Source organism: Shewanella sp., assembly GCF_041630135.1.
Taxonomy (GTDB): Bacteria; Pseudomonadota; Gammaproteobacteria; order Enterobacterales; family Shewanellaceae; genus Shewanella.
This window is the reverse complement of the sequence record NZ_JBFKLW010000028.1, coordinates 1-46550: the sequence shown is the minus strand read 5'-3', so window position 1 is coordinate 46550 and position 46550 is coordinate 1. Positions and strand designations below refer to the sequence as shown.

Here is a 46550-nt window from a genome sequence, read left to right as displayed (position 1 = left end):
TAACGAAGAGATAATTCGCCGATATGTGAGACATCAAGAGAAAGCGGAAAGGCAAGAGCAAGCTGAGCTTGCTCTGGAATAGAAGGCCCCCTTTTAGGGGGTTAACGCAAAGCCACCTTCTTCAGAAGGTGGATTATTTACTGGCCCCGTGTTAATTGGTGCTTCGGTAAACTATAGAAAAATACGGCGCTTAAATAAAAAATGACTGTAATTGCAGCGTGTTGTTCACCAAGTATGCAAACAGAGAAAATAATTGGGAAATGCGCTTGACCCTGACAGGGCATTTGCGTAAAGTACCGCTCCGTCGACAGGGGAAAGCAACGCGCTGACTGACGACAGACAATATGGTGAGGTGTCCGAGTGGCCGAAGGAGCACGCCTGGAAAGTGTGTATACGGAAACGTATCGAGGGTTCGACTCCCTCCCTCACCGCCACATTTAAAGAACGGGAATCAGTAACTTACTGGTTCCCGTTTTTGCATTGTGGCAATTGTGTGGTAAAAATCGGCTTTTCAAATCCGCCTATGTCCGCCTCAAATGAGCAACCAAATCGACAGCTTGATACCTGCTTGTGTCCTCAGACTAAATTGCTCACACATCTGATTAAATCAAAATTGGTAACAAGAGATGTTGTTACTTAAAATCACGCCAATTTAATGGTTTACTTAGGGACTTTACTCATCAAGGTCCCTTTGAAGGACTTAAAGGAATGCGCTGTGAAAAAACACACCTTGGCCCTCGCCATTTCCGTTGCGACGCTGTCACTCGGCGCCTGTACTGATAAAAGCACTACAAGTGCTCATGTACAAGTTGACACGGCCGGCGTAGTCGCGAGCCACCAAACCCAATCTTTTGCGTCTTTCAGTGAGGCGTTTATCGATGCTCTTTGGCAAGTGGCACCCACTTGGGCACTGTACAGCGGTTACCACAAATATGATGGTATTTTAGAGGTGCCGGATGATGCAAATCGTCAAAAGACACTGGATTTTGTTAAGGGCCAGCGCGCGCAGCTGACAGCTTTCGATACCAAGGCTTTGTCAATCAGTGAGCAGATTGATTACCGTCTAATTGAAAATCTGATTAACAGTTTCGAGTGGGAGATCACAACGTTTAAATCTTGGCAGTGGGATCCATCCGGCTATAACGTTGCCGGTGGCTTCGCTCAAATCATCAATGAAGATTTTGCGCCGCAGGATGAACGTCTGCGTTCGGTGCTGATGCGTCTTGAAGCTGTGCCTGCCTACTATGCCGCCGCGAGGGATAACATCCAGGATCCCACTCTGGAACACACGGAACTTGCGCTGATGCAAAATCAGGGCGCCTTTTCAGTATTCAACGACGATTTGGCTGCCAAAGTGGCTCAGTCTGGCCTGACCGATACAGAAAAAGCGCTGTTCAGCAGTCGCTTTGAGGCCGCCAAAGTTGCGGTACAGACTCATATTGATTGGCTTAAGCAAAAGGTTGAAACATTAAAACAGGACGGCGCGAGAGATTTTCGTATAGGCGAAGAACTGTACGAGCAAAAGTTTGCCCTGGATATTCAATCGGGCATGACGGCCAAGGCCTTGTATGAAAAAGCGCTGGCCGATATGACTCGGGTACACGGCGAGATGGCAAACATAACCACAGAGCTGTGGCCCAAGTATTTTGAGTCGCCACTGCCGGATGATAAAAAGTTGGCTACCCGTATGCTGATTGACAAGCTTTCGGCTCGCCATGTGGCACGCGACAATTTTGTTGATGAGGTAAGGGCGCAAATTCCGGAACTGGTGAAGTTTGTCAATGATAAGAAACTCATCACCCTGGATCCGAACAAGCCTCTGGTGGTGCGCGAAACTCCGGAATATATGCGAGGTTACGCAGGTGCCTCCATCAGTGCCCCCGGCCCTTACGATAAAGGAGGCAATACTTACTATAACGTAACTCCGCTGGATGGCATGTCTGATGAGTCGGCCGAATCTTATCTGCGTGAATATAATCACTGGATTTTGCAGGTACTGAATATTCATGAAGCGATCCCAGGTCATTATACCCAGTTGGTGTATTCCAACGAATCCCCAAGCCTTGTGAAGAGTTTGTTCGGTAACGGTGCCATGGTGGAAGGCTGGGCGGTGTACACCGAGCGGATGATGCTGGAAGAGGGCTATGGTAACTTTGAGCCTGAAATGTGGCTGATGTACTACAAGTGGAACCTTCGGGTGATTGCCAACACCATACTGGATTACAGTATTCAGGTGAAAGGCATGGATGAAACTGAGGCGATGAAGCTTATGACGGAAGAGGCGTTCCAGCAGGATGCGGAAGCTGCTGGCAAATGGCGCCGCGCCACTTTAAGTCAGGTACAGTTGACCAGTTATTATGCTGGTTATCGCGAAATCTATGATTTTCGTGAGGAACTGAAGTCCAAGGAGATGGATAAGTTTGACTTACGAAATTTCCATGAAAGATTTTTGAGCTTCGGTAGCGCCCCTGTGAAATTTATCCGGGAATTAATGCTGAAATAGCGACTTTTATGTTCAAAAAGGGCCGCGAATGCGGCTCTTTTTGTTTTTGGTTTGTTGCTGATATTGTGTGTCTTTTTCCTTTTTACGCCTTTTTCCCGAATTGGCCATATATCCCTGGAAATATCTTGGTGTCGTGTCATAGTTGTGCTAATGTAAATGCGAATGATTCTCACTCGGTGTGTTTATGTTTAAGAATTTTTGGGATGAAAGCTGTGGTGACATTCGGGATTTACTCTCAGCAGCATTGCAACGGGATGACGTGGCAGTAAGGGTTATCGATAACCCTGCAGATGCATCAATGCCATTGGTAAATGGAAAGTCAGCCTCAATACTTCTCGACTTATTACTGCCAAATCACCATAGCTTTGCGCAGTTACCCGCGGCGGTCAGTGCAGTTCCAATGCCAATTCCTTCTGCGACTCATTGTAAGCACCCGAGCGCCAACCACATTCGGCAAAGTGGCAATAGTGCCGGTACCAAAAGTGCTATCAGTACTGAGATTCTGATACATATGCTGGTCGCAAAGCGGAACTTACCAACACCGACCGACAAATCAGTAATGGTTTATGGTTCGGTTTTGTTTGATACAAGCCGTAATACAGTGATATTTGGTGAAGCGGAATTATTTCTGACACAAACCGAATTTAATCTGTTTTGCTACCTGTACAATCGTCGGGGACAAGTTGTTTCCAAACCGGAACTGCAGTGTAACGTGCTTCACAAAGACTATGGCCAATATGACCGAAATCTGGATATGCATATCAGCAATACCAGAAGAAAACTTGCTGCTGCCGGTTTACCCCGAAACCTCATCACGACGATTCGTGGTCGCGGTTATAGTTTTGTAGACTGCTAGGCATAAAGCGAAATCTCAGGCCTAAATACTGCGCCGCACATTCAAGAATCACCGCTTTTGGTATATCCTATGCTAATTTGCTTACCCGCCTAAGTTCAGCGGGTAAGCACCCAAAGTAACTGAATCAGGAAGGACAGATGCGGATCAGCGCCAATTTTGATGGTGGCAACATTCAGGTTGTCAGCCTCGACGATCACAACGACATCCAACTGGCGATTCGCCCCGATGAAGGTGGTGAGTTTTATCAGTGGTTTAACTTTCGCATGGAAGGTGAGGTCGGTAACCATTATCGGCTGAATATTATCAATGCTGGCAGTGCATCCTATACCAAAGGCTGGGAGGATTATCAGGCCGTCGCCAGTTATGATCGTCAGAATTGGTTCCGTCTTCCCACTCAATATGAAGATGGCAAGCTGACTCTGGATGTAACCATGGACTGTTCAAGTATCCAGATTGCCTATTTTGCCCCCTACAGCTACGAGCGTCACCTGGATTTGCTGGCTGCAGTGCAAATGCATCCGCTGGTGGACTTGGAGCACCTTGGTCTGACCCTCGATGGTCGTGATATTACCCTGGTTAAGGTGGGTGATGGCGATGAAGGGAAAAAGAACATCTGGATCACTGCCCGCCAACATCCAGGCGAGACCATGGCCGAATGGCTGGTTGAAGGCTTGCTTAATCGTTTGTTGGACCGTGAAAATGCCACGGCCAAAGCGCTGCTGGATAAAGCCAACTTCTACATAGTGCCCAACATGAACCCTGATGGCAGTGTGCGTGGTCATCTGCGTACCAATGCCAAGGGGGTTAACCTGAACCGTGAATGGCAAACTCCGTCCATGGAGAAAAGCCCCGAGGTGTTTTATGTGGTTAATCGCATGAAGGATACCGGCGTGGATTTGTTCTACGATGTGCACGGCGATGAAGGTCTGCCATACGTATTCCTTGCAGGTTGTGAAGGTGTACCTTGCTGGGATGAGCGTCTTGCCAGCCTGCAAACACAGTTCAGCAGCGCGCTACAGCTTGCCAGCGCTGATTTCCAGACTGAATTTGGTTACGATAAGGACGAACCAGGTAAAGCCAACCTGACAGTTGCTTCTAACTGGGTTGCTGAAACATTTAACTGCCTGTCAAATACGCTTGAGATGCCCTTTAAGGACAACGCCAACCTGCAAGACCCCTTTATGGGTTGGTCTCCTGAGCGCAGCCAGCAACTGGGTGAAGCGTCCCTTATTGCCATGTTGGCGGTCATTGATAAGCTGAGGTAAGCCATGGCTCTGGTGCAATGTCCTGTTTGTCAGAAGCGGATATCCAGCAAGGCGTCATCCTGCCCACATTGCAAGACGGGTACTCAGGGCGACAACGGCTCCGCCTTACGGATAGCCAATATTAAAAAGTCTCAGCGGCTGATGAACCAGAGTTTTCTGGCGATGACGCTGTTTGTTTCTGGAGTGGTCGTGATGTTCTGGGGCGGCGAAGAGCCAGAAGGGCTGCGGCTTATGTCCGGTGCGGTACTGCTCACCTTGGGATTTGTGGGATATCTCGTTACCAGGGTTCAAATTGTATTACATAAGCGGAAAAGCGTATGAAAGATCTGAATCAAATCATCGATGAGATGCCATTTGAAGTTTACGAGCGTATGCGTTCAGCGGTAGAGCTTGGTAAATGGGATGATGGTACTGTTCTTAGCGAAGAACAGCGTGAAAATGCGATGCAAGTGATGATGCTGTATCAGGCTCGGGCTTTGGATCAGGATCAACACTTTACCATTGGCCGCGGCGGCACCATAAACGAGCTGTCAAAGAGTGAATTGAAAAAGCGTATGGGGTCCGATTTTGGCGGTGACACCATTGCGACCTTTACCAATGACGAGCTGTAAGGTTTTTTACTGATGAAGATTGAAAAGCCGGTCGATAGACCGGCTTTTTTGTATTAATAACACAGGACATTTATTAAGCGGGCGACAACTCTCCAACGAGTGCAGTTTGCATGGCGGTTTTTATCTCATCATTGGTCATATTTTTGGAGAGCAAATAGTGTAACTTGGCAAGGCAGGCTTCCACTGTCATGTCGCCGCCGCTGATTACGCCGGCTCGGGCAAGAGCATTGCCGGTGGCATAGCCGCCCATATTGACCTTACCCTGGAAACATTGGGTGAGGTTGACCAGTACTATACCCCGTTCGTCAGCCTGTTTCAGGGTTGCCAACAGGGCGGGATCCTGAGGTGCATTGCCCACTCCAAAGGTGAGCAGTATCAATGCTTTCACGGGCTGTTGCAGCATGTTGACGAAAATATCAGTAGAGATCCCGGGATAGAGGGTTACCACACCCACAGGCTGAGGTGATATACGGGCTACCTCAAGTTCAGTAGTGATGTCCTTGGCAATCTTGCCAGCCTTAAGGTTGATAGTGATCCCTGCTTCCAGCAGCAGCGGGAAGTTGGGTGAAGCAAAAGCATCAAAACCATCGGCATGGGCCTTGGTGGTGCGGTTGCCACGAAATAGTTTGTTATTGAAAAACAGACACACCTCGGCCACCGGATAGCGGGCGGCAATATAAAGGGCGTTCAACAGGTTGGTCTGGCCGTCGGAGCGCAGCTGCGCCAGTGGGATTTGGGAGCCGGTAACAATCACAGGCTTGCCCAGGCCCTGCAGCATAAACGACAGCGCCGATGCGGTATAAGCCATGGTGTCTGTACCATGCAATATTACAAACCCATCATATTTCTCATAGTTGTCGCGGATATCATCGGCAATCATCTGCCAATGACTGGGAGTCATGTTTGATGAGTCGATAAGTGGAGTGTATTCGTGAATGACGAAATCAGGCATGTCCTCATGGAAAAATTCCGGCATGGATCTGACACACTGAGTTAAAAATCCGGCCACAGGGGCAAAGCCATTGGCTGTTTTTTGCATACCAATGGTACCACCGGTGTAGGCGACATAAATGGACGGCTTTTTCATGGGCGAATTATAGCTGCTTGATGTGTTGAGGGATTATAAGGACAGCTGTCCGGAAACGAAACCTTGTCGGCAAAGAAATTGCGAATGAAAAAAGCCCAGCGTAGCTGGGCTCTTCTTGGGCTTTGTGTTTATTGCAATTGGCAATATTCGCAGTACAGATAGGTTCCTTTGGGGTCGTCAAAGCGGGCAATATTTTCAAGTACCTTGCCCCATACAGACATTAGTTTGTCCACAAGGTCGTTTTGTGTAGCACTTTGCGGTAGCAGACTGGATGCGGAGGCAAACATTTCCTGAATAAATTGCTCTTCAGGTGACATTTCTTGCTCTATCAGCTTTATGTCGAAGGTCTGCATGTCTGCGAGTGTTGCAGCCTTGGCCAGTGCTTCCGGCATGTCGCCTATCTCATCGACAAGCCCGAGTTCCTGCGCTTTTTTCCCGCTCCATACACGCCCCTGAGCGATGGCGTCGACCTGTTCAAGGCTCATGTTGCGCTCCTGTGCGACCAGAGAGATAAACTCTTTATATCCTCGCTCGATATTACGCTGAATAGCAGCTTCAAGTTTTGGTGACAGGCTCTTAAATGGTGAGTGCGCCGCCCATTCATTGGTGGCAACCCCGTCGGCATGTACTCCGATTGCTGCAAGCGAATCTTCAAATGTGGTGATTAGCCCGAAAATTCCGATTGAGCCTGTCAGAGTTGTTGGTGTGGCATAGATATAATCCGCGCTGGCCGAAATCCAATAACCCCCGGATGCAGCTAAGCTACCCATGCTTACGACCACGGGTTTGCCGGCCGCCTTGAGCGCCAGCAACTCCTGTCTGATCTCTTCAGAGGCAAACGCACTGCCGCCGGGGCTGTCTACACGCAGCACCAAGGCTTTGATATTGTCATCAAAGCGTGCTTCCCGAATAAGTTCTGCGGTGCTTTTGCCACCGATATCACCTGGCGCCTGATAGCCATTCATGATGGTGCCTTTGGCAACAATTACACCGACGCTGTCCACTGGCAGCAGCGATGGCTGCGGCTGAACCAGCTTGAAGTAATCAGCATAATGTACCTGACGGAAAATGTGATTTTCAGTGTCTTCACCGACTAACTCAATCATTGCCTGACGGAACTCTTCATCGCTTTTGAGTCCATCGACCCATCCTTGCTTTACCGCGAGTTCGGCACTGTCACCGTCAAACTGGTTAAGGCGCGCCAGATAGGTATCGGCGTCGAGCACAAGTTCAGCAGGCTCTATGCCACGGTTGGTTGCTACAGTGGCGGCGTAAGAAGACCAAAGATCATCGATAAGTAACTGAGTCGCTTCCTTGGCGGCAGGTGACATATCATCACGGATATAAGGCTCTACTGCAGACTTGTATGTGCCTACACGAAATACATGGGTTTTTACCTTGAGCTTTTCCAGCGCAGATTTGAAGTAGAGGTTGTAAGCGGCATAACCGTCTACAAACACTTCACCTCGAGGATTCAAGTAAATTTCATCGGCATAGCTTGCCAAATAAAACTGGCTGCGCCCGAACCAATCACCGATTGCGACTACTTTTTTGCCTGCTTCACGAAAACGCTTGAGTGCCTCGCCGACGGCAGTAAGTTTACTGATCCCCGCGCTCATTCCGGACAGGTCCAGTACTATGGCGCCAATTCGTTCATCGTGGGTTGCATTGTCAATGACATAAAGTAAGTCGGACAGGAGCACTTCGGCGTTTTCCTGGTTACCTTTATTTTGTGACAATAACTTACTGACAGGATCTACGCGTCTTGTTTGGTCTACCAAATTTCCGGATAAGTCCAGTACCAGTGCGGTACCCGTTTCTAGCTTCAGCTCTTCTTCGCCACTAATAACTACAGCGACAATTACCACAACTAAAATAAGGATCGGAAAAAATACCATATTAATGATCAACTTTCGTACGAAGTTGAGCAGATCCCAAATGAAAATAGCGATGTTTTTCAAGGTAAGGGGTTTTTTGGCCATTAAGGGCTCCATTATCGATTGCTGCAGATATGCTACCGCAATTCTTTCAGTCGGGCTAAACCCAATTGTAAAGGTTTTTAACATCCGAAACTGCTTTCGGTTGAGCTTATACTCCACTCAGGATATGCTCACTTAAATCACCTGTTTTAAAAGGACGTTTGAATGTCGTTTCCATATCTCCTCAAACCACTGGATTTGGGTTTTACCGAACTGAAGAATCGAGTACTTATGGGGTCTATGCACACAGGCCTCGAAGAAGAAAAGGGCGGTTTTGAGAAGCTGGCGGCCTTTTATCGAGAGCGGGCTGCAGGTGGCGTTGGCTTAATCGTAACGGGCGGAATATCGCCTAACTTTCGCGGTCGCCTGGCTCCTCATGCATCTCAGTTGAGCTTTCCCTGGCAGGTGAAACGCCATCGTATTGTTACCGACGCTGTCCATCAGGGGGGCGGCAAGATTTGCATGCAGATCCTTCATGCCGGACGTTATGGCTATCATCCGTTCTCCCAGGCACCAAGTGCCATTAAATCTCCAATCACGCCCTTTAAGCCATCAGCTATGTCATCCAGGCAGGTAAAAGGTACCATTAAGGATTATGCCTCCAGCGCAAGGTTGGCAAAAAAGGCGGGTTACGATGGCGTTGAAGTGATGGGCTCTGAAGGTTACCTCATCAACCAGTTTATCTGTGCCCGTACTAACAAGCGCGACGATGAATGGGGAGGCAATTTTGAGAATCGTATTCGCTTCCCACTGGAAATTGTCCGTGCCATCCGAGCGGCTGTCGGAACTGATTTCATTATTATTTTCCGCTTGTCGATGCTGGATCTGGTTGAGGAAGGTTCTAACTGGGATGAGGTTGTTGCTTTGGCGAAGGCGCTTGAGCAAGCCGGCGTGACTATTATCAATACAGGTATAGGATGGCATGAGGCGCGGGTGCCTACCATCGCGACCAGTGTGCCCAGAGGCGCGTTTGCCTGGGTGACTGAGCGTTTGAAATCGGAAGTGTCAGTGCCATTGGTTGCCACCAACAGGATTAACACCCCAGAGATTGCCGAAACCATTTTGGCAAGCGGTCAGGCAGACATGGTTTCCATGGCAAGGCCTTTTCTGGCGGACCCTGAATTTGTCAACAAAGCTGCAGCTGACAAAAGCGGGCTTATCAATACCTGTATTGGCTGTAATCAGGCCTGCCTTGATCATACATTCAAATTGAAGCGCGCGACTTGCCTGGTAAATCCAAGAGCCTGCTACGAGACTGAAATTAATTTCAGACCCGCAGTTCAGCCAAAGAAGATTGCCGTGATGGGAGCGGGTCCTGCGGGGATGGCATTTTCAATTTACGCAGCGGGCCGTGGCCACAAAGTGGTGCTTTTTGAAGCCAAATCAGAAGTGGGCGGCCAATTTAATCTCGCGCGTAAGATCCCGGGCAAAGAAGAATTCGACGAGACTATCCGTTACTTCACCAATCAAATGCAGGAAACAGGTGTGGAGCTCAGGCTTAACACCCACCTGGATTCAACTGTTCTCAGCAACGAAGATTTTGATGAGGTGGTTGTTGCGTCTGGTGTAGTGCCCCGTGCGGTGACATTGCCTGGGTTTGACTCGCCAAGGGTAGTGACCTATCAACAGGTGCTCAATGGCGACGTTGAGGTTGGCCAGAAAGTGGCCCTTATCGGTGCCGGTGGTATTGGCTTTGATATGGCGCATTTCCTCGGTGAAAAGGGGTCAAGTACTCTGGATCCCAAACGTTGGCGTGAACAGTGGGGCATCGACGACGCGTACAGCCACCGTGGCGGTCTTAAGGCGCCGGTGAAAGAGCCTGCCGAGCGAACCATCTACCTGTTGCAACGTAAAACTACGCCCATGGGTAAGGGGTTGGGTAAAACCACCGGGTGGATCCACAGGGCGGTGGCCAAGATGCACGGCGTAGTGCAGATGAATGGGGTGAGCTACGAATCATTCGATGAACAGGGTTTGCATATACGGGTTAATGACGAAGCCAGGGTGCTGGATGTGGATACCGTGGTACTATGTGCCGGTCAGGAGTCCAATCGTTCACTGTTGGCAGAAATGGAAGGGACGGGTAAGCCTGTTCACCTGATAGGTGGAGTGGATGTGGCTGCGGAACTTGATGCCAAACGAGCCATTCGCCAGGGAGCAGAGCTCGCAATGCGGCTCTAGTTAATCTTTTGTCTGTAGTATTTAAGCCCCAGTCAAAGGGGCTTTTTTATGTCTGTTCACCGCGGTCAAGGCCGAGGTTTGCTATTGTTAGCATGTTTATGGAAAAGGAGATAATCAATGAAGCCAGGGATCCTGATGTTACTTGCACTTAGTTTGAGTCAGCCACTGCACGCGCAATACGATGAGGCACTGGCCAAGCAGGTGGGGGCCGATGAATATGGTATGAAAACTTATGTGATGGCATTTTTAAAACGTGGTCCCAATCGCAATGGCACTGAGGAAGAGCGTGCCACGCTGCAGCGGGCACATCTGGACAACATTAATCGGTTGGCGGAGGCTGGTAAGTTGGTGTTGGCAGGGCCGTTTTTGAATGATGGCGAGCTTAGGGGAATATATATTTTTGATGTGAGCACTGTTGAGGAAGCCAAGGTATTGACCGAGAGCGACCCGGCCATTAAGGCTGGCAGCCTGGTGATGGAGCTGGTGCCCTGGTATGGGTCGTCAGCATTGACGCAGGTATCACTACTTCATGAAAAATTTGCTAAAAAGAAAATCTGAGCAAAAGTCAGTCGATGAGTACTTGCTCTGCTTTTGCATTTACAGCGTTCGGACGAAGTACAGATTCGGCACCCGTTGGATTTAAAGCGAGATCCAAATCGGCCTCTGGAATGCAGCAACAGGGCAGGCATTCGTCTTCTTCAAGGGCTGCGAGTGGCTCTGAGAAATACTGCACATTGCCACTCAACACCTTGGTTTTACAGGCGCCACAAAATCCGCTCCGGCATTCGGAGAAGATGCGGATCTTTTTAATTTCCAGCGCTTCAAGCAGTGACTGCTGCTGTCCATTGAACAGCAGCACCGGCTGGCCCTGTAGGCTGACGATAGGGGCCTTTTTAAAGATCAAAGTCGGAGAACTCATTTTCATCGACAGAGGCGTCAATCTGACCCACCAGGTAGGAGGATACTTCCACTTCCTGAGGCGCCACCTGCACGGCATCACTTTCGAGCCAGTTCTTCATCCACGGCAGTGGGTTGGTGGACTCTGGGTACGGCAGTGGCAGGTTAACTGACTTCATCCGTTGGTTGGTGATGTACTCAACATACTGACACAGAATTTGCTCGTTCAGACCAATCATGGAGCCATCTTTAAACAGATACTTGGCCCATTCTTTTTCCTGCTCGGCGGCACGCAGGAACAGCTCGTACGCTTCCTGTTGACACTCGGCAGCAATTTCCGCCATTTCCGGATCGTCCTTGCCACCCTGCATGATGTTGAGGATGTGCTGGGTGGAGTTCAGGTGCAGCGCTTCATCACGGGCAATAAGACGGATGATTTTGGCGTTACCTTCCATCAGCTTACGCTCGGCGAAGGCGAACGAGCAGGCAAAGCTGACATAGAAGCGAATGGCTTCCAGGGCGTTTACCGACATCATGCACAGATACAGCACTTTCTTCAGTTCACGCACTGTCACTTCAACCAGATGGCCATCCACGGTGTGGGTGCCTTCACCATGGAGGTGATAAATCTGGGTCAGCTTGATGAGCTTGTCGTAATAAGCCGAGATATCTGCAGCGCGCTTGAGGATTTCCTGGTTCACCACTATGTCGTCAAACACCACTGACGGGTCGTTGACGATGTTACGGATGATATGGGTGTAAGAGCGCGAGTGAATGGTCTCGGAAAACGACCAGGTTTCAATCCAGGTTTCCAGCTCAGGCAGCGATACCAGCGGCAGGAAGGCCACGTTGGGGCTGCGGCCCTGAATGGAGTCCAGCAGGGTCTGATACTTAAGGTTGGAAATAAAAATGTGCTGCTCGTGGGCAGGCAGTTTACCGAAGTCGATTTTGTCACGGCTGACATCCACTTCTTCCGGTCTCCAGAAGAAAGACAGCTGCTTTTCAATCAGCTTTTCGAATACTTCGTAACGCTGCTGATCATATCGGGCAACGTTTACGGACTGGCCAAAAAACATGGGTTCGCGGGTAGCGTCGTTGGGAGTCTGACAAAAAGTTGAATAAGCCATGATGTTTCGTTCCGGTAAAAGGGGGCATGGGGCCCCCTGTTAACACCTAAAGTTCCTTTTAACCTTGCCTGCTTAAATCTTACAGGCGCCGCCGGCACAGCCGTCGTCTTCTTTCTCAACCACGGCAATGTCTTCGTGTTGATCGGAAGCTCCGTCACGGGTGTTATGGTAATAGAGTGTCTTGAGGCCCAGTTTGTAGGCGGTCAGCAGATCTTTAAGCAGCAGCTGCATCGGCACCTTACGACCTTCAAACTTGGCTGGGTCATAGTTGGTGTTGGCAGAAATGGCCTGGTCCACAAACTTCTGCATAATACCTACCAGTTGCAGGTAACCATCGTTGGATGGCATTTGCCACAGCAGCTCGTACTCGTGACGCAGCGCGTCAAAGTCAGGCACTACCTGCTTGAGCTGACCATCTTTACTGGCCTTCACTGAAATCAGACCACGTGGTGGCTCGATACCATTGGTGGCGTTGGAGATTTGCGATGAGGTCTCGGATGGCATCAGCGCAGACAAGGTCGAGTTACGCAGACCGTGACGCTTGATATCTTCACGCAGGCCTTCCCAGTCCAGATGCAGCGGCTCAGAGACAATCTTGTCCAGATCGCGCTTATAAGTGTCGATTGGCAAAATACCCTGAGAGTAAGTGGTCTCGTGGAACGCAGGGCAGGCGCCTTTTTCTTTGGCCAGATTCATCGAGGCTTTCAGCAGGTTAAACTGAATGGCTTCGAAAGTCTTGTGAGTCAGGTTGTTGGCGCTGCCGTCGGAATAACGCTTACCGTTTTTGGCCAGATAATTGGCAAAGTTAATCACACCAATACCCAGAGTACGACGGTTCATGGAGCCAAGCTTGGCGGCCTTGATTGGGTAATCCTGATAGTCAAGCAGGCTATCGAGAGCACGAACGGCCAGATCCGACAGACCTTCCAGCTCTTCCAGGTTATCAATGGCCCCCAGGTTAAGTGCTGACAAGGTGCACAGGGCGATTTCACCGTTGGTATCGTCCACACTGTTCATTGGCTTGGTAGGCAGGGCGATTTCCAGACACAGGTTGGACTGACGAATTGGTGCCACGCTTGAGTCAAATGGACTGTGGGTGTTGCAGTGATCCACGTTCTGCACGTAGATACGGCCGGTAGAGGCTCGTTCCTGCATCATCAGTGAGAACAGTTCCACTGCTTTAAGCGACTTTTTACGGATGCTTGGATCCTGCTCGTACTTGGTATACAGGCGTTCAAACTCTTCCTGGTCTTCAAAGAAGGCATCGTACATACCTGGCACGTCGGATGGACTGAACAGGGTGATGTTTTCACCTTTAATCAGGCGCTGATACATCAGTTTATTCAGTTGCACACCATAATCCAGGTGACGGATACGGTTATCTTCCACGCCGCGGTTGTTCTTGAGTACCAGAAGCGATTCAACTTCCAGGTGCCAAATTGGATAGAACAGCGTTGCCGCGCCGCCACGCACACCGCCCTGTGAGCAGGATTTCACCGCAGTCTGGAAATATTTGTAGAACGGTAAACAGCCGGTATGGAACGCTTCACCGCCACGGATTGGGCTGCCCAGGGCACGAATACGACCGGCATTCACGCCAATGCCGGCGCGCTGGCTGACATACTTCACAATAGAAGATGCTGTGGCGTTGATGGAATCCAGGCTGTCGCCGCATTCAATCAGTACGCAAGAGCTGAATTGACGGGTAGGGGTACGCACGCCGGACATAATCGGCGTGGGCAGTGAAATCTTAAAAGTCGATACAGCGTCATAGAAGTCTTTGACGTACTTCAGACGGGTTTCTCTTGGGTAACCGGCAAACAGACAGGCGGCAACCAAAATGTAGAGGAACTGAGCACTCTCGTATACTTCGTGAGTCACACGGTTTTGCACCAGATACTTGCCCTCAAGCTGCTTAACCGCGGCGTAAGAGAAGTTCATATCGCGCCAGTGATCGATATAGCTGTCGAGGATATCCAGTTCTTCTTTGGTGTAGTCTTCGAGGATATGGCGGTCGTACTTGCCCATGTCCACCAATTTGGCTACATGCTCGTACAGTTTTGGCGGCTCAAACTGTCCGAAGGCCTTCTTGCGAAGGTGAAAAATAGCCAGACGGGCAGCGAGGAATTGATAGTCAGGCGAATCTGGTGAAATCAAATCGGCCGCGGCCTTGATGATGGTTTCATGAATAGCTTCAGTCGGGATGCCATCAAAAAATTGCAGATGCGAGCGCAGCTCTACTTCTGAAACCGAAACATTTTTTAAGCCTTTGGCTGCCCAGGTAACTACACGGTGGATTTTGTCGAGTTCGATCTGCTCGCGCTCACCACTGCGCTTAGTGACTGTCATGTTGCTATTCATCGAAGATAGGCCTTATAAGATTGGTATTGCCTTACATATCCCTGTAAACAATCGTCACACAAAACCTCTCGAAACACCGCGGGATGTCAATAAACATCGTTTCGGGGAAGTGCACCTCTAGTGGGTGAGATTGCTACCAATACACAAGATATGGTGCTTACTAAAAGTTAAGATACAAGATAGTGAGGTGAGAGGGTATTTGCAAGTAAGAAATAGTTGAAGAAACTGTGGATATCTTGAGGAAAAAAATACACGTTAGTAGAGGCTAACTTTGGAGCGCAGTTTCACTGCACGATATAAAGTATCTGCTAATTTTTTATCCGGTCCGTAAGGAAGAATCGATCGATTATCTTGCAAGCGATCGGATCTGCTGAGGCAGATCCGATCATCAAGGTCAACCTTCTGAATTGCACCACAGATCATGTGAAAGGTAATTCAGCAATTCCAATGGACATGCCAACCGGAGATCGTATGGCCAGGCATCCGGGTTATCGTTTAACCCGAAATAACCCCAATTGGCCAGCACTGCTGTCATACCACTCGCTTTAGCGGCGTCCATGTCCCGCTTGGCATCACCAAGGTAAAAGATATCAGCAGGATCACAATTTAGCTGTGAGGCCGCAAGTAGCATAGGCGCAGAGTCCGGTTTGCTTCGGATTGAGGAGTCCCCGCTTATCAGGCTGGAAACATTGGACATTGCCAGTCTTTCTATCAGTGGTCTGGCAAAGCGTGCAGCTTTATTGGTTACAATGCCGAAGGGGATTCCTGCACTTGTCAGGGCATCCAGCAGTGCAGGGATGCCTTCAAAGAGACGACAATGTTGGCCATTAATTATCTCGTAATGCCTCAATAGCGTCTGTTGCAACGCCAAAGCAAAGCTTTCGTCAAGATGTGGCTGGGCAGCCCGAACCAACGCCATGCTTCCATGGGAAGCTGCATGTCTTACCTGTTCAAGAAGCACTGACGAATACGAATGCTCCGCTAAAGCCAAATTAAGTGCAGCAACCAGGTCCGGAGCAGTGTCAACCAAAGTTCCATCCAAATCGAATAGAACCCCCGCTGGTGTGCTTCTTACCTCCGGGCAGGTTGTCATTATTTCAGTCAATTGGTTTTTCCGTCGCTATCATATAGTTCACGTCTACACGGGAAGTGTAGCGGAAGGTGCCTATAATGGGGTTATAGGTCACCCCAATGGCGTCTTTACACAACAGCTCAGTATGGTCGACCATCTCAATCAGCTCGGATGGTTTGATGAACTTGCTATGGTCATGGGTGCCCACCGGCAACATTTTAAGCAGGTACTCGGCGCCGAGTATGGTCTCTACATAGGATCGTAGGTTACGGCTAATGGTTGAAAAAAATACAAAGCCGCCGGGCTTGACCATGTCGCAGCAGGCGCGGATTACCGACAGCGGATCTGGCACATGCTCCAGCATCTCCATGCAGGTGACTACATCATAGTGCTCGGGGTGAGTGTCGCGGTGGCTCTCGGCCGTGGTTTTCAGGTAATCCAATGTAACGCCGGTTTCCAGCGCATGTAATCGCGCGACTTCCAACGGCTCAGTGCCCATATCGATACCGGTCACATCGGCACCAAGGCGGGCCATGCTTTCGGATAAAATGCCGCCGCCACAGCCAACATCCAGCACTCTTTTACCAAATAAACCGCCACAGGCTTGATCGATATAGTTAAGCCGCAATGGGTTTAACTGGTGCAGAGGTTTGAATTCGCCATCGGGATCCCACCAACTGGCGGCCATCTTTTCGAATTTGGCAATTTCCTGGGTATCAACGTTCATGACTTCTGACATAGCGGCCCCGAAATTCGGTCGGGCAAGGTTCCGGTTGCAGGCAGGAACCAAGCAGTTTTTTTGATGTGGCGCTATTATATCCATTACTCGGCGTAAACGAAGCGCAAAGCGGTATCACGACTGCCAAACAAAGGAATTTAGGCGTCACAGATGTTTTTTTAAGCGTTGGCGGGTAAAAAAACGGCAATTAAACTCCAATCCCCATCCTGGGCAAAAAAAGCCTCGATGGCTTTTAAACACACATTGCACCACGCTTGTAAAAATACTAATTCACTTTCAATAAGATAAGTGTGATTTCAATCATGACTGGTGCTATTGATTTCCGTCGGTTCGGGAGAATCTAATCAGGGGGTTTCGACATTAAATTACTGTGTTAGAATGCCAAATCACGTTTGAAGGCTCGACAATGACACGGAAAACGACTTGTCAGCTAATTTTCAGGGGATCGAGCAGTTTATGACTGATTTGGCTTCATCTATTTCGCCAATTAATATCGAAGACGAACTCAAGAATTCGTACCTGGATTACGCCATGAGCGTGATCGTGGGTCGGGCACTGCCGGATGTGCGTGACGGCCTTAAGCCTGTGCATCGCCGTGTGCTGTTCGCGATGAACGAACTTAAAAACGACTGGAACAAGCCTTATAAAAAGTCGGCACGTGTGGTCGGTGACGTTATCGGTAAATATCACCCACACGGCGACAGCGCTGTATACGACACCATAGTGCGTATGGCCCAGCCGTTTTCGTTGCGTTACACCCTGGTAGACGGTCAGGGTAACTTCGGTTCAATCGACGGCGATGCCGCAGCAGCAATGCGTTATACCGAAATCCGCATGGAAAAGCTGGCTCACGAGCTGCTGGCTGACCTCGATAAAGAAACCGTTGATTTCGTGCCTAACTACGACGGCACTGAACAGATCCCTGCGGTTTTGCCTACCAAAATCCCTAACCTGCTGGTGAATGGTTCATCCGGTATTGCCGTGGGTATGGCCACCAACATTCCGCCACACAACCTGACCGAAGTGGTTAAGGGGTGTCTGGCGCTGATTGAAGAGCCAGAGCTGTCTATTGAACAGCTGATGGAATACATCCCGGGTCCTGACTTCCCGACTGCCGCCATTATCAACGGTAAAAAGGGCATCGAAGAAGCCTATCGTACCGGTCGCGGCAAGGCCATCATGCGTGCCCGAGCCGAAGTGGAAATCGAAGATAACGGCCGTGAGCGCATTATCGTCACCGAGATCCCGTATCAGGTGAACAAAGCCCGTCTGATAGAAAAAATCGCCGAGCTGGTAAAAGACAAAAAGATTGAAGGCATCAGTGGTCTGCGTGATGAGTCCGACAAGGACGGCATGCGCATCGTGGTTGAAATCAAGCGCGGTGAAGTAGGCGAAGTGGTGCTGAACAACCTCTACGCCCAAACCCAGATGCAGTCTTCATTCGGCATCAACATGGTGGCACTGGCCAATGGTCAGCCAAAGCTGTTTAACCTCAAGGAGATGCTGGAAGCCTTTATCCTGCATCGCCGTGAAGTGGTTACCCGCCGCACCGTGTATGAACTGCGTAAGGCCCGCGACAGAGCCCACATTCTGGAAGCGCTGGCGGTTGCCCTTGCCAACATCGACCCCATCATTGCCCTTATCAAGGCCTCTGCCAGTCCTTCTGACGCCAAGGCCGGCCTGATTGCCAAGGGTTGGGAGCTCGGCACAGTAAAAGCCATGCTGGAGAAGGCCGGTGACGACGCCGCCCGTCCAGAGTGGCTTGAGCCAGAGTTCGGTATTCGTGATGGTCTGTACTTCATGACCGAGCCACAGGCCCAGGCGATCCTGGACCTGCGTCTGCACAAGCTGACTGGTCTTGAGCACGAGAAAATCCTGCAGGAATACGAAGAGCTGCTGGAAATCATTGCCGGTTTGCTCCACATTCTCAGAAGCCCAGAGCGTCTGATGGAAGTCATCAAAGAAGAGCTTGAGCTGATTCTTGAGCAATTCGGTGATAACCGGCGCACTGAAATCAACGCGTCTGCCGTGGACATCAGCCTCGAAGATCTGATCAACGAAGAAGACGTGGTAGTGACCCTGTCGCACCTCGGCTACGCCAAGTATCAGCCGCTGACCGACTACCAGGCCCAGCGCCGTGGTGGTAAGGGTAAGGCCGCCACCAAGGTGAAAGACGAAGATTTCGTTGAAAAACTGCTGGTTGCCAACACCCACGACACCATCTTGTGCTTCTCCGACTTCGGTAAGCTCTACTGGCTTAAGGTGTACCAGCTGCCGCTGGCAAGCCGTCAGGCCCGTGGTCGCCCCATCGTTAACCTGCTGCCATTGCAGGAAGGTGAGCGCATTACTGCGATTCTGCCGGTGCGTGAATACGAAGAAGGCAAGTACATCCTGATGGCCACCTCTCACGGTACCGTGAAGAAGACTGCCCTCACCGAGTACAGCCGTCCACGTTCCAACGGTATTATTGCTGTGAACCTCAAAGACGGCGACCAGCTGATTGGCGTGGATATCACCGATGGCAGCAGCGAAATCATGCTGTTCTCTGATGCCGGTAAAGTGGTGCGCTTCAAAGAAGGCGAAGAAGTTGCCGTTGTCGATGAAAACGGCAACCCTGTGCTGGATGAAGAAGGTAAGCCACAAATCAACTTCAAAGGCGTGCGCCCAATGGGCCGCGGTGCCACAGGTGTGCGTGGTATTGCCCTGGAAGAAGGTCAACGTGTGGTGTCGCTGATTGTACCGAAAGACGACAGCGCCATTCTGACTGTGACTGCTAACGGCTTTGGTAAGCGTACCGAGCTTGCTGAATACCCGGCCAAGAGCCGCGCCACCAAGGGCGTGGTGTCCATCAAGGTCACCGAGCGTAACGGCCCTGTGGTTGGCGCCGTACAGGTGGGCGAGAACGACGAAATCATGCTCATCAGCGACAAGGGCACCCTGGTGCGTACCCCTGCCATTGGTGTGTCCATCATCGGACGAAACACTCAGGGTGTGACCATCATACGTACCGCTGACGATGAAACCGTGGTTGGTCTGCAGCGCATCGATGAAATACAGGACGACGGCAGCGAATATCTGGAAGAGGGTGTTGAAGGAGCCGAGGGCGATGCAATCGCCGAAGCCGATACACAGCCGACAGATGATGCCAACGACGAGGCATAATTGAAAACGGGCGCCCAATGGGCGCTCGTTTTTTTTGCCAAACAGATTTTTTATTTTTCCAAACGTGTGACTACCAATCGGTATCACCAAAGGCTAGCAAGGAGATCATGAGTGAGCGCGGTTTATAATTTCTGTGCCGGACCGGCGATGTTGCCGGCTGCCGTGATGAAGAAGGCACAAGCTGAGTTACTGGACTGGAACGGGCAGGGAGTGTCTGTGATGGAGGTGAGCCACCGCGGTGCGCCCTTCATTCAACTGGCCAAAGACTCGGAAGCCGATTTGCGCGAGCTGATGAATATCCCCGACAACTACCATGTGCTGTTTATGCATGGCGGTGGTCGTGGTCAGTTTTCTGCTGTTGTGAATAATTTTTTGGGCGATAACGGCAAAGCCCTGTATCTCGTCAGTGGTCAATGGTCAAAAGCCGCCACTGAAGAGGCGAAAAAGCTTGCTGGCGATGACAATATCGATGTCATCGATATCGTTGAAAAAGTAAATGGAATTAATCAGGTAGTTATTCCAGCGCTCAGCGGCAACGGCAGCGAATACCGTTATTTACACTACTGCCCCAATGAGACAGTAGATGGCATCGAAATTTTTGATGATATTGACAGTCCCTGGCCAATTGTGGCGGATATGTCGTCCAATATTATGTCCCGCGAGATTGATGTAAGTCGCTTTGCTGTTATCTATGCCGGCGCTCAAAAGAACATTGGTCCATCGGGTTTGTCTATCGTGATTGTGCGTAAAGACATGCTGGAGCTGCCGCAGCTCACCCAGTCCTCTATCATGGATTATCGCCTGACCGCCGAAAATGACTCCATGTACAACACCCCGCCAACCTTCGCCTGGTATCTGGCCGCCGAAGTGTTCAAATGGCTCAAGTCTGTTGGTGGCGTAAAGGGTATGGCCGAGGTGAACGCTGAAAAGGCGCGTCGCCTCTACGCCTGTATCGACAGTCTGGATTTCTACAAAAATGGCGTGGCGCCGCAAAACCGTTCACAGATGAATGTGACCTTCCAGCTCGCCGATGATTCACTCGATACAGACTTCCTTAAAGAAGCTGAAGTGCTTGGGCTGGTTGCACTTAAAGGCCACCGCATTGTGGGCGGCATGCGTGCCAGTATCTACAACGCCATGCCACTGGAAGGCGTTGATGCACTGGTGAGCTTTATGCGCTCCTTTGCTGCCAGGCACAGCAGCTAACCAGTTTTAATCGCGAATAAAAAAGGACTGCCGAGGCAGTCCTTTTTGTTATCGAGCTCTTTGTTGGTTACAGCACGGCGATAATGGATTTGGCCAGATAATCCACGTTATCTTCGCTGATCCCGGCGATACTGATCCGGCTAGAGCCCACCATGTAAATGCTGTAGTCCTTCATCAGGGTGTTTACCTGAGCCTCATTGATGCCAAGGAAGGAGAACATGCCTTTTTGACGGGCGATAAAGGAAAAGTCGCGGCTGGCACCCAGTGCATGCAGCTTGTCAACCAGCATGGCGCGGTTGCCGTTGATGCGATCGCGCATCACTTTGAGCTCATCCAGCCACTGGGCCTTAAGCTCGCTTGAGCCAAGAATGGTTTCCACAATGGCAGCGCCGTGGGCCGGTGGCATTGAGTAGATACAGCGCACCACATACAGCAGTACCGACAGCGACACGTCTGCCTGGGCACTGTCTTTACCGATAATGGTGCAGGCACCGATGCGCTCGCGGTACAGGCCAAAGTTTTTCGAGCAGGAAGAGGCGAGCACCATGTTATCGACAGCCGCAGCCATGGCGCGCACGCCGTAGGCATCTTCATCCACGCCATCACCAAAGCCCTGATAGGCCATGTCAATAAAAGGCAGGAAGCCTTTGTCTTTGGCAACCTCGACCACGGCGTCCCACTGAGCCGCGCTTAAGTCCTGTCCGGACGGGTTATGGCAGCAGGCGTGCAGCAGCACAGCGTCTTCGGCGCCAACCTGTTTAAGCGCGGCAAGCATTTCATCAAACCTGAGGCACTTATTGTCGTAATCGTAGTAAGGGTAGGTTTTTACCGTTAAACCAGCGGCCTGAAACAGCCCTGTGTGGTTTGCCCAGGTTGGGTCGCTTACCCAAATGGTGGCGCCGGGTTTGCATTTGGCGATGAATTCAGCGGCTACGCGCAGGGCGCCAGTACCGCCCGGGGTAGACACGGTGCGAATGCGGCGCGTCTGAACCACGGGATGATCTGTGCCGAAGGCAAGCTCATTCATCAATTCATTAAAAGGCGCCGAGCCTGTAGGGCCAATATAGACCTTGGTAGTTTCGGTGGAAGTGCGCAGCGTCTCGGCTGCTTTGACGCAATCCAGGATAGGCGTGTTGCCAGCAGGGTCCTTATACACACCTACACCCAAATCGACTTTCTGTGGGTGACTGTCTTCACGGTATTTGGTTAAAAGACCCAGAATGGGATCGGCAGGTAACGCCGAAAGATGCTCAAACATAATTCCTTCTACCTTGTAATCGTTGATGGTAAAGCCGCAGGGATAAGGTGTAGTTGCTTGCACTGGAGCGTTGTAGCCTGGCTGATGCCAAGCCGGATGCCGGTGCCAACCATGACCCGAATGCCTTAGCATAGCCTGAAAGGGTTGCCGGGAAAAAGAGCCCTGAGCGCAAATCCCGCCGTGATTGAAAACGCCATTGTCCGATTGGCAACAAATCTTGCAATCCCGAGCGACTTTTGGAGCAGTTTTTTGCAGATTTTGTGTTGATTGAACAAAAATCAGCATCAATCCGCCATTTTTTACTGAAAAACGGTTGAATCGCGGCTCTGGATCAGTAATTTAATTACCACGAAGACTCAAAAGGGATCGTTTTTCCTCAAACGTAACGCGAGGCTTACAGCGTTGTAGCGCAGCCTTGCCAACTTCGGCCAATCTGGCCTTCACTCGCTTTTAATGAGAAGTACGAGAAATGGACCAATTACGTCTTGAGCCCGTATCCCGGGTCAACGGGGAGGTAAACATCCCCGGCTCCAAAAGTATCTCCAACCGCGCCTTGCTACTGGCAACCCTGGCAAGTGGCGAAACCACTTTGGTAAATCTGCTGGATTCTGATGATATCCGCCATATGCTACACGCGCTCAAAAGCCTGGGCGTTAAATTCACCCTGTCTGAAGACAAGACCGTATGTACGCTCAGCGGCCTCGGTGGTCCTATCCAAACCGATAAGGCCTTTGAGCTGTTTTTAGGCAACGCCGGCACCGCGATGCGACCTTTGTGCGCGGCGCTGACTTTGGGAACGGGCGAATTTACCCTTACCGGTGAGCCGCGCATGGAAGAGCGTCCCATTGGCGATCTGGTGGATGCGCTGCGTCAGCTTGGTGCCGATATCCGTTACCTCAAAAATGATGGTTTCCCGCCGCTTACTATTAATGCCACCGGTCTTGCCGGCGGAGTGGTGGAAATAGATGGTAGCCTCTCAAGCCAGTTTCTGACTGCGCTGCTCATGGTGGCCCCCCTTGCCAAGGGGGCTGTGACTATCGCCGTAAAAGGTGAGCTCGTTTCTAAACCTTACATCGATATCACCCTGGATTTGATGGCCAAATTCGGGGTTAAAGTGATTAACGACAATTATCAGCGCTTTGAGATTGCTGCCGGACAACGCTATGTGTCGCCCGGTAAGGTGCTGGTAGAAGGCGACGCGTCATCTGCTTCTTACTTTCTGGCAGCAGGTGCCATTGGTGGCGGTGAAGTCAAGGTCACCGGCGTTGGCCGTTTGGCGGTGCAGGGCGATGTGAAGTTTGCCGATGCCCTTGCCGCCATGGGCGCCGACATCGAATGGGGTGACGATTATATTATCGCTCGCGGCAGTAAACTTCACGGCATCGATATGGACATGAACCACATTCCCGATGCGGCCATGACCATAGCCACAGCGGCGCTGTTTGCCGAGGGGCCAACCCGGATGAGCAACATCTACAACTGGCGCATCAAGGAAACAGACCGTCTCGCCGCCATGGCGACTGAGCTTCGAAAGGTCGGCGCTGTTGTGGAAGAGGGGCACGATTACATCCATATCACGCCACCGGCCAAGCCTGTCCATGCCGAAATCGATACCTATAACGATCACCGCATGGCCATGTGTTTTTCACTGCTGGCATTTGCCGATTGCGGTGTGACCATTAACGATCCCGGCTGTACCTCAAAAACATTTCCTGATTATTTCAGGCGCTTCACGGATTTATCAAAATAGAATCAAATGCTGTAAAAATGGGCTGTTATGTAACGGCCCATTCTTTTTGTCGAAATTTTACACGGATCTTTAGCTGTCCTTGATGTATAATGCCGGCCGCTCATTTTCGGTGAACCCAAAGCATTCATGGAAGATGAAATGCTTATTGCGGAGGAATTTATGTCTGAAAGGGCTCCTGTAGTTACAATTGATGGCCCAAGTGGTGCAGGCAAGGGCACGATTGCCCAGTTGCTGGCGAACCATTATGAATGGCAGCTGCTGGACAGTGGTGCCATCTATCGCGTGCTGGCGCTGGCAGCGCTGCACCACAATGTTGAGCTGGACAATGAAGAAGCTATTACACTGTTGGCGGCTCACCTGGATGTGCAGTTCCTGACCGGTAATGATAAAGACGCCATTAAGGTGGTGCTTGAAGGTGAAGACGTTACCACCGCCATTCGTACCCAGGAATGCTCCAATGCAGCTTCAAAAGTTGCGGCATTTCCAAGGGTGCGTGAAGCACTCCTGCGTCGTCAGCGTGCCTTTTGCAAGGCGCCGGGCTTGATTGCCGACGGTCGTGATATGGGCACAGTGGTTTTTCCTGCTGCACCGGCCAAACTTTATCTCACTGCATCAGCCGAAGAGCGGGCGCAAAGGCGCTATAATCAGTTGCAGGACAAGGGCTTCGATGTTAAAATCGACCGCCTTTTAGCCGAGATACAGGAACGCGATGATCGGGACATGAATCGTCCTGTCGCGCCTTTGGTACCGGCTGAAGATGCCCTGGTGATTGACACCACTGGCATTGGCATTGATGAGGTATTCGCCCGCTGCGTGGCGTATATCGACGAGAAATTATCCGCTTCTGGCTTTTAAGCCGGGGGCGTATAGGAATCCGCAACATGGACGATGCGGATATGACGACTGACTCCAACGGCCAGGAAGGTCGCTGGTTTATTACTTAAAGTAACTAAACATGACTGAATCTTTTGCTGATCTGTTTGAACAATCCCTTCAACAACTGGAATTCCGTCCAGGTTCTATCGTTCGTGGTACTGTAGTTGCCATCGAAAACGGCCTGGTACTGGTAGACGCCGGTCTGAAATCCGAGAGCCCAATCCCTGCTGAGCAGTTCAAGAATGCCCAAGGTGTTCTGGAAATCGCCGTTGGCGACGAAGTAGACGTAGCTCTGGACTCTGTTGAAGACGGTTTCGGTGAGACTCAACTGTCTCGCGAAAAGGCCAAGCGCCATGAAGCCTGGATCGTTCTGGAAAAAGCTTACGAAGATGCTGAGACCGTTATCGGTATCATCAATGGCAAGGTTAAAGGCGGTTTCACCGTTGAACTGAACGGTATCCGTGCGTTCCTGCCAGGCTCTCTGGTTGACGTTCGCCCTGTGCGCGACACTGCTCACCTGGAAAACAAAGAGCTGGAATTCAAAGTTATCAAGCTGGACCAGAAGCGCAACAACGTTGTTGTTTCCCGTCGTGCAGTTATCGAGTCTGAGAGCAGCGCTGAGCGCGACGCTCTGCTGGAAAACCTGCAGGAAGGTCAAGCCGTTAAAGGTATCGTTAAGAACCTCACTGACTACGGTGCATTCGTTGACCTGGGCGGCGTAGACGGCCTGCTGCACATCACTGACATGGCTTGGAAGCGCGTTAAGCATCCTTCTGAGATCGTGAACGTTGGTGATGAAATCAATGTGAAAGTTCTGAAGTACGATCGTGAGCGTACTCGCGTGTCTCTGGGTCTGAAGCAACTGGGTGAAGACCCATGGCTGGAAATCAGCAAGCGCTACCCAGAAAACACTCGTCTGACCGGTCGCGTAACCAACCTGACTGACTACGGCTGCTTCGTTGAAATCGAAGAAGGCGTTGAAGGTCTGGTACACGTGTCTGAAATGGACTGGACCAACAAGAACATCCACCCATCCAAGGTTGTTAACCTGGGTGACGAAGTTGAAGTTCTGGTTCTGGACATCGACGAAGAGCGTCGTCGTATTTCTCTGGGTCTCAAGCAGTGCAAGACCAACCCATGGGAAGACTTCGCTAACCGTTACAACAAGGGCGACAAGGTTTCCGGTAAGATCAAGTCTATCACTGACTTTGGTATCTTCATCGGTCTGGACGGCGGTATCGACGGTCTGGTTCACCTGTCTGACATTTCTTGGAATGCCGCTGGCGAAGAAGCTGTTGGTGAGTACAAGAAAGGCGACGAAATCGAAGCCGTTGTACTGTCTGTTGACCCAGAGCGCGAGCGCATCAGCCTGGGCGTGAAGCAGACTGAAGATGATCCATTCAACGCTTACCTGGCCGACAAGAAGAAAGGTGCTATCGTTAACGGTACCGTAACTGCTGTTGATGCCAAAGGTGTGACTGTTGAGCTGGCTGACAGTGTTGAAGGTTACATCCGCGTAGCTGACATCAGCCGTGAGCGCGTAGAAGACGCTTCTACCGTATTCGCAGTAGGTGATGCCGTTGAAGCCAAGTTCATGGGCGTAGATCGTAAGAACCGCACTGTGAGCCTGTCTATCCGTGCGAAAGACGAAGCTGACGAAAAAGAAGTTATGGCTAACTTGAACAAGTCTGAAGACGCTGTTATTAGTAATGCTATGGCCGAAGCTTTCAAGGCCGCTCGTAAGTAATTGCCAAATATGAGGGAGTTGGATTTTCCTCTCCCTCATCGCGGCTGTGTTTGGCTTGATAATAGGGGTAGCTAGGATGACTAAATCCGAACTGATCGAAAAACTCGCCACAAGGCAGTCGCAACTGTCGGCGAAAGAAGTAGAGAGTGCGGTCAAAGAAATGTTGGAACAGATGGCCACCACGCTGGAAAGCGGTGAGCGTATCGAGATCCGCGGCTTTGGCAGTTTCTCACTTCACTACCGTGCACCGCGTGTTGGCCGTAATCCAAAGACTGGTAGTTCAGTCGAGTTGGAAGGCAAGTACGTACCGCACTTTAAGCCTGGCAAAGAACTGCGCGAGCGTGTTGATGCTGTCAACGCCGCCTGATAGATGTTGATTAAAAAGCCTCCGTAAGGGGGCTTTTTTGTTTTTCCCGTATCAATACACTGGTCAGTTAGTCGAAATTCTTGGATAATCAGCCCATTGACATGGGTAAAGGAGTGAGACGTGAAGGGATTTTTTATAGCCTTGGTCATCGCTTTGTTGTTTGTCCTGGCACTGCTGCTCGGCTCACGCAACGAGCAACTGGTCACCATTAACTATTTTGTTGCCCAGGGTGACTTCCGCCTGCCGGTGGTACTTGCCATTGTTTTCTTCGCCGGATTCCTGCTGTGCTGGTGTTTTGCCATCTATCATATCGGCAAACTCAAGTACGCGCTCTCCCGTACCAACCGCAAACTGCACAAGCTACAGGCGAGCTCCGATAATGACAGCAAGGTTCTGGTCGAGGCGGACGAAGTGAAGTCCTGATATGCTGGAAATCCTGTTTCTGCTGTTGCCCATTGCCGCCGGATATGGGTGGTACATGGGGCGTCGCAGTTTACGCCAGAACCAGCATCATCAACGAAAAAAATTGAGTCGTGATTATTTCACCGGACTTAACTATCTCCTTTCCAACGAGTCTGATAAGGCGGTTGATCTCTTCATCAGTATGTTGGACGTAGACGATGAAACCATCGACACCCACATGTCCCTCGGTGCCTTGTTTCGTAAACGCGGCGAGGTCGATCGCTCCATCCGTATTCATCAAAATCTGATAGCCCGTCCAAGCCTGACCACTGAGCAGCGCGATAACGCCATGATGGAGCTGGGCAAGGATTATATGGCTGCTGGCTTTTATGACAGAGCCGAAGAGATCTTCCTTGCGCTAATCAAAGAAGAAGATCACAGCGAAGAAGCAGAAAATCAGCTGATTAGCATTTATCAGATAATAAAAGAATGGCAAAAAGCCATAGATATCACCAAGCGGCTGGACAAAAAGCGTCAGCAACAGTTAAAGCCCACCATTGCCCATTTCTATTGCCAGCTCGCCGATGAAACCAATGATCCGGAACAGCGGCAAAAACTGCTGACTCAGGCGCTTAAGCAAGACCCCAACTGTGGCCGCGCCTTGCTGACTCTGGCCAAATTGTTTTTGGATGCCAATCATCTGCACGATGCTGCAGATGCCATTGCCCGACTGGCGAAGGCAGATGTGTTGCTGTTTGCTGACGGTATAAAGCTTGCCCGTGAACTCTACGCTCGCCTTGACAACAGTGAAGGCTATCGCGAATTGCTTGCTCAGGCCTTGGCCGATGGCGGTGGCGCCTCGGTGGTGGTCGCGCTCGCTGAAGAGATGGTCAGCCGTGGTCAAATCAAAATGGCTGAAAAAATGCTGCTGGATACCCTTTATCGCCAGCCCACCATGAAGGGCTTTTCTGAGCTGATGAAGCTGCATTTACGTCAGGCCGAAGAAGGGCAGGCAAAAGAGAGCCTTTCTTTGCTTGAACAATTGGTAGAACAACAAATAAAATTCCGTCCCGCCTATCGTTGCAAGTCCTGTGGCTTTCCGTCACATGCACTTTACTGGCATTGCCCGTCCTGTAAGTCCTGGGGCAGCATTGCCAGAGTGAAAGGACTGGATGGCGAATAACCTTAATCCCACTGCATCGGAGATCCCATGAGAGACAAGCCCATTCTGGTTGCCCTTGATTTTGACAACAAATATTCGGCGTTGCAGTTGGTAGATAAACTCGATCCGGCCATGTGCCGCCTTAAGGTCGGCAAGGAAATGTTCACCCTGTTTGGGCCAGAGCTGGTTAAAGACGTTCAAAACCGCGGCTTTGATTTGTTCCTGGACCTTAAGTTCCACGACATTCCCAACACTGTTGCCAAAGCCGTTGCCGCCGCAGCTGAGCTGGGGGTGTGGATGGTAAATGTGCACGCCTCCGGCGGTTTTGCCATGATGGAAGCTGCGCGTAAAGCACTTTTGCCCTATGGCGACAATGCGCCGTTGCTGATTGCTGTTACTGTGCTCACGTCCATGAGCGATGAAGATCTTAAGCTTCTGGGGATTGATGTTGGCGCCGCCGAGCATGTGAAGCGTCTTGCCAAACTCACCCATAATGCCGGCCTCGATGGTGTGGTGTGCTCAGCACAGGAAGCCACTATGCTTAAAGACCTCTGCGGTCAGGATTTTAAACTCATCACCCCGGGTATTCGCCCCGAGGGCAGTGAGGTTGGCGATCAGCACAGAGTCATGACCCCGACCCGCGCACTACAGGCAGGCTCCGACTACCTGGTGATTGGTCGCCCCATTACCAAGGCAGCCGATCCGCTTAAGGCTCTGACTGACATTCATCAGTCTATTCGTGGGATCTAAACCACCCGCAAGAAAGCAATTCCAGCGCTGACAAGGAGATAAGATGTTCGACTTTAACGGGAAAAACATTTTGGTGGTTGGCGGTACCAGCGGAATTAACTTAGGTATTGCCCGCGCCTTTGCCCGCGCCCGTGGACGGGTCGCGGTTGCCAGTCGCAGCCAGGATAAAATCGATGCCGCGCTTAAACTGCTTGGCGAAGATAATCCTAATGCCATCCCGCTTGGTGCCAGTTTTGATGTACGCGACAATGAAGCTGTGCTTGCCGGCATTACCGGTTTGCATCAGGGGCTTGGCAGCATTGATGTGCTCATCAGTGGCGCTGCCGGAAATTTCCCGGCGCCCGCAGCCGGGATGAGTGCCAATGGCTTTAAGTCGGTGATGGATATAGATTTGCTCGGCAGCTTTCAGGTGCTAAAAGCCTGTTATCCGCTGTTGTCGCGCCCCGGTGTGGTGCTGCAGATTTCGGCGCCCCAGGCCTATGTGCCTATGCCGATGCAGGCCCATGTGTGCGCCGCCAAGGCCGGCGTCGACATGCTGACCCGCACCCTGGCGATGGAGTGGTCACCCGAAGGCATTCGTATTAACTCCATTGTACCCGGTCCGATCGAGGGTACTGAAGGCTTCGACCGTTTGGCACCTTCGGATGCACTTAAAGCCAGGGTGGCGCAAAGCGTCCCTCTTGGTCGCAATGGCCAGGTTACCGATATCGCCAACTGTGCTTTGTTTTTGGCGTCTGACTATGCCAGCTATATCAATGGCGTGGTGCTGCCGGTGGATGGTGGCTGGTCCCTTGGCGGTGCCAGCATGGCGATGACAGAGCTTGGGCAACTGATGGCAAAGCAGGGCGGCCGTTAAACAGAATTTACAGTGACAAATTTGGAAAACACCCATGGCAAACGCATTACAAGATCAGCTACTTAAGGCTGGGCTGACCAGCAAACAAAAAATTAAAGATGTGAAGACCAAAAAGCGCCGGGACCGCAAGAGCAATGTCGATGACGGCTCAGCGGCGCTCAAGCAAAGTATTGCCGAGCAAAAGGCGTCCCAGGCGGCCCAGGATAAAGCGCTCAATGAAAAGCGCTTTAAGGAAGCTGAAGCCAAGGGGCAGGTGCGCAGTCTTATCAGTGAGATTAAGCGCCTTGCCATCGGCCTGCCTGAGTATGCCGATGTGAAGTTCAACTACACCATTGGCAGCAAAATCCACAGCGTATATATCAACGATAAAATCCAGAGCCAGTTGCTTGGTGGCCATCTGGGGATTGTTCGTCACGAAGACACCAGCTATCTGGTGCCACACAAGCTGGCCGAGCGGGTCAATCTGCTGGTACCAGAATGGTGTGGCTATCTGTGGCAGGCAGACGACAAACAGGCGCAGGTACTTGAGGAAGAGGATCCCTACGCTGACTATGTGATCCCTGACGATCTGATGTGGTGATTGCATCCACAAAACGAGCCCCGGTTAACAGACCGGGGCTTTTTTATGGCTATGCTTAGCGAATGGATTGAGTTTCCTTTGTTTATTCGCTAAATTGAAACAACTGTTTTAATCCACTGTTTGAGAATAGCCATGAATCCCTACCAAGCGCCCCTCAGTGAAATGCGTTTCCTGCTGGAACACCTGTTTGATGCCGACGCGACCTGGCAATCTTTGCCGAGCCTGGAAGGCATGGTCGATTTGGACACAGCCCAAGCAATTCTGGATGAGGCTTCCAAGCTTAACCGCGACCTGGTGCATCCCATTAACCGACCAGGTGACGAAGAAGGCGTGGCCTTCGATTCCGGCAAGGTAACAACGCCGGCGGGTTACAAAGCAGCCTACGATGCCTTTGTTGAAGGTGGCTGGATTGGTCTTTGTGGTGACCCGCAGTATGGCGGTATGGGCATGCCCAAGATGCTCGGCGTTCTGGTGGATGAAATGGGCTACAGCGCCTGTAATGCGCTTAACCTTTATGGTTCACTGACCGCAGGCGCTGCGCTTGCCATCAACGCCCACGGCACTGAAGATCTCAAAGCCACCTATTTGCCAAAGCTTTACAGCGGCGAGTGGGCAGGGGCCATGGACATGACGGAACCACAGGCTGGCTCCGACCTTCGCCATATCCGCACCCGCGCCGAGCCTCAGGACGACGGCAGTTTCCTTATCAGTGGCAGTAAAATCTTTATTACCGGTGGCGACCAGGATCTTACCGAAAACGTTGTGCATCTGGTGCTGGCAAAAATTGCCGGCTCAAACAGCCTGTCACTGTTTTTGGTACCCAAGTATGCCGTGACTGGCAGCGGTGAGGTGGGCGAGGCCAACGGCGTCACCGTAGGCAGTATTGAGCACAAGATGGGTCTTAAGGGCTCTGCCACCTGTGTGATGAATTTCGACAGCGCCCGTGGCTGGCTGATTGGCCGTGAAAACAAGGGCCTTGCCTGTATGTTCACCATGATGAATTACGAGCGCCTTGCCATTGGTATTCAGGGGCTTGGTAGTGCGCAGGCTGCGGTTCAAATGGCGTCCGACTACGCCAAAGAGCGGATGCAGGGCAACGCGCCCGGCAGCAGCAACAGTTCAGATCCCATTGTGGTTCATGGCGATGTGCGCCGGATGCTGCTTACCACCCGTACCCTAACGGATGCTGGCCGCGCCCTTGCCGTACACACGGGCAAGCAACTCGATTTGGCCAAGTTCGCCGATGAAGAGGCGGTGAAAGCCAAGGCCGCGCGTTACGTAGGGCTACTTACTCCTGTTGCCAAAGCCTTTTTAACCGATCGTGGCCTGGATATCACCATCATGGCGCAGCAAGTGTTTGGCGGCCATGGCTATATTCGTGAGACCGGGATAGAGCAACTGGTACGTGACACCCGTATTGCGCAGATTTATGAAGGTACCAATGGCATTCAGGCGATTGACTTTCTCGGCCGCAAAGTGGCCGGTGATAATCTGGTAACCGTAAAAGAGTTTATCGCCGAGCAGTTGGCACTGATTGAAGCAGACGGCAGCGAGCAGGCCGCAGCGCTTCGCCGTGGTTTTGCTGACTTTATCGAGGTTGCCGAGTGGATTAACGAGCACAAGCTTGCCAAACCAAGCCTGATTAACAGCCTGGCCGTTGAAATGCTCGATGCCTTCGGTTACTTACTGTACGGCTTCTACCATCTGTGGATGACGAAAGTTGCCACTGAGGTTGGCAGCGAGCTTGCCAAGCCCAAAGCCGCTTATTGCGACTTTTACTTTGCCAAGGTTATGCCACGTTATCAGGCGCTGCTGGCCTGTGCGCGAAGTGGCGATGATGCAGTAATGGACATCAATGACGATTGGCTCTGATATCTGATAACGAAAAGCCGCCCCCGGGCGGCTTTATTGTTGTTGGCGTTAACGGCCAAGCATTTATGTCAAAAGGGCCGTTATATCTTAGCGCGGCATCATCTGATCTCAGCACCCAAACGTTCTATTTCACCGTGATAGCAGGGCTTTGAGAAACACGGCGCTGAAGCCCGGTTCCCGTTTTTTGGCTTCCGCTTTTTCCACCAAGCCGTTTTCAATCACCACAAAGGCAATCTCGCTGCCGTTGCTTGTGGCAAAGCCTGCCAGATTGGCAACGCCCTGCATGGAGCCGGTTTTGGCAAATACCCTGTCTTTCAATGGCGCAGCGCCAAAACCGCGTCGATAGGTCAGGGTGCCATCTTTGCCAGCAATCGGCAGGGCTTCAATCAGGCTTTTGAGCTCAGGCCTGTCGTGGATAAGCTCGAGGGTGTTAAACAGGGTATAGGCGCTCAGCAGATTGTAGCGGGACAGCCCTGAGCCATCCAATAGCCGACTGTGGGTAAGCTCAAGCCCAAGCTCGGCAAGGCTCGCCTCCATCGCCTGGCTTGAGCCAATAAAGTCTGCGTCGCTGCCAGAAAGCTTACCCAGCGTCTTAAACAAGGCATCTGCTATCAGATTGTCAGACTCTTTGAGCATCTCGGTAATAAGCGCCGGCAGCGGCAAGGAGCTGTGCTCACTTAGAAGATGGGTTCCGCTTGTCAGCTCATTGGCAAAACTGATACTTCCTATGCTGATCCCGAGTTTGTCTATGGCGGCAGTGACTTTACTTTGGGCCCAGGCATTGGGCTCGGTTACCGCGATGGACAGCGGCAAGCTGTTTGGTGAATGCCAGCAGCCATAAAGTCGATAGCGATTGTTGCCCGTGACTTCAAGCTCTGGACGGCAGGCGTCGGGGGATGCACCTATATCGAGGGTTAAGGCATTATCTATGCTGGCCGCGCCGGATTTGGGCAAGCGCACATGGCTGGATTTGCCATCCTTTGCCGGTATCAGGTATGCCCTGATACAATTTCTATCGATAACGAACTCAGACACAGGCGCAGCGTAGCAAACCCCCAGGTCATCCCACACCCAGCCGCGGGCCTTGGTACTCGATTCTTTGGCGCCAACCAGCGTCAGTGAGCCTATGCTGGCGATGCCAAGCCCCTTCAGTGGTGCCAACAACTCATTCAACTGTGCCTGAGTAAAGCTTGGGTCGCCACTGAACTCAAGGTAAAGGGAATCCACCTTGCCTTTGCTGTTTGCCTTGCCATCAGTGGCTGGCGACATCCCCTTGGCATAAAGCCGGGTTTTGAATTGAAATTCATTGCCCAGTCGATGGCTGGCAGCAGTGGCCAGCAGCAATTTCTGCACACTGGCAGGCAACATGCCCCGCTGGGCATTGTCGCTTACCAGCAATTGCTCGTGGGTCAGATCCCAGGCAATCACCCCCAATGTAGAGTGTTTTGGTTTGATCGCCAGGTACCAGTCTGGTAATACATCCTCATTTGGCAACGGCCGGAAGTTATGGATTTGAGCTGATGTAATCTCTGTCGTAGTTATGACTGAAGTTTGTTGTGCGCTGAAACCAGGCGATTTGGCAACTGCAGGTTCTGCTACCGTATGTGCCGCAGCTACGGGCTCTGGCACAAACAGGGCGCTGTAACCACCTATGGCAAGGGCGCCTACCAATCTGGGTGTTTGCCTTAATTTTCTTTTTCTTAAAGAGGTTGCTAATTGTCTGAAAAGGCCGACATTTGAGGTGAACAGTTCCATATGCACGGGCAATCCTTATTTGTGCGCCTGCCTTAAAGATGTTTCGGCATGTGGAGGTAGAAATATTTTTCGCTCTCGTTACCACTGCCAACGTAGACAATACCGCAGACCGGGGCCAATTGGCATAGGGACACGATTATCTGTCGTCTGGCTCGCCAGGATCGTCTTTTTCCATCAGCCGATAGAGCTTTAAGGTAACAAACAGCACCAGCGCAATAAAGAGTGGCAGCACCAGGATCCCCAAGGTGCCTTTAAAATGAAACAGCGCCGCACCGGCCACTAGCGCCACCATCAATGTCAGTAAAATACCTTTGTTTGAAGTCATTTGCGCTGCCCCATTCTGCGTCTGGCGTGAATTTCAGGCCACTATAACAAATGGCCGTATCAAACACCTGATTTGGTCGTTAAAGTATGCACTTGATGCATAAACGTACAAAAAAGGGACAAAATTCACGAGATTAGCCGGTTACGGGTACAAAAGAGCTTGCCCAAGTCCGGCGTTATCGGTAATTTCTAGCCCTTAATCGAACAAGGAACCCCGGTTTTATGCCCCATCTTCGTATCCGAGGGCTTGAGCAAGCAGAGGTTGCCCGTCTGAGCGAAACACTGCCGGCGGCGCTTTCCAGGCTCACCCAGACCGATGAATCGGCCTATACCACCGAGTGGATCCCCAGTCAGTTTTTCCAACAGGGAAAAGCCTGCCGCCCCACAGTGATGGCGGAGGTGCTTTGGTTTCAACGGAATGAAGCAACGCAGGACGCCATGGAATCTTGCATTCGTGAACAGCTGATGGCCTATACCCAGCAGGGAATAGCCATTGTTTTCATTGCGCTGGATAAGCGGGGATATTACCGCGATGGCCGGCATTTCTAAGGAGGACACCTTGATTGAAAAGTTGCAAGGCATAGCCCTTCAATCTCATCAGCTTCAGTGGCTGTTGACACCCAGCGAATTCAAAGCCTGTCTGTTGCAGCGGATTGCCTCTGCAACCCGGTCAATTTACCTTGCTGCTCTGTACCTCGAAGACGATGAGGCGGGCAGAGAAGTTATGGCTGCACTGGTTGCTGCCAAGGCTGCCAGACCAGAGTTGGAAATCAAGGTTCTGGTGGACTTTCACCGTGCCCGTCGCGGCTTAATTGGTCATAAAGGCGACAGCGGTAACTACCTGATGTACAGAAGGGTGATGGAAAACAACCCCGCTGCGTTTGATATTCTCGGTGTGCCGGTCAAGGCCAAAGAGTTTTTGGGTGTATTGCACCTTAAAGGTTTCATCATTGATGATGCAGTGATCTACAGCGGCGCCAGCCTTAACAATGTATACCTGCATCAAGCCGACAGATACCGCTTCGATCGCTATCATCTCATTGAAAACACGGAACTTGCCCGCAGTATGCGCGATATGATTGAGCGCTATCTAGTGCAGGATCCGGCAGTAAGCTCGCTCACTCAGGCCGCCAGTGATGAAGTGCTGCCGGAAAAAATGGATATCCGTACCTTTAAGCAACGTCTTGGCGAAGCCCATTACGAATTTAACGGCGTCAAACTGGGTAATCGGGTAACACCGCTGGTTGGTCTTGGCAATAAGCACAATGCGCTGAACAAAGCTGTGGTGTCCCTGGTGGAAAGTGCGCAAAAAGAGCTATTCATTTGTACACCCTATTTCAATCCGCCAAGGGTGCTGGTGCGTGCATTGGTGAAAAAGCTGCGCCAGGGCGTGAAGATTGACATAGTGGTAGGCGACAAGACAGCCAATGACTTTTACATTCCGCCTGAGCGTGAATTTAACACCATTGGCGCCTTGCCATACCTTTACGAGCAGTCGCTGCGCAAGTTTGCCAAGCGCCAGCAGTGGGCGATCGATGAGGGGCTGCTCAATATTCACCTGTGGAAGCACGACAACAACAGTTTCCACCTGAAGGGGATCAGTGCCGATGCCCGCCGCCATCTCATCACAGGTTCAAACCTTAATCCCCGTGCCTGGGCGCTGGATTTGGAAAACGGTTTGTTAGTGCAGGACGAAACCGGTGCTTGGGTTGAAGGTTTTGCCGCTGAACAGGCTCATATTCTTGAGCATAGCCTGCGGCTGTACCACTACAGTCAGGTAGATACCCTGCATCACTATCCGGTACCGGTTAAGAAGATTATGAACCGTATTCGCCGCCTTAAGGCAGACATTTTTCTGAAACGGATCCTCTAGTATCAGTACATTCAAAACGCCGGCTATTGCCGGCATTTTTTTTCAGCGTGGTACTACTCCTGCACTTGATTGTCTGATGAGTTGCTTAACACCAGGGTGCAGATACGCTTTCATCCTTGTTACCTCATGCTTTCTGGTGTTACGGCAGGTCTTGACGTATCATGGCGCGCCCTAGAGCGCCTTAAACGCACACGGGACATTCATATCAGGTTTGGTGTTATCAGGAACTGCGATAAATGACAGCAACTTTACCTCCCCACGCGGTCCATAAACTCTATGAGTATCGTAAATCGCTTTCGACCAAACCATTTGGTGCCAGAGGTAAAAATCTCAAGCGTTGTGAGCTGTGCCTACTGGGCCTGCAGTATTGCACCTGTGAATTTCGTTCACAACTGGATACCAAAGCCGCCTTTATGTTGCTGATGTACGACGATGAAGTACTTAAACCCACCAACAGTGGTCGACTGATTGCCGACCTGGTGCCGGACACCTGGGCGTTTTTGTGGAGTCGCACAGAAGTCAATAACGACGTGCTGGCGCTGCTTAACGACGACAGATTTCAACCGTTTGTGGTGTTTCCGGGTGAATACGCAGGTGAAGGGCAACGGGTGATAGGCGAGGTTACAAACCATGAGCTTAATTGCAAACGGCCCCTGTTTATCATGCTGGATGGTCGCTGGCGGGAAGCTATCAAGATGTTTCGCAAGAGCCCGTACCTCGCAGGATTGCCGATTTTATCCTTTGACGCCGGCACCATCGCCAAATACGCGCTAAGAAAAGGAACCAGAGAGTTTCAATTTGGTACCGCCGAAGTTGCCGCCATGGCCATTGGTGCCATGGGCGAGGAGGGCAATGCCCGGCGATTATCGACTTGGTTTGATTTATTTGTCGAATCGTCGTTGCTGGGCCGCAACCGCAGACCCAATACCAATCTGGTGGAGCGAGAGCGTTTAATCGCGGCCTTTGCCGAAGATTAGGTCAGTTTTTTGTGGCCGGGACCAAATGGATCAAAATTGAGGCTCTGGCTCACAAGGCTGCCAACAGTCAAATAGACTCAGACTTTCTGTTCCTAAGAAATCAGATGTGACTTCATCTCACAAATAGAAAAATGAATTACCAGCTCTGAGTGTTTACCCAATTCTACTGAACCCGTCAGGATATCAGCTAAATCTCGCTTAACGCCTATACTGCATATTAGTATAAGTGCGTTGGAGTAAGTAAATGGCTGAAAACGATAAGCCCATCATGTTGCTGATCCTCCACAGATTAGAGCCCGGTTGTCTTGGCCCGGATGGTTTACAGCATGTAGAGCAGTTCTGCATGCTGGCCGAAAAGTCCATTCAGGGATTGGCTCCGGAGGTTTGTCATTGGAAATTAGTACCAAGAATTGACAAAGCTTTGCCTGAAATGAGCTATTTCCTCGGGAACAAACAGCTAACGAAAGAACAAACAGATCGTTATTTGGAAATGTTTTCCCTGGAAATCGATGAGTTTGAGGAAAAGTTCCACGCCAAGCTGACGCAGTTGATAAATCAGTATTTAGCCAGGAAATGATAAACTGCGGCCGCTAAATTTAGAGGCGAAGCTTTCATGTCTGCTCTGTAAAAGTTAATTAGTGATCTCGATTGGCAACCCAGTTTACGTTTAAAGGGGTAAGCCAAGGTAAAAAAAAGGTACGCCATGCGTACCTTTTATTAGCTTGTTCACCATAACTTACGGCAGGATCAGTACCTTACAGGTGTTGGTTCCGCCTATGGTTTCCATGGCATCGCCCTTGGTCATCAGTACCATGTCGCCTGAAGTCAGGTAACCGGCCGCGCGAACAGCTTCCAGCGCCTGAGCTGCTACTTCATCTGCACGGAATGAGGTAGAGTCGAAGTAAACCGGCTGAACTCCGCGGTACAACGCCATTTTTGCCAGCGTAGTTTCGTGGCGTGACAGAGCGATGATTGGCAGTGATGAACTGATACGGCTCATCAGTTGGGCTGTGGCACCCGATTCAGTCAGCGCGATGATGGCCTTAACGCCATCAAGGTGGTTAGCAGCGTACATGGTTGATAAAGCAATGGTTTCTTCCACTGAACTGAAACGTTCATCCATGCGGTGCTTGGACACTTTCACACTTGGATGTGCTTCGGCGCCCAGACACACGTTTGACATGGCACGTACAGTTTCTTCAGGGAAATCACCCGCGGCAGTCTCGGCAGACAGCATCACAGCATCAGTACCGTCCAGCACAGCGTTGGCCACGTCCATCACTTCGGCGCGGGTTGGCATTGGACTGGTGATCATAGATTCCATCATCTGAGTCGCGGTGATCACAACGCGGTTCAGTTGACGAGAGCGGCTGATGAGTTTCTTCTGCACGGCTACCAGAGCCGCGTCACCGATTTCAACACCCAGGTCACCACGGGCAACCATCACGGCGTCAGAGGCCAGAATCACATCATCCATGGCTTCGTCAGTAGCAACGGCTTCAGCACGCTCAACCTTGGCCACAATAAGCGCATTGGAGCCAGCGGCTTTGGCCAAATCACGAGCGTAGTTAAGGTCAGCACCAGTGCGTGGGAAAGATACCGCCAGATAATCAACCTTAATACGGGCAGCAGTGATGATGTCTGCTTTGTCTTTGTCGGTCAGCGCCGCTGCAGACAAACCACCGCCTTTTTTGTTGATGCCCTTATTGTTAGACAAAGGGCCAGCAACGGTAACAGTGGTGAATACTTTGCGACCTTCAACACGCTCAACCTTCAATTGCACGCGGCCATCATCGAGCATCAGGATATCGCCAACTACAACGTCGTCAGGCAGTTCTTTGTAGTCGATGCCAACCTGAGTTTCATCACCTTCACCTTTGGCAAGCTCTGCGTCCAGGACAAATTCCTGACCCAGTGCCAGTTGCACCTTGCGGTTGTCTTTAAAAGTGGAAACGCGGATTTTAGGGCCTTGTAAGTCACCGAGAATGGCAACGTGAACACCGAGTTCTTTGGCGATGTTGCGTACGCGGGTGGCACGCTCAAGATGATCTTCGGGGGAACCGTGGGAGAAGTTGAGTCTTACTACGTTAGCACCGGCCGCAATGATGCGGCGGAGGTTATCGTCACGGTCTGTGGCAGGGCCGAGGGTAGTAACGATTTTGGTTCTGCGGAACATGAGTTACTCCGTTAAGTTTCAAGTTAATCTGAAGACTATATTAACAGACATTGGCGCATTATGTAGGAAAGTTACAAACAAAATGATCTATCTCAAGCTTTTATTTTTGTGAGAAACCGCCAACTTTTGGCGGTGCAATGGCGGCCAGAGCAGTTTCTGACCACCAAAGCTATGATGGAATCCAGTTACAGGTCGGGATCTTTATTGATCCTGGATTCTTTCAAAGCCTCTTTTACACGCTTCAGACTGTCTCTGAATCTTGGACCACGACGCAAGGTAAATCCAGTTGCAAGTACATCGATAACGACCAATTGCGCCAGCCTGGATGCCATTGGCAGATACATGTCTGTATCTTCAGGCACCTCCATTGTCACAGCGAGAGTGCATTCCAGTGACAACGGGGAGTTTCTGGCTGTTATTGCAATGACCGCAGCACCGTTTTCACGTGCCAATCTGGCGATGTCTATCAGTGACTTGGTTCGGCCGGTATGGGAAATAAGAACCACCACATCCCCTTCGTTGCTGTTGATGCAACTCATACGCTGCATCAATACATCATCGAAACAGATTACCGGTACGTTAAAACGGAAGAACTTGTTTTGGGCATCATGGGCCACGGCGGCAGACGCGCCCAGGCCAAAGAAAGATATGGTCTTAGCCTGAGTCAGAATGTCTACGGCTTTATTGATGGCCTGCATATCGAGACTTTGACGGGCAGTATCAAGAGAAGCCATTGAAGATTCGAATATTTTTGTCGTGTAAGACTCTGGGGAGTCATCTTCTTCCACGTGGCGGCTTACGTAAGGGGTGCCATTGGCAAGACTTTGCGCCAGATGTAACTTAAAATCAGGAAAGCCTTTGGTATCGAGACGACGACAAAAACGATTGACGGTAGGTTCACTGACATCGGCCATTTTAGCCAGTGTTGCAATACTGGAATGAATGGCTGTCTGTGGAGAGGCAAGGATAACTTCCGCCACTTTGCGTTCTGACTTACTGAATTGGTTAAGGCTTTTCTGGACCTTTTCTAGGGTATTCATACGCGTACGTCCGCTATTAATGAAGGTATTATTTTTTATTTTTTCTGATCAGAGCGTTTCATTTTGCTGCTTGGATCACAAAGTGGTTTGCCGCTTACAGTTTTTACGGCAGTTCCGCGCCAACTTTCTACAGCCAACAGTAATTTAAGCACAAAAATAATAACAGATACCGGCTTTGACTGACTAGCATGAGCGCATTTCGTATTTATCAAATTATGGATGCATTTATCAGTTTCTGTTGTTATATTACAACAAAAGAGCTTTCAACCGTTCAGCATACGGTGAAGCCGATGACAAAGGAGAGCTTGCAGCAATGGGCAACACAACTACCGGGGCTAAGGCCTGCGATTTTGTCCTTTTTGGTACTAAGGGAGATTTGGCAAGACGTAAATTGCTTCCATCTCTTTATCAACTGGATAAAGCAAAGTTGCTTCATAACGACACCAAAATCATCGGTGTTGCCAAAGACCAACTGTCTACAGAAGAATTTAAAGAGTTGGTGAAGATCGCACTGACTACTTTTGTCAAAGAATCCCTGTGTGATACCACCCTGGCACGATTCATTGAGCGTTGTCATTATGTGGGCACCAACTTCACCGAGTCAGAAGGTTACAGCGCGTTCCACCAGCTGCTGGAGCCGGAAAAGCGGGTGATGGTGAACTACTTCGCGACCCCTCCCGCCATTTTCGGTGACATCTGCCGTTGCCTTCACGAACAGAATCTGATTTTCCCCGATACCCGCGTTGTTCTCGAAAAGCCGATTGGCTCCGATCTGGATTCGTCCAAAGTCATCAACAATCAGGTTTCTGAGTTCTTTAACGAAAACCAGGTGTACCGCATCGACCACTACCTGGGTAAAGAAACCGTTCAAAACCTGATTGCACTGCGTTTTGCCAACTCGCTTTTTGCCTCCAAGTGGGATAACCGCACCATTGATCATGTGCAAATCACCGTGGCCGAAGAAGTGGGTATCGAAGGCCGCTGGGGTTACTTTGATAAAGCCGGTCAGATGCGCGACATGATCCAGAACCACCTGTTACAGGTGTTGACCCTGGTTGCCATGGACCCGCCGGTAAACCTGGATGCCGACTCTATCCGTGATGAAAAGGTTAAAGTGCTCAAATCACTGCGCCCGATCAATATGGATAACGTCAACGAAAACACGGTGCGCGGCCAATACTCGGCCGGGTTCCTGAAAGGCAGCCCTGTGCCAGGTTACCTGGAAGAAGAGGGCGCTAATGTGGACTCCAACACCGAGACCTTTGTAGCGCTGCGGGTTGATATCGACAACTGGCGCTGGGCCGGTGTGCCGTTTTACCTGCGAAGCGGCAAGCGCATGCCGTTCAAGAGCTCAGAAATTGTGGTGTACTTTAAAAACCCACCGCACAACCTATATCGCTCCAACTACCGTAATCTGCCGCCCAACAAGCTGACCATTCGTCTGCAGCCTCACGAAGGTGTGGAAATCCAGATGATGAATAAGGTTCCGGGGCTTGAGCAGAAAACCCGTCTTCAAACCACCAAACTTGACCTGAGCTTCTCCGATACTTTCAAGAACGAGCGTATCGCCGATGCCTACGAGCGTCTGCTTCTGGAAGCCATGCTTGGCAATCAGGCGCTGTTTGTGCGCCGCGATGAAGTAGAGCAGGCGTGGACCTGGGTAGATGGCATCATCCAGGCATGGGAAAACAGCAACGAAAGACCCAAGGCCTATCCGGCCGGTACCTGGGGCCCGGTAGCCTCTGTGGCGCTCATCACCAAAGATGGCCGCTCCTGGGATGAGTAAGGAGGCGAGGGTGCTTAAAGAAACCGTATTTAAATCATTCGACAACACCGAATCTTTGGAAACTCAGCTGGCCGAGCGTATTGCCCGTCAGCTGCAGGAAGCGGTGGATGCCCGTGGTAAGGCGAGCCTGGTGGTCAGTGGTGGCTCTACGCCGCTTAAACTGTTCCAGGCCCTGTCGAAAAAGGCCATCGATTGGAACGAAGTGTTTGTGACCCTGGCGGATGAGCGCTGGGTGGACAACGACCACAAGGATTCCAACGAGCGTTTGGTGCGTGAGAATCTGCTGCAGCACCGTGCAGCCTCTGCCAAATTCCGTGGCCTTAAGAATATGTTCACCAGCGCCGAAGAAGGCGCTGCCATGACCTCAGAGCAGCTTGCCAATGTGCCACGTCCGTTTGATGCGGTCGTACTTGGCATGGGTAACGATGGTCACACCTGTTCCTGGTTCCCTTGCTCAAAAGAGCTTGGAAGGGCGCTCGACAGCAGCAATCTGTGTGAGGCGGTGACGCCAACCACAGCGCCCCACGAGCGTATCACCCTGACCAAACAGGCCATTCTGAACAGTCGCCAGATCTATTTGCATCTGGTGGGCGAACAAAAGCTCAGCGTCTATCGTCAGGCGTTGGAAAGCGATGATGTCAAAGCGATGCCAATCCGTGTGGTTCTCGGGCAGCACAAAGCGCCCGTGGACGTGTATTGGAGCGCCTAAGGAGGCAATGTATGCACCCCGTAGTTAAGTCGGTGACCGACAGGATCATCGAACGCAGTAAAGAAAGCCGCAGTGCTTATCTGGCCGCCATCGGCGAAGCCCGCAGTCAGACAGTACACAGATCCAGCCTCAGCTGTGGCAACCTTGCCCACGGTTTTGCCGCGTGCGGTGCCGATGATAAACAGTCACTGCGCCAACTTAACAAGGCCAATATCGGCATTGTGACCGCATTTAACGACATGCTGTCGGCGCATCAGCCTTACGAGCATTACCCAAGTCTGCTAAAAGCGGCCTGTAATGAGGTAGGCAGTGTGGCGCAGGTAGCTGGCGGCGTGCCAGCCATGTGCGACGGGGTGACCCAGGGCCAACCCGGCATGGAGCTGTCTCTGCTGTCCCGTGAAGTGATAGCCATGGCCACCGCCGTTGGTTTGTCACACAACATGTTCGATGGTGCCTTGCTGCTGGGTGTGTGCGACAAGATTGTTCCCGGCCTGTTGATTGGTGCCCTGAGCTTTGGTCATCTGCCGATGCTGTTTGTACCGGCTGGCCCAATGCGTTCTGGCATCCCCAACAAAGAAAAGGCTCGCATTCGCCAGAAGTTTGCCGAAGGTAAGGTCGACCGTGCCGCACTGCTGGAAGCTGAAGCCAGTTCCTATCACAGCGCCGGTACCTGTACTTTCTACGGTACCGCCAACTCAAACCAATTGGTGCTGGAAGTAATGGGTCTGCAACTGCCAGGTTCATCCTTCGTCAACCCTGACGATCCGCTGCGTGAAGCCTTGAGCAAGATGGCGGCCAAACAGGTATGCCGCCTGACCGAGCAAGGGCTGCAGTATTCGCCCATAGGTGAAATCGTCAGCGAGAAATCCATTGTGAACGGCATTGTGGCGCTGCTGGCCACCGGCGGTTCCACCAACCTGACCATGCACATTGTGGCCGCTGCCCGTGCTGCGGGTATCATCATCAACTGGGATGATTTCTCCGAGTTGTCCGATGCGGTGCCGCTGCTTGCCCGTGTTTACCCCAACGGTCATGCGGACATCAACCACTTCCACGCTGCTGGCGGTATGGCGTTCCTGATGAAGGAACTGCTGGACGCAGGTTTAGTGCACGAAGATGTGAACACTGTGGCTGGCTTTGGTCTGCGCCGCTACACCCAGGAGCCCAAGCTGCTGGATGGCGAGCTGACCTGGGTTGACGGCCCTGCCGAAACTCTGGACGGCGAAGTACTGCGCCCTGTGGGTGAGCCGTTCCAAAGCAACGGTGGCCTTAAGCTGATGAAAGGTAACCTTGGCCGCGCGGTTATCAAGGTGTCGGCGGTGCAGGAAAAACACCGCATCGTTGAAGCACCAGCGGTGGTGATTGACGATCAGAACAAGCTCGATGCGCTGTTTAAAGCGGGTGAGCTCGATAGAGACTGTGTTGTAGTGGTAAAAGGCCAGGGCCCGAAAGCCAACGGCATGCCAGAACTGCACAAACTCACGCCAATCCTTGGCACCCTTCAGGACAGAGGCTTTAAAGTCGCACTGATGACCGACGGTCGTATGTCCGGTGCCTCAGGTAAAGTGCCTGCCGCTATCCACCTGACGCCGGAAGCGCTGGACGGTGGCTTGATTGCCAAGGTGCAAAATGGCGACCTTATCCGAATCGATGCCATCAAAGGTGAGTTGTCGCTGCTGGTGTCTGAAACTGAACTGAGCGCCCGTGTCGCTGAAACCGTGGATCTTCAAAAGTCCCGCTTCGGTATGGGTCGCGAACTGTTTGGCGCCCTGAGACAAAATCTCAGCAGCCCGGAAACCGGTGCACGTTGCACTGACACCATTGATGAACACTATTAATCCATGAAGGAAACGACAGATGTCTGAGAATAACTGGTCTTTGCAACCACAGGATATTTTTAAGCGCAGCCCGATTGTTCCCGTCATGGTGATCAACAAGCTCGAACATGCCGTGCCCTTGGCAAAGGCATTGGTCGCCGGTGGTATCAGCGTACTTGAGGTAACACTGCGCACCGAATGTGCTCTAGAGGCCATTTCTAAAATTGCCAAAGAAGTCCCAGAGGCTTTGGTCGGTGCCGGTACCATTTTAAATGAAGAACAGCTTGAGCAGGCAGTGAATGCCGGTGCCCAGTTCATCATCACGCCGGGGGCCTACCCAGAGCTGCTTAAAACCGCCATTCAGGGCAAAGTGCCACTTATCCCCGGTGTGGCGAGTATCTCTGAAGTCATGGCGGGTATGGCCATTGGCTATCGTCACTTCAAGTTCTTCCCAGCGGAAGCTTCCGGCGGCGTTAATGCACTGAAAGCCTTCCAGGGCCCCTTGGCGGATATCCGCTTCTGCCCAACCGGCGGCATCACGCCTTCAAGCTACAAGGACTACCTGGCACTGAAGAACGTAGATTGCATCGGTGGCAGCTGGATTGCCCCAACGGACGCAATGGACGCCGGTGACTGGGACAGGATCACCAGCCTGTGTAAAGAAGCGCTGGCCGGCCTGAACTAAGCTGGCGCCTTCATGGCTTAAGCAGTCGATTCGTAAAAAGCCCCGCACCTGCGGGGCTTTTTTATGGGCATCTACTTACGATGACGTTCACAATCAATCGGTACTTGCTTAATGAATAAAGCAGACATAACGCAGTGGCGTGAGCTTGTGATATGGCTCTGGATTCGGTGCTTAGGAGAGCATTGTCTGTATGGCCGGAGCATAATCAAAGCAGCAAATAGCCAACAGACGCTGAGCTATATTAACTTGTTCGCTATCTAGGCGTGGCCATCCGGGATAAAAGCTGAATGAGGAAGCAGGATAGGGCGACTGATACCAGCTTTGGGTTCTATATTGCGTGTATATAGCAGCGGCTTCGCTGACGATGGTGCTCGACCAAACGAGGCTGGTGAGGTGCTTGAGTTGGGTAGTTCCCGACTCAGGCCAACGTCTGCAGTAGTAAGGATTGAGCAACAAGCAGTAAGTAGTAAGTAGTAAGTAGTAAGTAGTAAGTAGTGAGCATTGGCAACATGCAGCGAGCGCCTGAACTACCACAACAGCCGCGGAACACAGGCAACAAAAAAGGCCCCGAAGGGCCTTTTCCTGTGTGAGAACGTCTTACTTGGCGTTCATCAGCGCAACGGCGTTGTCCAGCATACGGTTGCTGAAACCCCACTCGTTGTCGTACCAGGCCATAACCTTCACCAGACGACCACTTACGCGGGTTTGGGTGGCGTCGAAGTTGGAGGAGAAGGCGTTGTGG

39 protein-coding genes, 1 tRNA gene and 2 pseudogenes are annotated in these 46550 nt (G+C 51.3%); 29 read left to right on the top strand and 13 right to left on the bottom strand.

The genetic code is table 11. The features are described 5' to 3' along the window. The 7 genes and pseudogenes from ABYK60_RS09740 to ABYK60_RS09710 form a co-directional block, all read left to right on the top strand. Positions 1 to 82 (top strand): annotated as a pseudogene (locus ABYK60_RS09740) (IS200/IS605 family transposase); the annotation flags it as partial. A 264-nt stretch (positions 83 to 346) separates the two neighbouring features. Next, positions 347 to 434: transfer RNA gene (locus ABYK60_RS09735), tRNA-Ser, on the top strand. A 281-nt stretch (positions 435 to 715) separates the two neighbouring features. After that, entirely contained in the window at positions 716 to 2503 is a 1788-nt protein-coding gene (locus tag ABYK60_RS09730; protein ID WP_372871818.1) for a DUF885 domain-containing protein, read from the top strand. Positions 2504 to 2687: 184 nt separating this feature from the next. Beyond that, positions 2688 to 3359 carry a winged-helix domain-containing protein gene (locus ABYK60_RS09725; protein ID WP_372871817.1) on the top strand — a complete coding sequence of 224 codons (672 nt, stop codon included), beginning with the start codon at positions 2688 to 2690 and terminating at the stop codon, positions 3357 to 3359. Between the two features lie 137 nt (positions 3360 to 3496). Beyond that, positions 3497 to 4624 carry a M14-type cytosolic carboxypeptidase gene (locus ABYK60_RS09720; RefSeq protein ID WP_372871816.1) on the top strand — a complete coding sequence of 376 codons (1128 nt, stop codon included), beginning with the start codon at positions 3497 to 3499 and terminating at the stop codon, positions 4622 to 4624. A gap of 3 nt (positions 4625 to 4627) precedes the next feature. Further along, positions 4628 to 4945, top strand: coding sequence for a zinc ribbon domain-containing protein (locus ABYK60_RS09715; RefSeq protein WP_372871815.1), 318 nt, complete (start codon positions 4628 to 4630; stop codon positions 4943 to 4945). Then, positions 4942 to 5235: a YeaC family protein gene (locus tag ABYK60_RS09710; RefSeq protein WP_372871814.1), complete on the top strand. Its 294-nt coding sequence runs from the start codon at positions 4942 to 4944 to the stop codon at positions 5233 to 5235. The genes ABYK60_RS09715 and ABYK60_RS09710 overlap by 4 nt, the downstream gene beginning before the upstream one ends. A gap of 73 nt (positions 5236 to 5308) precedes the next feature. Here the strand turns inward: ABYK60_RS09710 and ansA are convergent, their stop codons facing one another. Continuing rightward, complete coding sequence (gene ansA, locus ABYK60_RS09705) at positions 5309 to 6322, bottom strand: asparaginase (protein WP_372871813.1); 1014 nt, start codon at positions 6320 to 6322, stop codon at positions 5309 to 5311. A gap of 128 nt (positions 6323 to 6450) precedes the next feature. Further along, positions 6451 to 8304, bottom strand: a complete 1854-nt coding sequence (gene sppA / locus ABYK60_RS09700) for a signal peptide peptidase SppA (RefSeq protein ID WP_372871812.1) — start codon at positions 8302 to 8304, stop codon at positions 6451 to 6453. A 162-nt stretch (positions 8305 to 8466) separates the two neighbouring features. Here sppA and ABYK60_RS09695 point away from each other — a divergent pair, with 162 nt between their 5' ends. Then, a complete protein-coding gene (locus ABYK60_RS09695) occupies positions 8467 to 10482 on the top strand; it encodes an FAD-dependent oxidoreductase (protein WP_372871811.1) in 2016 nt (671 codons plus the stop codon). A 117-nt stretch (positions 10483 to 10599) separates the two neighbouring features. Then, positions 10600 to 11040 carry a YciI family protein gene (locus tag ABYK60_RS09690; protein WP_372871810.1) on the top strand — a complete coding sequence of 147 codons (441 nt, stop codon included), beginning with the start codon at positions 10600 to 10602 and terminating at the stop codon, positions 11038 to 11040. 7 nt (positions 11041 to 11047) lie between these two features. On the opposite strand, the gene yfaE is transcribed toward ABYK60_RS09690, so the two are convergent. From yfaE to ubiG, 5 genes are all read right to left on the bottom strand, one after another. Beyond that, entirely contained in the window at positions 11048 to 11401 is a 354-nt protein-coding gene (gene yfaE / locus ABYK60_RS09685; protein ID WP_372871822.1) for a class I ribonucleotide reductase maintenance protein YfaE, read from the bottom strand. Continuing rightward, complete coding sequence (gene nrdB / locus ABYK60_RS09680) at positions 11376 to 12506, bottom strand: class Ia ribonucleoside-diphosphate reductase subunit beta (RefSeq protein WP_240590817.1); 1131 nt, start codon at positions 12504 to 12506, stop codon at positions 11376 to 11378. The genes yfaE and nrdB overlap by 26 nt, the downstream gene beginning before the upstream one ends. Positions 12507 to 12578: 72 nt before the next feature. Beyond that, positions 12579 to 14867: a class 1a ribonucleoside-diphosphate reductase subunit alpha gene (nrdA, locus tag ABYK60_RS09675; RefSeq protein WP_372871809.1), complete on the bottom strand. Its 2289-nt coding sequence runs from the start codon at positions 14865 to 14867 to the stop codon at positions 12579 to 12581. 394 nt (positions 14868 to 15261) lie between these two features. Further along, complete coding sequence (locus ABYK60_RS09670) at positions 15262 to 15960, bottom strand: HAD family hydrolase (protein WP_372871821.1); 699 nt, start codon at positions 15958 to 15960, stop codon at positions 15262 to 15264. 4 nt (positions 15961 to 15964) lie between these two features. After that, positions 15965 to 16678 carry a bifunctional 2-polyprenyl-6-hydroxyphenol methylase/3-demethylubiquinol 3-O-methyltransferase UbiG gene (gene ubiG / locus ABYK60_RS09665; RefSeq protein ID WP_372871808.1) on the bottom strand — a complete coding sequence of 238 codons (714 nt, stop codon included), beginning with the start codon at positions 16676 to 16678 and terminating at the stop codon, positions 15965 to 15967. Positions 16679 to 17134: 456 nt separating this feature from the next. Between ubiG and gyrA the strand changes: the two genes are divergently transcribed. After that, positions 17135 to 19840 carry a DNA topoisomerase (ATP-hydrolyzing) subunit A gene (gene gyrA, locus ABYK60_RS09660; protein WP_372871820.1) on the top strand — a complete coding sequence of 902 codons (2706 nt, stop codon included), beginning with the start codon at positions 17135 to 17137 and terminating at the stop codon, positions 19838 to 19840. Positions 19841 to 19951: 111 nt separating this feature from the next. After that, the gene (serC, locus tag ABYK60_RS09655; RefSeq protein WP_372871806.1) at positions 19952 to 21046 is read left to right on the top strand and encodes a 3-phosphoserine/phosphohydroxythreonine transaminase; all 1095 of its coding nucleotides are present in this window, start codon (positions 19952 to 19954) and stop codon (positions 21044 to 21046) included. Positions 21047 to 21113: 67 nt separating this feature from the next. Here serC and ABYK60_RS09650 read toward each other — a convergent pair whose 3' ends face one another. Continuing rightward, positions 21114 to 22304, bottom strand: coding sequence for an amino acid aminotransferase (locus ABYK60_RS09650; protein ID WP_372871819.1), 1191 nt, complete (start codon positions 22302 to 22304; stop codon positions 21114 to 21116). A gap of 469 nt (positions 22305 to 22773) precedes the next feature. Here ABYK60_RS09650 and aroA point away from each other — a divergent pair, with 469 nt between their 5' ends. The 10 genes from aroA (at position 22774) to ABYK60_RS09600 (ending at position 32666) form a co-directional block, all read left to right on the top strand. Next, a complete protein-coding gene (aroA, locus tag ABYK60_RS09645; RefSeq protein ID WP_372871805.1) occupies positions 22774 to 24054 on the top strand; it encodes a 3-phosphoshikimate 1-carboxyvinyltransferase in 1281 nt (426 codons plus the stop codon). A gap of 159 nt (positions 24055 to 24213) precedes the next feature. Next, complete coding sequence (cmk, locus tag ABYK60_RS09640) at positions 24214 to 24909, top strand: (d)CMP kinase (RefSeq protein WP_372871804.1); 696 nt, start codon at positions 24214 to 24216, stop codon at positions 24907 to 24909. Positions 24910 to 25009: 100 nt separating this feature from the next. Continuing rightward, on the top strand, positions 25010 to 26677 hold the full coding sequence (gene rpsA, locus ABYK60_RS09635; RefSeq protein WP_372871803.1) for a 30S ribosomal protein S1: 1668 nt from the start codon (positions 25010 to 25012) through the stop codon (positions 26675 to 26677). 76 nt (positions 26678 to 26753) lie between these two features. Continuing rightward, the gene (ihfB, locus tag ABYK60_RS09630) at positions 26754 to 27044 is read left to right on the top strand and encodes an integration host factor subunit beta (protein WP_372871802.1); all 291 of its coding nucleotides are present in this window, start codon (positions 26754 to 26756) and stop codon (positions 27042 to 27044) included. A 120-nt stretch (positions 27045 to 27164) separates the two neighbouring features. Then, positions 27165 to 27467, top strand: coding sequence for a LapA family protein (locus ABYK60_RS09625; protein ID WP_372871801.1), 303 nt, complete (start codon positions 27165 to 27167; stop codon positions 27465 to 27467). 1 nt (position 27468) lies between these two features. After that, positions 27469 to 28629 (top strand): lipopolysaccharide assembly protein LapB, encoded by a 1161-nt coding sequence (gene lapB, locus ABYK60_RS09620; protein ID WP_372871800.1) that lies wholly within the window; start codon positions 27469 to 27471, stop codon positions 28627 to 28629. A 27-nt stretch (positions 28630 to 28656) separates the two neighbouring features. Next, on the top strand, positions 28657 to 29358 hold the full coding sequence (gene pyrF, locus ABYK60_RS09615) for an orotidine-5'-phosphate decarboxylase (RefSeq protein WP_372871799.1): 702 nt from the start codon (positions 28657 to 28659) through the stop codon (positions 29356 to 29358). Between the two features lie 43 nt (positions 29359 to 29401). Further along, on the top strand, positions 29402 to 30214 hold the full coding sequence (locus ABYK60_RS09610; RefSeq protein WP_372871798.1) for an SDR family oxidoreductase: 813 nt from the start codon (positions 29402 to 29404) through the stop codon (positions 30212 to 30214). A gap of 34 nt (positions 30215 to 30248) precedes the next feature. Next, on the top strand, positions 30249 to 30794 hold the full coding sequence (locus ABYK60_RS09605; RefSeq protein WP_372871797.1) for a DUF2058 domain-containing protein: 546 nt from the start codon (positions 30249 to 30251) through the stop codon (positions 30792 to 30794). Positions 30795 to 30926: 132 nt separating this feature from the next. Then, positions 30927 to 32666: an acyl-CoA dehydrogenase gene (locus tag ABYK60_RS09600; protein ID WP_372871796.1), complete on the top strand. Its 1740-nt coding sequence runs from the start codon at positions 30927 to 30929 to the stop codon at positions 32664 to 32666. A 129-nt stretch (positions 32667 to 32795) separates the two neighbouring features. On the opposite strand, the gene dacB is transcribed toward ABYK60_RS09600, so the two are convergent. Both dacB and ABYK60_RS09590 read right to left on the bottom strand, forming a co-directional pair. Continuing rightward, entirely contained in the window at positions 32796 to 34337 is a 1542-nt protein-coding gene (dacB, locus tag ABYK60_RS09595; RefSeq protein WP_372871795.1) for a D-alanyl-D-alanine carboxypeptidase/D-alanyl-D-alanine-endopeptidase, read from the bottom strand. A 220-nt stretch (positions 34338 to 34557) separates the two neighbouring features. Continuing rightward, positions 34558 to 34746, bottom strand: coding sequence for a hypothetical protein (locus tag ABYK60_RS09590; protein WP_372871794.1), 189 nt, complete (start codon positions 34744 to 34746; stop codon positions 34558 to 34560). A gap of 221 nt (positions 34747 to 34967) precedes the next feature. On the opposite strand from ABYK60_RS09590, the gene ABYK60_RS09585 reads away from it, so the two are divergent. From ABYK60_RS09585 to ABYK60_RS09570, 4 genes are all read left to right on the top strand, one after another. Next, positions 34968 to 35294, top strand: coding sequence for a DUF1904 domain-containing protein (locus ABYK60_RS09585; RefSeq protein ID WP_372871793.1), 327 nt, complete (start codon positions 34968 to 34970; stop codon positions 35292 to 35294). Between the two features lie 10 nt (positions 35295 to 35304). Beyond that, positions 35305 to 36618 carry a CDP-diacylglycerol--serine O-phosphatidyltransferase gene (pssA, locus tag ABYK60_RS09580; RefSeq protein WP_372871792.1) on the top strand — a complete coding sequence of 438 codons (1314 nt, stop codon included), beginning with the start codon at positions 35305 to 35307 and terminating at the stop codon, positions 36616 to 36618. A 236-nt stretch (positions 36619 to 36854) separates the two neighbouring features. After that, the gene (locus tag ABYK60_RS09575) at positions 36855 to 37595 is read left to right on the top strand and encodes a tRNA-uridine aminocarboxypropyltransferase (protein WP_372871791.1); all 741 of its coding nucleotides are present in this window, start codon (positions 36855 to 36857) and stop codon (positions 37593 to 37595) included. Positions 37596 to 37839: 244 nt separating this feature from the next. After that, positions 37840 to 38172, top strand: a complete 333-nt coding sequence (locus ABYK60_RS09570) for a hypothetical protein (protein WP_372871790.1) — start codon at positions 37840 to 37842, stop codon at positions 38170 to 38172. A 159-nt stretch (positions 38173 to 38331) separates the two neighbouring features. Here ABYK60_RS09570 and pyk read toward each other — a convergent pair whose 3' ends face one another. Both pyk and ABYK60_RS09560 read right to left on the bottom strand, forming a co-directional pair. Further along, complete coding sequence (pyk, locus tag ABYK60_RS09565) at positions 38332 to 39771, bottom strand: pyruvate kinase (RefSeq protein ID WP_372871789.1); 1440 nt, start codon at positions 39769 to 39771, stop codon at positions 38332 to 38334. Between the two features lie 185 nt (positions 39772 to 39956). Beyond that, complete coding sequence (locus tag ABYK60_RS09560) at positions 39957 to 40811, bottom strand: MurR/RpiR family transcriptional regulator (protein ID WP_372871788.1); 855 nt, start codon at positions 40809 to 40811, stop codon at positions 39957 to 39959. Positions 40812 to 41124: 313 nt separating this feature from the next. Here ABYK60_RS09560 and zwf point away from each other — a divergent pair, with 313 nt between their 5' ends. Genes zwf through ABYK60_RS09540 form a run of 4 tightly spaced genes read left to right on the top strand, consistent with a single transcriptional unit; the run spans position 41125 to position 45808 of the window. Beyond that, the gene (gene zwf / locus ABYK60_RS09555) at positions 41125 to 42597 is read left to right on the top strand and encodes a glucose-6-phosphate dehydrogenase (protein WP_372871787.1); all 1473 of its coding nucleotides are present in this window, start codon (positions 41125 to 41127) and stop codon (positions 42595 to 42597) included. 10 nt (positions 42598 to 42607) lie between these two features. After that, entirely contained in the window at positions 42608 to 43306 is a 699-nt protein-coding gene (pgl, locus tag ABYK60_RS09550; protein ID WP_372871786.1) for a 6-phosphogluconolactonase, read from the top strand. A gap of 11 nt (positions 43307 to 43317) precedes the next feature. Then, on the top strand, positions 43318 to 45144 hold the full coding sequence (gene edd / locus ABYK60_RS09545; protein WP_372871785.1) for a phosphogluconate dehydratase: 1827 nt from the start codon (positions 43318 to 43320) through the stop codon (positions 45142 to 45144). 19 nt (positions 45145 to 45163) lie between these two features. Continuing rightward, complete coding sequence (locus ABYK60_RS09540; protein WP_372871784.1) at positions 45164 to 45808, top strand: bifunctional 4-hydroxy-2-oxoglutarate aldolase/2-dehydro-3-deoxy-phosphogluconate aldolase; 645 nt, start codon at positions 45164 to 45166, stop codon at positions 45806 to 45808. A gap of 597 nt (positions 45809 to 46405) precedes the next feature. Here ABYK60_RS09540 and ABYK60_RS09535 read toward each other — a convergent pair. Continuing rightward, positions 46406 to 46550 (bottom strand): annotated as a pseudogene (locus tag ABYK60_RS09535) (erythrose-4-phosphate dehydrogenase); the annotation flags it as partial.

Excerpts from the sequence above, each read along its gene's own strand:
- ABYK60_RS09725 (WP_372871817.1), top strand. The coding sequence starts at position 2,688 with ATGTTTAAGAATTTTTGGGATGAAAGCTGTGGTGACATTCGGGATTTA.
- ABYK60_RS09720 (WP_372871816.1), top strand. The coding sequence starts at position 3,497 with ATGCGGATCAGCGCCAATTTTGATGGTGGCAACATTCAGGTTGTCAGC.
- ABYK60_RS09715 (WP_372871815.1), top strand. The coding sequence starts at position 4,628 with ATGGCTCTGGTGCAATGTCCTGTTTGTCAGAAGCGGATATCCAGCAAG.
- ABYK60_RS09710 (WP_372871814.1), top strand. The coding sequence starts at position 4,942 with ATGAAAGATCTGAATCAAATCATCGATGAGATGCCATTTGAAGTTTAC.
- ansA (WP_372871813.1), bottom strand. The coding sequence starts at position 6,322 with ATGAAAAAGCCGTCCATTTATGTCGCCTACACCGGTGGTACCATTGGT.
- sppA (WP_372871812.1), bottom strand. The coding sequence starts at position 8,304 with ATGGCCAAAAAACCCCTTACCTTGAAAAACATCGCTATTTTCATTTGG.
- ABYK60_RS09695 (WP_372871811.1), top strand. The coding sequence starts at position 8,467 with ATGTCGTTTCCATATCTCCTCAAACCACTGGATTTGGGTTTTACCGAA.
- ABYK60_RS09690 (WP_372871810.1), top strand. The coding sequence starts at position 10,600 with ATGAAGCCAGGGATCCTGATGTTACTTGCACTTAGTTTGAGTCAGCCA.
- yfaE (WP_372871822.1), bottom strand. The coding sequence starts at position 11,401 with ATGAGTTCTCCGACTTTGATCTTTAAAAAGGCCCCTATCGTCAGCCTA.
- nrdB (WP_240590817.1), bottom strand. The coding sequence starts at position 12,506 with ATGGCTTATTCAACTTTTTGTCAGACTCCCAACGACGCTACCCGCGAA.
- nrdA (WP_372871809.1), bottom strand. The coding sequence starts at position 14,867 with ATGAATAGCAACATGACAGTCACTAAGCGCAGTGGTGAGCGCGAGCAG.
- ABYK60_RS09670 (WP_372871821.1), bottom strand. The coding sequence starts at position 15,960 with ATGACAACCTGCCCGGAGGTAAGAAGCACACCAGCGGGGGTTCTATTC.
- ubiG (WP_372871808.1), bottom strand. The coding sequence starts at position 16,678 with ATGTCAGAAGTCATGAACGTTGATACCCAGGAAATTGCCAAATTCGAA.
- gyrA (WP_372871820.1), top strand. The coding sequence starts at position 17,135 with ATGACTGATTTGGCTTCATCTATTTCGCCAATTAATATCGAAGACGAA.
- ABYK60_RS09650 (WP_372871819.1), bottom strand. The coding sequence starts at position 22,304 with ATGTTTGAGCATCTTTCGGCGTTACCTGCCGATCCCATTCTGGGTCTT.
- aroA (WP_372871805.1), top strand. The coding sequence starts at position 22,774 with ATGGACCAATTACGTCTTGAGCCCGTATCCCGGGTCAACGGGGAGGTA.
- cmk (WP_372871804.1), top strand. The coding sequence starts at position 24,214 with ATGTCTGAAAGGGCTCCTGTAGTTACAATTGATGGCCCAAGTGGTGCA.
- rpsA (WP_372871803.1), top strand. The coding sequence starts at position 25,010 with ATGACTGAATCTTTTGCTGATCTGTTTGAACAATCCCTTCAACAACTG.
- ihfB (WP_372871802.1), top strand. The coding sequence starts at position 26,754 with ATGACTAAATCCGAACTGATCGAAAAACTCGCCACAAGGCAGTCGCAA.
- lapB (WP_372871800.1), top strand. The coding sequence starts at position 27,469 with ATGCTGGAAATCCTGTTTCTGCTGTTGCCCATTGCCGCCGGATATGGG.
- pyrF (WP_372871799.1), top strand. The coding sequence starts at position 28,657 with ATGAGAGACAAGCCCATTCTGGTTGCCCTTGATTTTGACAACAAATAT.
- ABYK60_RS09610 (WP_372871798.1), top strand. The coding sequence starts at position 29,402 with ATGTTCGACTTTAACGGGAAAAACATTTTGGTGGTTGGCGGTACCAGC.
- ABYK60_RS09605 (WP_372871797.1), top strand. The coding sequence starts at position 30,249 with ATGGCAAACGCATTACAAGATCAGCTACTTAAGGCTGGGCTGACCAGC.
- ABYK60_RS09600 (WP_372871796.1), top strand. The coding sequence starts at position 30,927 with ATGAATCCCTACCAAGCGCCCCTCAGTGAAATGCGTTTCCTGCTGGAA.
- ABYK60_RS09590 (WP_372871794.1), bottom strand. The coding sequence starts at position 34,746 with ATGACTTCAAACAAAGGTATTTTACTGACATTGATGGTGGCGCTAGTG.
- ABYK60_RS09585 (WP_372871793.1), top strand. The coding sequence starts at position 34,968 with ATGCCCCATCTTCGTATCCGAGGGCTTGAGCAAGCAGAGGTTGCCCGT.
- ABYK60_RS09575 (WP_372871791.1), top strand. The coding sequence starts at position 36,855 with ATGACAGCAACTTTACCTCCCCACGCGGTCCATAAACTCTATGAGTAT.
- ABYK60_RS09570 (WP_372871790.1), top strand. The coding sequence starts at position 37,840 with ATGGCTGAAAACGATAAGCCCATCATGTTGCTGATCCTCCACAGATTA.
- pyk (WP_372871789.1), bottom strand. The coding sequence starts at position 39,771 with ATGTTCCGCAGAACCAAAATCGTTACTACCCTCGGCCCTGCCACAGAC.
- ABYK60_RS09560 (WP_372871788.1), bottom strand. The coding sequence starts at position 40,811 with ATGAATACCCTAGAAAAGGTCCAGAAAAGCCTTAACCAATTCAGTAAG.
- zwf (WP_372871787.1), top strand. The coding sequence starts at position 41,125 with ATGGGCAACACAACTACCGGGGCTAAGGCCTGCGATTTTGTCCTTTTT.
- edd (WP_372871785.1), top strand. The coding sequence starts at position 43,318 with ATGCACCCCGTAGTTAAGTCGGTGACCGACAGGATCATCGAACGCAGT.
- ABYK60_RS09540 (WP_372871784.1), top strand. The coding sequence starts at position 45,164 with ATGTCTGAGAATAACTGGTCTTTGCAACCACAGGATATTTTTAAGCGC.